The following is a 55,987-nucleotide window of genomic DNA, read 5'->3' on the forward strand; positions in this document are numbered from 1 at the left end:
GAAATCTGGGCACTCCTGCTCACCCACTACAGCATCCGGCACCTGATGACCCGCGCCGCCGACCAGGCTGACCTCGACCCCGATCAACTCTCCTTCACCCGCTCACTCCGCATCATCCGCCGCCAGGTCACCAACCAGGCGGATTTTTCCCCCTCAACGCCGCCGCGCCGCACTTCATGAAACCCTGACAGAAATACTCGAAAAGACCTACCCACCCACCCGGCGACAACGCAGCCACCCCCGCGTAGTCAAACGCGCCAGAGTACTCCACTACAAAACCAAAAAACCCCACCACCACACCACCACATACCCCCAGCCACCACGCATCCGACTCCTCACCCAAACCGCCTAACTTAGCGGTATTGGCCGGCGGGCAGGCTCCAGGATGATGGGGGCCCAAAGGGATCTCGCCTTCTCGAGGTGATCGAGTTGAGTGATCATCCCGTCGCCTGCGGTTTGTGCATATCACTTTGACCCAGAGCCGCAAGCCTGGCATGGCAAGCGCCGGTCTCGAAAAAGGTTGCGGCCCTGGCTCAAAGTGATCCACCGGTATCAGGCGACGGGATGATCACCCAACTCTAGGGTGCGAAAGCCCCGCCGCACCCTTCGGGCGCGACGGCCTTTCCCCTCTCAGCAATGCGGCGCCACAGGCTGATCCGACCCGGTGTACACATAGGCGTCCGAAACGTACTGACCCGGCCCGATACGGTCCCAGATCGCGCTCGTTCCGTAAGTCCCTGTCACCGCATCACCTTCGACGTAGCATTCTATGGTCACCTTGGCGTAGTTCGCGGCCAGGCCCTTGACGCTCGCCGTCGTGCTCGGGGCGGAACGGACGTTCATCGGGCCACCCGCGGTCTTCACCTTGCCGGTCGGGCCGGTGCCGGTCCACAGGTAGGTCACGTCGACCCAGCCGTTGTCCGGCATCTGCAGCCCGTCCCAGAAAGTGCCGTCTGCGAGGTCGATCCCGGCCGGGTTGGCCACCTTGCGACCGTACTGGTCCTTGCCCCCGTTGTACCCGTCCTGGTACGCGGCCTGCGCCTCCGGTTCACCCTGCGGCAGGTCCGTCCACATCTGACGGTCCGCGTTCCAGTAATCGTCCTGGGTGTTCCACGGGCCCTTGTCCCACACCGGCGCGTACTCGCAGCGGCTGTTGTCCGTCTTGCAGACCCGCACGGTGTAGTCGCCGGTGCCCTTCGGCGACAGGCTCCTCCCCGAAGGCAGCGCCACGAAGTGGTCCCGGCCGGTGATCACGTGCCCGTTCGCCGTCTGGTTGCCCGTCAGGCCCTCGCGGGTGGCGAAGACCCGGTACGTCAACGGCGTCGCCGCGGCGGTGACCAGGATCCGTGCGACTTCATCCGCCGTGAGCCGGACGCCGGTGACGGCCGAGCGCTGGTCGGCGACCTCGACCCGGACCTGCACGGTGGTCACCTCGGCGGGCAGCACGGCCGCTCCCCCGCTCGCCGGAATCCACTCGGTCCAGTCATGGCCGTCGAGCCGGCCGCGCACGTCCACCTCGAACCCGCCGCTGCCCCGGGCTTCGGCGACCACCCGGTTCACGCGGCGGTCCAGCTTCCTCGGCGGCAGCACGAGGTACCCCGCCTCGGCGCCGGTCGCGCGCAGCGCACCACCCGCGAAGGTCACCCTGGCGTCGTCACCGTCCACAGTCGACAGATCGGCCTGCCAGCTGACCCCGCCCGGCACGGCCTGCGCGGGCGCGGCGAACGCGAGCGGCACGGACAACGCGGCCGCGACGGCCAGCGCGATTCTCCGGTTCATCCCAGCCACGGTGTAGTGCTTACCCCGCGGAGTCTCGAAAACCCCTGTACACGATCCATACAATCGCAAGGGTGAACGAGCCGCTCACCCCGTTCCGCATCGACGTGCCGCAGGAGCAGCTGGACGACCTGCGAGAGCGCCTGCGCCGCACCCGCTGGCCCGACCCCGAACCCGTGGCCGACTGGTCGCAGGGCGTGCCGCTGTCCTACGTCCGGGACCTCTGCCGCTACTGGGCGGAGGAGTACGACTGGCGCGCGACCGAGGCGCGGCTGAACGCGCTTCCCCAGTACGTCACCGAGATCGACGGTGTCCGCGTCCACTTCGCACACGTGCGCTCGCCGCACCCGGACGCGCTGCCGCTCGTGCTCACCAACGGCTGGCCCGGCTCGCTCACCGAGTACCTGAAAGTGGTCGAACCGCTCACGAACCCACCGGACCCCGCCGACGCGTTCCACCTCGTCCTGCCGACCCTGCCGGGCTACGGGTTCAGCGGCAAGCCCACGACCACGGGCTGGGGTGTGCAGCGCATCGCCCGCGCCTGGGCGGAGCTGATGGCGCGCCTGGGCTACGCGCGTTACGGCGCCGCGGGCAGCGACTGGGGCACGAGCGTCACGACCAGCCTCGGCCAGCAGGACGCCGCGCGCCTCGCCGGCATCCACGTCATCCCGCCGATCGCCGCGCCGGACCCCGCGACGTTCGACGACCTCACCGACGACGAGCGCGCCACGCTGGAGGCGCTCGAGCACGCCGGGGAGCACGAGTCCGGCTACTCGGCGGAACAGTCGACGAAACCGCAGACCCTCGGCTACGGGCTGGTGGACTCACCGGCGGCGCTGTGCGCGTGGATCGTGGAGAAGTTCCGCTCCTGGACCGAACGGCCGGACCTGCTCACGCGCGACGAACTGCTGGACAACGTGATGCTGTACTGGCTGCCGGGCACGGGCGCGTCCTCCGCGCGGCTGTACTGGGAGAGCTTCCGGCAGGTCTCGGAGTGGTTCACGCGCACCAACGACGACACGATCGACGTGCCGACGGGCTGCTCGGTCTTCCCGCGCGAGGTGCCGCGCCCGTCCCGCCGGTGGGCGGCGCGCCGCTACACCGACATCCGCTGGTGGCACGAGCCGCCCCGCGGCGGGCACTTCGCCGCGCTGGAGGAGCCGGAGCTGTTCGCCGAGGAGCTGCGCTCGTTCTTCCGGCTGGTCCGCTGACGCGACCCAGCATCTGGACGTCGTTGCGCGCACGGGCCTGCGGCGGTGCACTCGGACAGCCAGCCGAACCGAGGAGCACCCATGTCAGTCACCGACGAACTGCTCGCGAACAACGCCCGCTACGCCGAAACCTTCACCGGACCGCTCCCCCTCCCGCCGGCGAAGCACGTCGCCGTGGTCGCGTGCATGGACGCCCGGATCAACGTCTACGGCGTGCTGGGCCTGGCCGAGGGTGAGGCGCACGTGATCCGCAACGCGGGCGGCGTCGTCACCGACGACGAGATCCGCTCGCTCGCCATCAGCCAGCGGCTGCTCGGCACCGAGGAGATCATCCTGATACACCACACCGACTGCGGCATGCTCACGTTCACCGACGACGGCTTCCGCAAGTCCATTCAGGACGAAACGGGGATCAAGCCCCCGTGGGCGGCCGAGGCGTTCGACGACCTGGAGGGCGACGTGCGGCAGTCGATCGCGCGCATCAAGGCCAGCCCGTTCGTGCCCAGGAAGGATTCCGTGCGGGGCTTCGTGTTCGACGTGGCCACCGGCAAGCTCGCCGAGGTGGTCTGACGCCTCACCAGTCCGACAGGACGGTTTCGAAGGCGAGCTCCGCGGCGCCGAGCAGCTTGGCGTCCGAGCCCAGTGACGACGTCACCACGTCGGTGCCGCCGAGGGCCCGGCTGACGAGGCTGCGGCCGCGCATGGTCTCCTGGATCCTCGCCACCAGCGGTGCGGGCAGGGCCGTGAACAGGTCCCCCAGCACGACGAGCTGCGGGCACAGCAGGTTCACGACGTTGCCGAGCCCCAGCGCGAGCCACTCGACGAACTCGTCGAGCCGCTCCAGTGCCTGGTCACCCTGCGCGGCCAGCGCCCGCAGCTCCGCGACGATCGCCCCCACTGGCGAATCCTCGTCGATGCCCAGCGCCCGGCACAGCGCCCGCTCGCCGACCTCGGTCTCCCAGCAGCCGCGCGAGCCGCAGTAGCAGGGCAGCCCGCCGGGCTTGACCACCATGTGGCCGACCTCGCCGATGTGGTGCCCGCCGACACCCCGCAGCGACCGGCCGTTGGAGATCACCCCGCCGCCGACGCCCACCTCCGCGCTGATGTACACGACGTCGTCGGCCCGCCGCGCCGCGCCCCGCAGGTGCTCGGCCAGCGCGCCCAGCTCGGCGTCGTTGCCCATGTGCACCGGCAGCTTCAGCGCGTGCGAAAGCCAGGCGCCCAGCGGCACGTCTTTCCAGTGCAGGTTCGGCGCCTCGTGCACGAACCCGTCGGCCCGCCGCACCACACCGGGCACGGACACGCCGACCGCGACCGGCCCGACCTCCTGCTCGGCGACCAATGGGCCGACGTAGTCCATGATCTTCGTGAAGACCTCGCGGGGCTCGTTGCTGCCGCGCACGCGCCAGCTGTCCCTGCCGAGGATCTGCCCGCCGATGCCCACGAGCGCCATCGCCGCGCGCTCCACGCGGATGTCGATCGCCAGCACCACCGCGGCCTGCGGCTGCGGCAGCACCAGCAGCGACGGGCGGCCCGCCCCGCTGCGCTGGGCGGGCACCCGTTCCTCGACCACCCCGTCCTCGGCGAGGCCGTCCACCAGCGCCTTGATGGTGCTGCGGTTGAGCCCGAGCGCCGTCGCGAGCGTGGCCCGGGTGGAAGGGCCGTCGACGTGGAGGCGGCGCAGCAGGGCCGCCCGGTTGTGGCGACGGACGTCGTCCGGGCGCGTCCCGGAGGTCGAAGTCGTCGTCACCTAAGGCTTCCCTGCTGCTGTCGTCTCCTCTTCGGACGCCACCGAGCTCAGCGTGCCGCCGCGGCACGCCTGCGGGACAGGGCGTCCACGGCCGCCGCCACCAGCAGCACCAGTCCGGTGATGATGTTAACCGTGTCCGCCTGGTAGCCGAGCAGGCCGAGTCCGTTCTGGACGGTCGCCAGCACCAGGCCACCGATCACGGCGTCCCGGATGCGGCCACGGCCACCGAACAGCGACGTGCCACCGATGACCGCGGCGCCGACGGCGAACAGCAGCGTGTTGCCGTTACCGGCATTGCCGTCCACCGAACCGACCTTGGAGCTGTAGACGATCGCGCCGATCGCCGCGACCGACGAGCAGATCACGAACACGCTCATCCGGATCTTGTCGACCTTCACACCGGCGCGGCGCGCGGCCTCCTTGTTGCCGCCGACCGCGTAGACGTGCCTGCCGTAGCGGGTCCGGTCGAGCACGAACGTGCCGACGACCAGCAGCACCAGGATGATCGGCACCACCCACGGCACACCCGAGATCGTGGTGAGGTCCGGGTTCGGCGAGCGGTTGATCGTCAGCAGGTAGGTCGCCACGGCGCCCAGCACCACCACGGCGCCGACCTTGATCGCGATCAGCGTGGTCGGCTGGGCCACGAGACCGTTCCGCAGCCGCGAGAAGTGGCGGAACAGCACCACGACCGCGTACCCGCCGCCGGCCACGATGAACAGCACCCAGCTGGCCACTGTCCCGAGGTTGCCGTTCGCGACGTCGAAGAGCACCTTGCTGTCGCGGATCGGGATCGTGCCGCCCTCGCCGACGAGCGCGAGCACGACGCCGTACCAGGCGATGAACAACGCCAGCGTCACGACGAACGACGGGATGCCGATCTTGGACACCAGCGCGCCGGTGATGGAACCGATCACGGCGCCGATCGTGATCGCGAGGACGATCTCGACCCACGGGTTGTTCGTGAACCCGACCAGCAGCACCAGCAGCGCGACGGCGGACAGCGCCGCGCCGATCCAGATCCGCATCCACGCGCACAGCGCGATCGCGACCACGGCACCGATGACGAAGCCGTAGAACATCGTCGGCCCCATGGCGCCGAGCAGGTTGCCGTGCTGCGTCCAGTGCAGCGCGAGGATGGAGGCGCACACTCCGGACGCGGTACCCGCCGACAGGTCGATCTCGCCGAGCAGCAGCACCGGCACGATGCCCATCGCGATGATCGTCTGGCCGCCGCCCTGCGCGAACAGGTTGGCGATGTTGTTGAGCGTCAGGAACGAGTCCGACAGCCCGGTGAACACCAGCACCAGCACCAGCAGGCCGAGCAGCGCGGGCACGGCGCCCAGCTCGCCGCCGCGCAGGCGGCGGAAGTAGTCGCCGATCGCCTCGCCGGTGGTGCGGGAGGTGGTGTCGATCCCGAAGTCGGCGATCGCCGAGTCGGGCTCGGAAGACTTGATGGGTGTCTCAGTCATTTCGGTTTCCTGCCCTTACACGGCCGCGACTTCGGGCCGGGCCAGCCCGAGGTCCCCGGACCGGCCGGCGGTGATCAGCTCGACCACCTGGTTGTTGGTGACGTCCTTGGTCGCCACGTCGGCGGCGAGCCTGCCGAGGTAGAGCACCGCGATGCGGTCGGCGACCTCGAAGACGTCGTTCATGTTGTGGCTGATCAGGACCACGCCGAGGCCCTGCTCCGCGAGCCGGCGCACGAGGTCGAGCACCTGGCGGGTCTGGGCGACGCCCAGCGCGGCGGTGGGCTCGTCGAGCAGCACCACCTTGCTGTTCCACAGCACGGCCTTGGCGATCGCGACGGTCTGCCGCTGCCCACCGGACAGCGCGGACACGGGCGTGCGCACCGACTTCACGGTGCGGACCGACAGCGAAGCCAGCGTCTTGCGCGCGGCGGTTTCCATCGAGGCCTCGTCGAGCAGGCCGCGGGCCGTGCGCTCGCGGCCGAGGAACATGTTCTGCACGATGTCCAGGTTGTCGGCCAGCGCGAGGTCCTGGTAGACGACCTCGATGCCCAGCGCGGCGGCGTCGCGCGGGTTGTGGATCTGCACGGGCTCGCCGTCGAAGAGCACCTCACCGCTGTCGATGCCGTGGATGCCCGCGATGCACTTGACGAGCGTCGACTTGCCGGCCCCGTTGTCACCGACGAGTGCGGTCACCTCCCCCGGGCGCACCGTGAGGTCCACGTCGTGCAGCACGTGGACCGGGCCGAAACTCTTGTTCACACCGCGCAGCGCGAGGATCGGCTCGTTCACCGCGGTACCTCCACATCATCGGGGGCAGCAGGCGCGGGGAAGCGCCGAGGGGCGGCGCTTCCCCGCTGGTCCCGCTGCGCAGGGATCAGGAAATGCCCAGCTGGGTGCACACGGCGGCGGCGCTGTCGGTGCAGATCTCGCTGGCCTTCACGTAACCCTGGTCGATCACGGTCTTGACGTTGTCCTTGGTGATCGACTGCGGGGTGAGCAGCACGGACTTCACGGTACGACCGTTCTTCGGGTCCTGCGAGGACGCGGTCGCGATCTTGTCGGCACCGGCGGTGTCGCCCTTGGCCAGCGCGGCGGCCAGCTGCGCGGCGGCGTCGGCCTCCTGCTGGATCGGCTTGAACACCGTCGAGTACTGCAGGCCCTGCAGGATGGCCTTCAGGCCGGCCGCGCTCGCGTCCTGCCCGGTCACCGGCACCTTGCCGGCCAGCCCGGCCCGCTGCAGCACGGTGATGATCGCGCCGGCGAGACCGTCGTTGGCGGCGAGCACGCCGTCCACCTTGCCGCCGTTGGCCGACAGCAGCTGCTCGAAGGTCGTGCCGCCCTTCTGGTTGTCCCAGCCGTCGATGGCCTGGCTGGCGACCTTCTTCAGCGCACCGGAGGTGTACAGCGGGCCGACGATGTTCTCCTGCCCGTTGTGGAACAGGGTCGCGTTGTTGTCGGTCGGCGAGCCTTCGATCTCGATGACCTGCGCGCCCGGCTTGTCCTTCAGCGAGTCCGCGAGCGCCTGGCCCTGCAGCTCACCGACGCGGGTGTTGTCGAAGCTGACGTAGTAGTTGGCGCTGCCGCCCAGGTTGAGCCGGTCGTAGTCGATGACCGGGACACCCTGCTGCGCGGCCTTCTGCTCGACGGTGGCGCCGACGTCACCGCTGGGCGCACCGATGATCAGCACCTTCACGCCCTGGCTGAGCATGCTGTCGGCGTACTGCGAGAACTTCTGGTTGTCGCCCTGGGCGTTCTCGATGATCGGGTTGAGCCCGGCCTTGGTGAGCGCCGCCTGCAGCATGGGCTGGTCGAACGCGGCCCATCGTGCGGAAGTCGCGGTCTCGGGGAGGATGACGCCCACCTTCGGGCCGCCGTTGTTGCTGCTCCCTTGGTCGCCGCTGCCCGAGCCGCCGCTGGAACTGTTCGCCCCGCAGGCCGTCAGCGCCAGGGCCACGCCCGTCCCGGCGGCCAGCAGGGCAAGGGTCTTTCTCCGCTTCATTGCGTCCCCTAGAGGAAATGTTGTGGTCGGCAACATTTGAATGTTGTGTGCGACAACATACGTCCGGAGACGGCGGAAGTGGAAGATCTCCGGATCGATTCAGTCACGAAGAGTTCTCACGTTCTGGTAACGGTCGCCCGATCGGCCCCCGGGAGCGCGATGTCGAGGAAGGCCCGGGTGGCCGGGGTGACCTTGCCCGCCCGGTGCACGAGCCACTGCGGCAGCCGCTCCGGCGGGTCGAAGCGGCAGACCTCCGCGCCCGCGCGCAGTGCCAGCTCGGCCCAGCCGTCGGGCATCAGACCGGCCCCGATGCCCCGCAGCACCATGGGCAGCACGACGCTGCGGTCCCCCACCTCCGCGGCCACGGCGAGACCGGGCACCGCCTCGGCGAGCCGGTCGAACAGCGCCCGCACGGCGGTCGCGGGTTTGGTCACGACGAACCGCATGCCCGTCAGATCGCGGAGAGTCACCACGCCGTCGCGGCCGGCGCCCGTCCCCGGTGGGGCCACGAGCAGGAACTCCTCGTCACGCAGGTGGTGCGCCACAAGCCCCTGCCCCGCCGGGCGTTCGGCGCTGCCGCACACCCCGACCTCGCACCGCCCCTGCGCGACCATCGCGACGACCTCAGCGGCCGACACCGCCGACGACGTGCTGACCAGGACACCCGGGTGCCGTTGGCGCAGCCGCGCCACGATGCTGATCACCGGCTCCAGCGCGGAGGACGACGTCGCGGCGACGTCCACCCGGCCCACCGGCCCGTCCCCCACGGCCCGCGCGGCGGCACGCAGGGCGTCGAAGTCCCGCAGCACCAGCCGCGCCCGGTCGGCCAGCAGCTCACCCGCGCTGGAAAGCACCGCGTGCCGCCCGACCCGGTGGAACAGGGCGACGCCCAGCTCGTGCTCCAGTTTCGCGATGGCCCGCGACAGCGAGGGCTGCGCCACCCGCAGCGCCTTGGCGGCGTGCGTGAACCCGCCGTGCTCGACGATCGCGACGAAGTACTCCAGCTGACGGCGTTCCATAGCCGGACGCTATCGAAGTGGTGCCACACATGTCTTGGACGACCGGTGCCCTGACGCGGGACACTGCGAGGATGTTCCAGACCCGCCCCACGCTGCAGGGCACCTTCGGCATGGTGTCGTCCACCCACTGGCTCGCCTCGGCCACCGCGATGGCGGTGCTGGAGGACGACGGCAACGCCTTCGACGCGGCCGTCGCCGCCGCGTTCGTGCTGCACGTGGCCGAACCGCACCTCAACGGCCCCGGCGGCGAGGTGCCGATCATCGCGGCGCCGGCGGGCGGGGCACCACGGGTGCTGTGCGGGCAGGGCCCTGCCCCGGCAGGCGCGACCATCGAGCACTACACCTCCCTCGGGCTGGACCTCGTGCCCGGCACCGGCCCGCTCGCGGCCGCCGTGCCCGGCGCGGTCGACGCGTGGCTGCTGCTCCTCCGCGACCACGGCACGAAGTCCCCGCGCGAGGTGCTGCGCTACGCCATCGGTTACGCCGAGCACGGCGTGCCCGCGGTCGAGCGCATCGGCGCGACCGTCGAGACCGTGCGTGAGCTGTTCGAGACCGAGTGGACCACCTCGGCGGAGGTCTACCTGCGCGGCGGGCGGGCGCCGAAGCCCGGTGAGCTGCTGAAGAACCCGGCGCTCGCGGAGACGTGGCGGCGGCTGCTCACCGAGGCGGAAGCCGCTGGGGGTGATCGTGAGAACCAGATCGAGGCCGCACGCCGGGTGTGGCGCGAGGGCTTCATCGCCGAGGCCATCGCCGAGTTCGCCGCCAAGTCCACAATGGACACTTCTGGGCAACGGCACGCCGGGACGCTCACCGGCGACGACCTCGCCGCGTTCTCCGCCACGTACGAGGACCCGGTGACCGCCGACTGGAACGGCTGGACGATCGCGAAACCGGGGCTGTGGAGCCAGGGTCCGGTGTTCCTCCAGCAGCTCACGCTCCTGCCCGGCGAACTCGACTACGGCACGCCGGACTACTACCACACGCTCATCGAGGGCACCAAGCTCGCGATGGCCGACCGCGAGGCTTGGTACGGGGACAGCACTGAAGTACCCGTCGAGGCGCTGCTTTCCCGTGAATACAACGATTCCCGGCGTGCGTTGATCGGCGAGAAGGCGTCGCACGAGCTGCGCCCCGGCCGCCCGGTAGGCCGTGAACCGCGGCTGAGCAAGCACGCCGAGTTCGTCGCGGCGGGCGGCACGATCCTGACCCCCGCCGGAGCGGGCGAACCGACCGTCGCGAAGGACGGCGCGACGCGCGGGGACACGTGCCACGTCGACGTCGCCGACCGCTGGGGCAACCTCGTCGCGGCCACCCCGAGCGGCGGCTGGCTGCAGTCCAACCCCGTCATCCCGAGCCTCGGCTTTCCGCTCGGCACCCGCCTGCAGATGGCGTGGCTCGACCCCGGTCTGCCCAACTCGCTCGCTCCCGGCAAGCGCCCGCGCACGACGCTCACGCCGTCGCTCGCCCTGCGTGACGGGGTGCCGGTCATGGCGTTCGGCACCCCCGGCGGCGACCAGCAGGACCAGTGGAACTTCCACTTCTTCCTCGCCGTGGCGCTGCGGGAGAACGTGCGTGGCGGACTCGACCTGCAGGGCGCCATCGACGCCCCGAACTGGCACACCGACAGTTTTCCGGGGTCGTTCTACCCGCGTGGCATGGTGCCCGGCGGCGTCACGGTCGAATCGCGCATCGGCGACGACGTGATCGGGGCGCTGCGGGAACGCGGGCACGTGGTGACCGTGGGCGGCCCCTGGTCGGAAGGGCGGTTGTGCGCCGTGGCGCGCGACCCCGAGACCGGCGTGCTTTCGGCCGCCGCGAACCCCCGGGGAATGCAGGGCTACGCCGCCGGGCGATGACGCCCGGTCCCTTGTACCCGGAACGTACAAAACCGCGATTCCGCTCACTCTGCGCGTTGTGCGAATTCGACGGTGGGTGAGCGTTACCCGCTGCCCGTACTGGAAAGCGCTTCCGTGACTTTTTCCCGGCAGCCGCAACCCCTTGAATGCAAATTGCGCGGCACCTACCCTTCTCCGCACCAGCTCACCGATTTTCCGAAGGGATGCAAGATCTCCGGTGGACACCGCTCGGCTGCGCAGCAGCTGGAACACCGTCGCGGGTTTCGGCGGCGGAGTCCCGTTGTTCTTCTATTCGACCTTGTTCCTGACCCGGCCGCACCTGCGTGAATTGTTTCCGGCGGGTATGTCCGCCCAGCGCGACAAACTGGTGCGCGCACTGGGCCGGGTCGTCGCCTCGGTCGACGAACTCGACGCCGCGGTCCCGTTCCTGCGGCAGCTCGGCCGCGACCACCGCAAGTTCGCGGTGACCGCGGACCACTACCCCGCGGTCGGCCAGGCACTGCTGACCACGCTCGAACACTTCCTCGGCGAGGAGTGGACACCCGAACTGGCCGCGGACTGGGCCGCGGCGTACAAGATCGTGGCCGACGTGATGACGGCCGCCGCCAAGGAAAGCGCGCACACCACACCGGCGTGGTGGAACGGGGAGGTCCTGCGGCACGAGCGCCGCGGCCTCGACGTCGCGGTGCTCACGATCCGGACCGACCGCCCGCTGGGTTACCGGGCCGGGCAGAGCGTTTCGGTGGAAACCGCGCTGCGGCCCCGGATCTGGCGGTACTACTCACCGGCGACGGCGCCGCGTGAGGACAACCTGGTGGAGCTGCACGTCCGCATGGTCGACGGCGGCACGGTCAGCTCGGCGCTCGTCCAGGCGGTCCGGCCCGGCGACGTGCTGCGGCTCGGCGCCCCGGTCGGCTCGCGGCTCACGATCGAGCACGAGCGGGACGTCGTGCTGATCGCGGGAGGCACCGGGCTCGCGCCGTTCAAAGCGCTGCTCGGCCAGATCGCGAACGAGTCGCTGCCCTCCCGGCGGGTGGAGCTGTACGTGGGTGCCCGCACGGCGCGGGAGCTGTACGACCTGCCCGCGTTGCGCGCGCTGGCCTCGGCGCTGCCGGAGCTGCGCGTGGTGCCGGTGGTGTCGGACGATCCGCGGTTCGGCGGACCCCGTGGCACGGTCGGCGAGGTGGCGGTGCGCCACGGGCCGTGGCCGGGACGGGAGGTCTACGTGTGCGGCTCGCCCCCCATGGTGTCGGCCACGCGGAACCTGCTGGCGGGCGCGGGGGTCGCGGCCGAGCACGTGCACTGGGAGGACTTCTCCGGTTACCAGGACCCGGCGGAGGCCGGGGTCGGCTTCTTGACGAGGGGATGAGGACTTCCCGCGATGACAGTGCAGGCCAACGAATCCCGGCAGCCCGCCGCCCGGCGGATCCTGACCCCCGAGCGGATCCGCAGCATCACGTTCAGCAAGTCGCCGCTGGGCAGGCGGGGGGTCGACCCGGACGAGGTGGAGTTGTTCCAGCGGCGGCTGGCGGAGGAGATCGCGGCCGGTGAGGCCGAGAACGCGCGGCTGCGCGCGGAGGTCGAGCGGTTGCGCGACTGGTACCGCAGCCACGGCGAGAACGTGGACCCGGTGCTGCTGCCCGCACAGGTGGACGTCGAGGCGGTGACCCTGCTGTCCGAGGCGCAGTTGCAGGCGGAGGCCTACATCGCGCAGGCGGAGGCGCACTGCCGTCGGCTCACCGGCGACGCGCGGCGGCAGGCGACCACGCTGCTGCGGGACGCGGAGCAGCGGGCCGAGGTGGCGGCGCGGGAGGCGGTGCGCGCGTACCGCGCCGACGCCGGGCCCGACCACACGGCGGAGCTCGAGGAGATGGAGCGGCGGATGGCGTGGCTGCGGGCGTTCTGCCACGCGGTGCAGGTCCAGCTGCACGCGGCCTCGGACGCGTTCGCGGAGGAGATCGACAAGCTCACCCAGTTCAGCCCACCGGAGCGGAGGCGGCCATGAGCAGCATCTACGAGCAGATCGGCGGCGAGGAGGCGTTGAGCGCGGTCGTGGAGGACTTCTACGACCGGGTGCTGGCGGATCCGGAGCTGCGGGTCTTCTTCGCCGGTGCCAACCTGAACCGGTTGAAGGGCAGGCAGGTCGAGTTCTTCTCCGGCGCGCTCGGTGGTCCGGACCACTACGAGGGGCTGAGCATGAAGGAGGCGCACCGCGGGCGCGGCATCGGCCAGGACCACTTCGACCGCGTGGCCACCCTGCTCGCCGCTTCCCTGCGCGACGCCGGGGTGCCGCCCGAACTGGTGGACCGGATCCTCGCGGCGGTCGCCCCGCTCGCGACGGACATCGTGTCCCCGGCGGCGGCCCCCACCCCGCGCGGCTGAAAGCCGGGGGACGCCCTACCCCGAAAAACCGCGCCGCCCGCTCCCCCACGGGCGGCGCGGTTTTTCGGGGGGTGGTGCGTGGGTGTTGCGGGGTGGCGGCGAGCGTCGTTCCCGGCCCCGCGTCGTTCCCGGCCCCGGGTGAGCCGCGTCGGTGGGCCCGGCGGCAGGGTCGTCGCAGCACGGCTCGGCAGCCGCGGGTGCCCCCTGTGGCCACCATCGTTGCCTCCCAGCGGCGACAGCGCGCCCGTCCACCCGGCCACGGCAACTCGCCCCGCCGGTACGAACGCGGCCACCCCGCCTCATGCGGCCACCATCACCGGTTCCCAGCGGCGCCCGTCCACGAAGCCACCACAACTCGCCGCCGGATGCGGCCAGCCCCCGGGCCGCCACCGTTCTCGCGCGCTGCCCCGGCGGTCGCCGTTCCGCCCCGGCCCCGTCAGCCGTGGATGGCGGAGAGCCCGGCCGCGGCGAGGAGCTCCCGCACCTCGGCCTGCTCGCGTTCGCCGAGCGGGTGCATGGGCAGGCTCGTGGTGCCGTGGGCCAGGATCCCGCGGGCGACGAGCGCGTGCTTGAACGCGCCGATCGCGGAGGCGTAGGGCCCGAGGTCCGCGCCGCCGACGGTGATCATCCGGAACAGGGCGCGCAGGCGGCGTTGTTCGGTCGCGGCCTCGGCCCAGTCGTCCCGTCTGGCGGCGTTCCAGAGCCGGAGGTAGCCGTGGGGGTCGACGTTGCCGAGGCCGGGGACGAGTCCGTGCGCACCGAGGAACACGGCGACGTCTGCCATGGTCTCGGAGCCGGTGAAGACCCGGAAACGCGTGGTGTCGACGAGTTCGAGCACGGCGCGGAGGCCGTCGAGGTCGCCGCTGGAGTCCTTGAGCCCGTCGAGGGTGCCGTCGGCGGCCAGTTCGGCAACGGTGTGTGCGGGCAGTTTGGCGTGCACCGAGCCGGGGATGTCGTAAGCGACGAGCGGCAGGTCGACGGCGGCGCGGATGGCGCGGAAATGCGTGCCGAACTCGACGGGCGCGGTGGGCGCGTAGAACGGCGCCGTCGCGACGACGGCGTCCGCCCCGTGCGCCTGGGCGGCGCGGGCCTGCGCGATGACGCGGGGCGTGGTGGTGTCCACGACGCCGGCCAGCACGGGCACCTGCCCGGCCGCGACGGAGGTGACGACGTCGAGCACCCGGTGGCGGACGTCGTCGGTCAGGTAGGCCACCTCGCCCGTCGAACCGGTGACGAAGAGCCCGTGCACGCCCGCGTCGAGCAAGAAGCCGGTGAGCCGCTCCAGCGAGGGAACGTCCAGTTCGCGCCCGGGCGTGAGCGGCGTGCACAGCGGCGGGATGACGCCGTGGTCGGGGACGGGGGCAGGCATGAAACTCCGATCAGGACATAGGACGTTGGACGTCCTATGTTGCCGCTGGAGCGGGCCGGGGTCAAGGGGCGAAGTGGCAGCGGAGGGGCTACGGCGAGACAAGGCAAGGAACAAGGGCAAGCCAGCCTGAGCGGCCGCGGCGAGGAGGGCTTCCACGCCATGCGGCGATGAGCGGCGGGAAGGCAGCGGAGCCGGTTTCCGCCTGGGAATTTCGTCCTGATCACGTCGAAATCCTCATTCCTTCTGGCGCGGAAGCTGGATTCCCATCCACTCCGAACCGTCGGACGTCCTGGCAATCGGGAGAGCGCCGCCTAGAAAATCGGGAAGGGCGCCAGCCTAATTCTGCGAAGGCGCCATTTGCCCGATTTCACGGCATGCCTCGACGGCTGGCGGAATTGACCTTTCCTTGCTTCCGGAACGGGAGCAAGGAACCGATCCTGAATTCACCCACACCAAGACCGCCTTGGCCAGACCGCGCCACCAGTGCCGGAGGCCGAACACCATCCAGGCCCAACCAGCTCGAGCCGTCAGCCCCAACCCCCACGCAGCAAACCGCAAGCCCAACCCCACCCCGCCTCAACCCACGCCGGAGCCCCAAACCCAGCAGCCCAACCCCACCCCGGCCTCACCCCGCCGCGATGCGCTGCCGGATCTCGTCGAAGTGGCGGCTCACGGCTTCGCCGATCGCGCGGGGGTCGGCGGCCGCTATGGCCTCCAGGATCTCCTGGTGCTTGGCCACCAGGCCCTCCGGCTGCGACGTCGGCGCGCCCACGTGCGACTCGGTCTGCCGGTAGACGTCCCAGAACAGGCGGATCAGCTCCAGCGCCAGCTCGTTGCCCGCGGCCTCGCCGATCAGCTCGTGGAAGCGGCGGTCGGCGGCGGGCGCGGTCGCCGGGTCGACCATCCGGTCGACGCACTCCCCCAGCGCGCTCAGCAGCTTCCCGTCCCCCACCACGCGCCGCGTCAGCTCCGTCTCCAGTATCTGCCGCACCTCCAGCAGATCGCTGAGCCCCCGCAGGTCGTCCCTCGACCGCGCCCTCGTGCGGAACAGCAGCGACGGGCTCAGCGCCGCCATGCTGGCCTCCCCCACGAACGTGCCGTACCCGTGCCGGATCTCCACGATCCCCAGCGCCTGCAACGTCCGCAGCGCCTCCCGCACCGAGTTCCGCGCCACCCCGAACTCCTCCATCAGCCGCGGCTCCGGCGGCAGCGGGTCACCCGGCCGCAGCTGCCGCCGGTCGATCAGCTCGACGATGGAATCGACCAGCTCCTGGCTGCGTGTGGTGCGCACTCTTGCCTCACTTCGACGTTCTGGGCTAGCGTACCGGCGCATCATATGACGTCCAACGTCCTACCACTCCTCGACGAAGAGGTGACCATGAGTTCCCCCCGCATCCCCTGGTACCGCCAGCTCGGACCAGGGCGGTGGAAGGCGTTCGGCGCCGCCTGGCTGGGCTACCTGCTCGACGGCTTCGACTTCGTGATCATCACGCTGGTCCTCACCGAGATCCGCACCGAGTTCCACCTGTCGCTGGCCGGCGCCGCGACGCTCGTGTCCGCCGCGTTCGTGTCGCGCTGGTTCGGCGGGCTCGCGCTCGGCGCCTTCGGCGACCGCTTCGGCCGCCGCCCCGCCATGATCCTCAGCATCGTCTGCTACGCCGTGGGCACCGCGCTCTGCGGCTTCGCCTGGAGCTACTGGTCCCTGTTCGTCTTCCGGGCGATCGTGGGCATCGGCATGGCGGGCGAGTACGGCTCCAGCAGCACCTACGTCCTGGAGAGCTGGCCGAAGCACCTGCGCAACCGCGCGAGCGGCTTCCTGCTGTCCGCCTACCCCGTCGGCACGATCCTCGCCGCCCGCGCGTACGACCTCGTCGTCCCGCACCTGGGCTGGCGGTGGCTGTTCTGGATCGGCATCGTGCCCGTGCTCGTCGCGCTGTGGCTGCGCCGCGCCCTGCCCGAGGCGCAGGACTGGACCGAGGAGGTCGCCGCACGCCGGGAAGGCAGCACGAGCGCCACGGCGCTGCTGAACCGCCGGTGGACCGCCGTCAACGTCGTCATCGGCGTGGTGATCGCCGTCTGCCTCGTGCTCATCTTCTCCGGGCACGCCGGCTCGCTCTACCCGCTGTACATCGCGCTCTGCGTCGCCGGGTTCGTCGCGTTCGCCGTGCAGGTCGCGGGCCGCTCGTGGGCGATGGCCGTCGGCCTCATGGCCACCGTGTTCTGCGCCTTCCTCTACTCCTGGCCGATCCAGTCGCTGCTGCCCACCTACCTCAAGACCGCGCTGCACTACGACGCCGGGCAGGTCGCCAACGCGCTGACCTGGGCCGGGCTCGGCTACGCGGCGGGCTCGTGCCTCGCGGGGATCGTCGGCGACCGGTTCGGCACGCGCACCACCTACGTCGGCGGGCTCGTGCTGTCGCTGGCGTTCGTGTTCCCCGCGTTCGCGCTCGGCGGGGGCAACGTCGTCGCTGTGTGGGTGCTGTTGTTCGCGCTGCAGGCCACCAGCTCCGGCATCTCCGGCCTGCTGCCGAAGTACATCGGCGACCACTTCCCGGTCCGGGTGCGCGCGGCGAGCCTCGGCTTCACCTACAACGTCGGCGCGCTCGGCGGCGCCGTGGCCCCGCTCGCCGGTGCCCAGGTTTCGGCGCACATCGGGCTCGGCCCGGCACTGGTGTGGCTCGCGGGCGGGCTGACGCTGGTCACGGCGCTGCTGGTCGGGTTCAACGTTCCGGCCAGGCTGGCCCGGGCGCGCCGCGAGGAGGCTTCCGCCGCCGCAGGGTGAACCCCAGCAGCGCGCCGACGAGGAACCCGGCGACGTGCGCGGCGTAGGCGACCGAGCCCGCCTGCGCCGTGCCGTAGCCGGTCGCGTAGAACGCCTGCAGGACGAACCACATGCCGAGCATCAGCCACGCCGGCACGCGCAGCGGCAGGAAGAACAGCACCGGGATCAGCCCCCAGACGCGGGCACGGGGGTAGATCACCAGGTACGCGCCGAGCACGCCCGCGATCGCTCCCGACGCCCCGACGAGCGGCTGCGTCGAAGACGGGTCGGTGAGCGCGAAGCCGTAGCCCGCGGCGTACCCGCACACGAGGTAGAACAGCAGGAACCGCACGCGGCCGAGCCGGTCCTCGATGTTGTTGCCGAAGATCGCGAGGAACAGCATGTTGCCGAGCAGGTGCGTCCAGCTGGAGTGCAGGAACATCGACGTCAGCACCGACAACACGGGCGACTTGCCGTAGCCGGGCGGGCCGAGCAGGCAGCCCGCGCCCTGCGGGGTGAGCACGGCGCGGCCGGTGGGCACGAGCGCGGGTCCCTGGTTGCGCAGCAGCTCGGCGGGGACGGCACCCCACCGTTCCACGAACGCCTGCAGGTCGCACAGCTGTGCCAGGCCGGGGTTGCCGACGAGCGTGTGCGCCGCGGCGGGCATCAGCAGGAACACCACCACGTTCGCCGCGACGAGGGCGTAGGTCAGCCAGGGCGTGCGGCGCAGCGGGTTGACGTCGTGGACGGGGATCACGCGTCAGGCATACCCCACGAAAGCCCGGGTAGCATTCCGGGCGTGCGCGAGATCGCCGTTTTCAGCGGTAGTGCCCATCCCGAGCTGGCCGAGGAGATCTGTGCCCACCTCGGCGTCGACCTGCACCCGGTGAGCGTGCGGCGGTTCGCCAACGACTGCCTCGAGGTGCAGCTGCAGGCCAACTGCCGCGAGCGGGACGTGTTCCTCATCCAGCCCATCGTCGCCCCGGTGCAGGAGCACCTCGTCGAGCTGCTGCTCATGCTCGACGCCGCGCGGGGCGCCTCGGCGGCCCGTACGACCGTGGTGATGCCGCACTACGCGTACGCGCGGTCGGACAAGAAGGACGCGCCGCGGATCTCGATCGGCGGGCGGCTGGTGGCGGACCTGCTGGTGACGGCCGGCGCCAACCGGGTGCTCGCGATGACGCTGCATTCGCCGCAGGTGCACGGGTTCTTCAGCGTGCCGGTCGACCACCTGCACGCGCTGCGGGAGCTGGCCCGGCACTTCCGCCGCCACGACCTGGGCAACACCACCGTCGTCTCCCCCGACCTCGGCAACGCCAAGCCCGCGTCGCACTTCGCGCGCCTGCTCGGCGTGCCCGTCGCGGCCGGGGCGAAGGAACGCTTCGCCGACGACCGGGTGAGCATCACGTCGATCATCGGCGAGGTCGCCGGGCGGGACGTGATCGTGCTCGACGACGAGATCGCCAAGGGCAGCACGGTACTGGAGCTGCTCGCGCGGCTGCGGGAGATGGGCGTGCGGTCGATCCGGGTGGCGTGCACGCACGGGCTGTTCGCGGGCGGGGCGCTCAAGCGCATCGCGGACCAGCCCGACGTGGTGGAGATCGTCTGCACGAACACCGTGCCGGTGCGTCCCGACGAGACCACGCCGAAGCTGACCGTGCTGTCCATCGCGCCCGCGCTGGCGGAGGCGATGCGCCGCATCCACAACGGCGAGTCGGTCAGCGCGCTGTTCGACGCGCAGTGATCACGCCAGGCGCTGCCTGCTGAGGAAGTCCCACATGACCGTCGCCGCCGCGGCCTGCTCGCTGACGGCCGTGGTGTAGGGCGCGGAGGTGTGGCCCGCGGTGGGCCAGTAGTGCGTCAGTCCATTGTAGACGGCCGACGCCAGCTGGGTGCCCGTCGCGCACCCGGTCCACGTCGACAGCGTCAGCGGGCCGGTGTGGCTCGTGCTCGGCACGCCCGGGCAGCTGTCGCGTCGCTGCCACTGCGAGACCGCCTGGGCGAGCGCCGCGGTGGCGCTGGGCGAACCGCGTTCGGTCCGCACGAACGGGTCGGCCGTGCCCGCGGCGAGCAGTGCCGAAACCGGTTCGCCACCGGGGCAGTCCGCGAGCGGAACGGCCCCGTAGGTCGCGATTCCGGCGAAAACCCCCGGATGTGTGCAAACCTCTTCGAACGACAGTTTCGCCCCATTGCTGTAGCCCACCAGGTAAACCCGGCGCGGATCGCTCGCGAAGTACTGGGAAGCATCGGAAACCACGGCGGTCACGAACGCGGTGTCGGGCACGCCTTCCCGGCCGGCCACCCCGCAGCAGCCGTGCCCCGCGTTCCACGACTGGGAGATCCCGGAGGGGTAGACGATGTCGGCCAGCCCGCGCTGGGCGTAGAGCAGGAACCCGGTCCGCGCCGACTCCTGCTGCGCGGTGATGCCGCGGCCGTGCAGCACGACGAGCAGGGGAAGTCCCTTGTGGTGCAAGGAGGAGCCGACTGCGAGGTACGTCCGCTTCGTCCCCGCCACGGTGAGGTGGCGCTGCACCGTCGTGGTGGCGCCGGTGACGGCCGGCTGCGCCGGCGCGGTGTGGGCGGCGGGCGTGGGCGGCGCGCTCGCGGCCGGGGCGGCGCAGGCGGCCAGTGTGACGAACGCGGCGAGGCACGCCACCAACAGTCCTTTTTGTCCAGTTGCACGCGGAAACCGCCGGTAGCGCCGCCTTTTCATGACTGCCAGTGTGCCGGAACGACCGCGAAAAAAGCGTGAGCCGCAGGCCGTTCTCAGCTCCCTCTCATCCGCCTGCCAGCGGGCTCCTAGGAACACGGACGAAACTCGCTCCGTGTCCGGCGGAATGCGCGAGGAGGTTTTCATGACGGTGTCCCGCTTGTTGTCCACGCGGGCGGGCGAGCGGCCGGAGGAGGCCGCGTTCCTGTCCGGCGAGGACGGACGGGCACTGACCTGGCGAGCGGTGGCCGGGCACGCCGCGCGGTGGCACGGCCTCGCCCCGCCCGGCAGCCGGGTCGGGCTCGTCGTCGCCGACCCGCTGGCCTTCACCGCCGCCTACCTCGGCTGCCTGTCCGCGGGCCTCACCGCGGCCCCCGTGGACCCGCGGCTCACCGCGGCCGAGCTGTCCGACGTGCTGACGCGGCTGCACGTGGACGTGCTCGCCACCGACGGCGCGGACCCCGTCATCCGGCCCGAGGTCGACACCGTGCTGGTGGACCTCGCCGGCCCGCGGCGGATCTGGTCCGCCACCACGGCGGCCCGGCCCAGCGACGACGCGGCGCTGCGGCCCGCCGTCCTGCTCACCAGCTCCGGGACCACGGGGCGCCCCAAGGGAATTCCGCTCACCGAGTGGCAGCTGCTGCACGCCGCCGCCCGCGTCGCGCGGCACCACGGCTTCGGTCCCGGCGAGCGCGGGTACACGCCGCTGCCGTTGTTCCACGTCAACGCGCAGGTGATGGGCCTGCTCGCGACCGTGGTCAGCGGGGCGTCGCTGGTGCTGGACCGGCGGTTCGACGCGGGCGAGTACTGGGCGCGCGTGGCACGCCACTCCCCCACGTGGCTCAACGCCGTTCCCGCCGTGCTGGCGTCGCTCGCGGCACGCCCGGCCCCGCCCGCGCACGTCGCCGACCGCATCCGGTTCGCGCGCTCGGCGTCCGCGCCGCTGCCGCCCGCGACCGCGACGGCCTTCGCCGAGCGGACCGGGATCGGCGTGCTGGAGACCTACGGCATGTCCGAGGCGGCCGGGCAGATCACGGCGAACCCGCTCGACCCGGCGCGGCGCCGGGCCGGGTCGGTGGGCCTGCCGGTCGAGCTGGACCTCGTCGTCGCCGGGCCGGACGGCCGCGAAGCCGGACCGGGCGAGGAAGGCGAGGTGCTGCTGCGCGGCCCGCAGATCGTGTCGCAATACCTGGAGCTGACCGAGCGGGGGCCGGAACGGACGCGCGCGGCTCGCGACGACAACGGCTGGCTGCACACCGGCGACGTCGGCATCCGTGACGAGGCCGGGTTCCTGCGGCTGGCGGGCCGCGCGGACGACGTGATCAACCGGGGCGGCGAGAAGATCTACCCGCAGGAAGTGGAAAACGTGCTGCTCGCGCATCCCGGGGTCGCCGCGGTGGCGGTGGTCGGCGCACCGCACGAGCGCCTCGGCCAGGTACCGGTCGCGTTCGTGACGACCCGCGAACCGGACGCCGAAGCCCTCAAACGGCAACTGGGCGCCTGGTGCGAGGAGCGGCTGGCGCGCTACAAGCGGCCCACCGTCGTCGAAGTCACCGACGCGCTGCCGCTCGGGCCCACGGGCAAGGTGCTGCGCCGGGCCCTGCGCGCGGAGCTGGCGGGCAAGGCGTGAGCGCCCGCGGCGAGCACCTGCACTACGTCGACCTGATCCGGGTGCTGACCGTCGGCCTGGTCATCGGCACGCACGTGCTGGCGCTCGCGCCCGTGCCGCCGACGGCGCTCGACGGCGCGCTTGGCATGGTCTTCCACGTCAGCCGCGAGGTGTTCTTCCTGCTCACCGCGTTCGTGCTGACCTACAGCACGGGCCGGAAGCGGGTGCGCTGGCCGCGGTTCTGGCGGCGGCGCTACCTGTTCGTCGTGGTGCCGTACGTGGTGTGGACGGTGCTGTACTTCCTCGCCGACGGCGGCCCGTTCCTCGGCGAGAACCTCGTGCACCAGCTGCTCACCGGCACCGCGCGGTACCACCTGTACTTCCTGCTCGTCTCGATGCAGATCTACCTGGTGTTCCCGCTGATCAGGGCGCTGCTACGGGCGACGGAGCGGTGGCACGGCGCGCTGCTCGCGGGCGCGGCGGTATTCCAGCTGACCTTCACCTACGCCGTGCAGCAGCAGTGGGACCTCGGACCGCTGACGGGCTGGGTCCGCACGCCCGACGCGCTGCTGCCCAGCTACCTCGGGTACGTCCTCGCGGGCTCGATCGCCGCGTGGCACCGGGACGCGCTCGTGGCCTGGACCCGGCGGCACACGCGGGCGGTGTTCGCCGGGTGCGCGGCCATGATCACGCTGAGCGTGGCCGTCTACCTCGTGCACGTGTACGCGCTGGGTCAGCCGCCGTTGCAGGCGAGCGTGGTGTTCCAGCCCGTCGTCGCGGCCGAGAGCGTGGCGATCGCGTGGGCGTTCCTCGCCGCCGGGCTGCGGTGGCAGGAAAGCGGCCGCTTCGGGGAAAAGCTCGTCACCGCGACGTCGGACGCCTCGTTCGGCATCTACCTGCTGCACCCGCTGGTCCTGCAGGGCGCGCTGCTCGGCGCAACCTCGATCGGGCTCGTCGGCTTCGCCCAGACGGTGCCGAACGCCGTCGTGCTCGGCGTGCTCGTGGTCGTCGCGCTGCCCCTGCTCTACCTCGTCTCCGGGGTCGTCACCGCCGCCGCCCGGCGCACCCCGGCGAGCCTCGCGCTCACCGGCCGCGCCCGCACGCGGGCGTCCCGGCCCGCCCCCGCCCCCGAACTCGCGCTCGTGAACTCAGGAGGAGCCCGATGAGCCGCACCACGATGATGATCGACACCGGCCTGCCGACGGGACTGTTCACCGACGTGATCGCCAGCCACGGCGAGCTCGTCGGGCTGGTCAAGTTCGGCTGGGGCACGGCGCTCGTCACCAGGGAGCTCCACCGCAAGATCGCCGTGCTGCGGGAGGCCGGGATCGGCTTCTACTTCGGCGGCACGCTGTTCGAGTGGTACCTCGTGCAGGGCCGGATCGACGACTACCTGGCACTCGTCGAGCGCACCGGCGCCACCCACGTCGAGGTGTCCAACGGGACGATTCCCCTTGACCAGCAAGGCAAAGCGGAGTGGGTGCGGCGGATGTCCCGGTACCGGCCGGTGCTGGCGGAGGTCGGCTACAAGGACGCCGAACGCTCCGCGCGGCTGTCCCCCGCCGACTGGGCGGGTGCGATCCGGGAGGACCTGGACGCCGGGGCCGAACTGGTGATCACCGAGACGCGCGAGAGCGGCCGCAGCGGGATGGCCAGGCCCGACGGGCACCTGCGTGACGACGTGCTGCGCGCCGTGCTGGCGCGGATCGACGCCGGGCGGCTGCTGTTCGAGGCCCCCACGAAGGACCTGCAGGTCGAGCTGATCCGCGCGCTCGGGCCCGACGTGAACCTCGGCAACATCGCGCCCACCGACCTGGTCGGCGTGGAGACCCTGCGGCGCGGGCTGCGCGGCGACACGCTGCTGCAGCTCACCCCCGTCGCCGTGCCCGCCTGAACCGTCCACAAAGGAGAGAGAATGCGCAACACCCACGACGCCTGCCACATCGCCGTCCCGGCGAAGGACCTCGACGAGGCGGTGGAGTTCTACGTCTTCGGCCTCGGCGCGAAGCTCGCCCGCCGCTACGACGACCGCGTCACCTTCGACTTCTTCGGTGACCAGCTCGTGTGCCACCTGTCCGACGACGTGCCCGAGGAGGCCGTGATGTACCCGCGGCACTTCGGCGTGAGCTTCGCCGCGGCCGAGGACTTCGACCGGCTGCTGCGGCTCGTCGAGCACCGCAAGCTGCGCGTGCTGGCCGGTCCCGCGCTCCGCTTCGAGGGCACGGCCGAGCAGCACCGCACGATCGCGCTCGCCGACCCGTCGAACAACGTGATCGAGTTCAAGAACTACGACGACCCGCGGCTGCAGTTCTGATGGCGGTGCTGCACCTGGTGCGCCACGGCGAAAGCGCATGGAACCTCGCCGGGCGCGTGCAGGGACAGTCCGCCGAGGCCGGGTCGCTCACCGCGCGCGGCCTGCGGCAGGCGGCGGAGACGGCGGAGTTGCTCGTGCGGCGGCCCGTGTCGGCGATCTTCAGCAGCGACCTGCCCCGCGCCAGGGCCACCGCCGACGTCATCGCCCGGGCACTCGGGCTGCCCGTCCGGGAAGACCCGGCGCTGCGGGAACAGCACCTGGGCCACCTGGAGGGACGCCGGTTCACCGACCGGCTCGGTGACGGCACCGTGCAGGACGAGATCGACCGCCTGTGGCGCGAACCGTGGCGGCGGCCCGAAGGCGGCGAGAGCATCGCGGACCTCTACGAACGCATCCACACGACACTGGACCGCTACGCCGCGCACGACGGCGAACTGGTCCTCGTCGCCCACGGCGGACCCGTCCGCGTGGCCACCACCAGCGCCGATCCCCGGCTGCGTGAACCCGTGCCGCGCGTCGCTGTCGGTAACGCCTCGGTGACCACTCTGGGCCGCTCGCGCTGTTGCTGAACAGACATCCGCGGGCCGCACCGGCTATGGGAAAGTTACCGCGATGTCGTTCGAGTCCGGAAGCAGAGCATGGCGCCTCCTCGGTGCGGGCGCCGCCGCCGCGGTGGCCGTCGCCGCGGGGCTGCTCACGAGCGGGGGCACGCTCCCCGGCACCGTCGGGTGGACGATCGAGGTGGTCGCCGCGGCGGTGACCGGCCTGCTGGTGCTGCTCGCGTTCCGGCCGCCCCGGCGCGCGCCGCGCCCCGCGCCGCCACCGCCGGTGCCGGCGCGGCCGGCGTCCGCCCCGGCGAGGGCGATCCGGACCCTGCGGATCGGCGAACTGGACCCGGTGGCGCTCGGCGTCCACCCCGCGTGGCTCCTGCCGGGCGGGGCGCCCCTTCCCCCGTACGTCCCGCGCACCGCCGACGCCGAACTCGACCGCGCCCTCGCGCGCGGCGGGCTGGTGCTCGTGCAGGGCGACGCGGCGACGGGCAAGACCCGCACCGCGTACGAGGCCGTGCTGCGCAACGCGGAGCGACTCGGCTGGGAGAACGTGCTCGTGCCCGCCGACGCGGGTGCGCTGCGGGAGCTGGCGCGCGCGCTGCCGCCGAAGACCGTGGTGTGGCTGGACGACCTCGAGCGCTACCTCGCGACCGACAGCCTCGACGACCGGGTCCTGACGACCCTGTGCACCCGCGGCCCGTCGGACACGGTGATCCTCGCGACGCTGCGGTCCCGTGCCAGGGAAGCGCTCGGCGTCGACACCGACGGTCCCGGCGGCCGGGCCCGCCGGGTGCTGACGCGGGTCACGCCGGTGGAACTGGAGCGAGCGCTGGACCGGACGGAAACCGCCGCGGCACACCGGTTCCAGTCGGATCCGCGGATCGCGGGCGCGTTGCTCGACGAGACGCGACCCGGGTTCGGCGCGCACATCGCCGCCGGCCCGGAGGCGGTGCGACGCTGGCGGGAGGCCGAGAACGAGCGGGGCGCCGCGCTGGTGAGCGCCGCGGTCGACCTGCGTCGTGCCGGGTACCTCGAGCCGGTGCCGCTGGACTGGCTGGTGGCGCTGCACCCGCACTACCTGTCGCCGCGGTTCCGCAACCGCCTCGGCGAGCCGGACCTGGCGGGGGCGCTGGAGTGGGCGACGCAGCCGGTGCGCGGCGCGAGCCCCTGCCTCAAGCCCGCGGGGCCGGACCGCTACGTCGCGTTCGACTACCTCGTGGACGCCGCCGAGACCGGCGGTGACGTGCCGGAGCCGGTGTGGCAGCGGCTGCTGGGCGCGCACGCGCTGACGCCGGACCAGACGTTCCGCATCGCCAGGGCGGCGGTTCGGTTCGGGCGGCTGGCCGAGGCGGCGAACCTGTGGCAGCGACTCGCGCAGCGGGGTGACCAGCACGCGTTGTTCGACCTCGGGTGGGCGGCGCAGGCGGCCGGGGACCAGGCGGCGGCGGAGCAGTGGTACGTCCGGGCCGCCGAGGCGGGCAACGGCTGGGCGATGTCCAACCTCGGCACGCTCGCCGAAAACCGGGGCGAGATGCAGGTCGCCGAGCAGTGGTACCAGCGGGCCGCCGACGCCGGGGACACCACGGGCATGACCAACCTCGGCGGGCTGCTGGCGCAGACGGGGCGGATCGACCAGGCGCGCGCGGCCTACCAGCGGGCCGCCGCGGCGGGTGATCCGAACGGGCTGCGCAAGGAGGCCGTGCTGGAGCTGCTGCACGGGGACCGCAAGCGCGGGGCGGCGTTGCTGCGCAAGGTCGCGCTGTCCGGGGACCCGGCCGCGGTGCGGTTGATGGGGCTGTTGTCGCAGACCGAGGAGAACGCGCCGCACCGCCCGGACGTGGAGGCGCTGCGCCGGCTGGCGGCCGAGATGGGTGACGGCCAGGCGGCGCTCGACCTCGCGCGGAACCTGTGGAACCAGGGCGATCTCGACGCGGCGGAGACGTGGTTCCGCCGGGCGGCGGAGACGGAGAACGGCCGGGTCGCGGAGTTCGGGCTGGCGGTGCTGCTGGAGCAGCGGGGGCGGCCCGGTGACGCCGAGGTGTGGTACCGCCGGTCCGCCGAGCACGGCCTGCCGGAGGCGATGCTGAACCTGGGCACGCTGCTGCAGGACCGCGGTGTGTTCGCGGAGGCCGAGCGCTGGTACCACCGGGCGCTGGAGGCCGGGCACCTGCCCGCGGAGGTGAACCTGGGGGCGCTGCACTGGCGGCGCGGGAACCTCGCGGAGGGCCGGGCGTGGTACCAGCGGGCCGCCGACCGCGGGGACGAGCTGGCGAAACAGGCGCTGGAGAACCTCGAACCACGCCGGTGAGCGGCGTTCCCGGGCCGGGAGCGCGCTTCCCGAACGACCACCGCCGCCCGACCAGCCGGGCAGGACGGGCGCGCCCGACCCCGAAATGCTTGTAGCATCCCCTTGATACAAGGAGGTGCCCGATGGCGCTCGACAACATCCTGGCCGTGGCGGTGCTGCTGGGCCTGTTCGGCCTGGTGCTCCTCGTCGTGCTGTGGCCGGGACCCAGGCAAGGCCGCCGCCTGCTCGTGCGCTGGGGCGTGCCCGAACCGTCCGAAGTGGACACCGCGGAAGCGGTCCGCTATCTCAAGCGCCGCAGGTTCTGGTACCCCTGGCTGTTCCTGGCGCTGCCCCTGCTCGGCGACGCCGCCGGCCTCGCGCGGGCGGACGACTGGACTCTCGTGTGGACGGTACTGGTGGGCGGCCTGCTCGGCGAGCTGCTCGGCTGGCGGCCTCCGGCCGGTCCCCGCCGCGAGGCGATGTTGCGGCACCGCGGCGTCAGCGACCTCGTGCCCGTCTGGGCGCTCGTCCTGCTCGCGCTGGCCGTCGCCGGGGGCGTGGTCCGCGCCGTGCTCGCGCGGGACTGGGCGTGGCTGGGCGTGGACGCCGGCTGCACGCTCATCGTGGCCGCGGTGGTGCTGCTCGCCCTGCGCCGGCCCGCCACCGGGGACGCCGCGGTCGACCTCGTGCTGCGGGCCCGCAGCGCACGCGTCGCCACCGGGCTCGCCATCCTCGTCCCGGCCGCGCTGCCCCAGGCCTCGCAGACGCTGAGCCTGGGGCCGGTGCTGGTGTTCGTCGTGAGCCTGGCCGCCACGATCGCCGTGCTGGGACCGGACCGGCACGTCGCGGCCGCCGCGGTGGCATGACGGCGCTCCGGGTCGTCGTCGACGTGGGCAGCGGGCTCGCGCCGTGGCGCCAGGTGCAGGACCAGATCGTCCGGCTCATTACGCGCGGGGCGCTCACGCCGGGCACCCGCCTGCCGCCGATCCGCCAGCTGGCGGGCGACCTCGGTCTCGCGTCGGGCACGATCGCCCGCGTCTACCGCGAGCTGGAGGCGGCGGGCTGGGTCCGCACGGCACGCGCGCGCGGCACGGTCGTCGCGGACACCGCACCCCGTGCGGACGCGGCGGCGTTGCTGAGGGCGGCGGCCGCGGAGTTCGCCACCGCCGCGAAGGACCTCGGCGTCGACGCGGAAACAGCCGTCGCGGCGGTACGCGAGGCCTACGGCCCGGGCTAGCCTGCCCGGCATGGTGCTGGAGTGGCTGCTCAATGCCGATCCCGGTCTGCGGTGGCAGGTGCTGCGTGACCTGACCGGCGCGCCACCCGAAAAGGTGGCCGCCGAGCGTTCCCGCGTCGCGCGCGAGGGCTGGGGTGCGCGCCTGCACGCACTGCGCGACGACGACGGGCAGTGGGCGGGCGGGGCGTGCTTCCCGGCGGGGTTCGGCCGCGACTTCTCCGCCGGGCAGCCGTGGACGTCGACCCTGCCGACCCTGACCCTGCTGCGGGAACTCCGCGTCGATCCCGCGGACGCCCGTGTGCGCGAGACCATCGCGCTGGTGCGGGAGAACTGCCGGTGGGAGCACGCCGGGCAGCCGTTCTTCGCCGGCGAGGTCGAACCCTGCATCAACGGGCGGACCGTCGCGATCGGCGCCTACTTCGGTGTCGATGTCGACGGGATCGTCGAGCGGCTGGTCGGCGAGCAGCTCCCCGACGGCGGCTGGAACTGCGAGGCCGAGAACGGATCGGTGCGCTCTTCCTTCCACTCGACGATCTGCGTGCTCGAAGGGCTGCTGGAGCACGAGCGGGCGACCGGCGGCTCGCCCGCCTCCCGCCAGGAGGAGGCGATCGCCGTCGTGACCACGGCGCGCACGACCGACGGACGGTGGCTGCTGGAGAACACGCACCCCGGCGCGGTCCACTTCCCACTGGAGGACGGCGACGGCGCGCCGAGCCGGTGGAACACGCTGCGTGCCCTGCGCGTCCTGAACTGGTACGACGGTGGCCGCCCGCCCGGCCCGGCCGGTCTCTAAGCTCACGGCATGGCGAAGTACTTCGACGTCCATCCCGAGAACCCGCAGCGCCGCGCGATCGACCAGGTCGTCGGGATCGTCCGGGACGGCGGGCTCATCGCGTACCCGACGGACTCGTGCTTCGCGCTGGGCTGCCGGCTCGACAACAAGGACGGGCTCGACCGCATCCGCGAGGTCCGGCACCTCGACGACCGGCACCACTTCACCCTGGTGTGCTCGGATTTCGCGCAGCTCGGCCAGTTCGTCCACCTCAGCAACACCGTGTTCCGCGCCCTCAAGGCCGCCACCCCGGGCAGCTACACCTTCATCCTCCCGGCCACCAAGGAGGTGCCGCGGCGGCTGCTGCACCCGAAGAAGAAGACCGTCGGCGTGCGCATCCCGGACCACGTCGTCGCGCAGGCGCTCGTCGCCGCGCTCGGGGAGCCACTGGTCTCGAGCACCCTCCTGCTGCCGGACCACGAGGAGCCGCTGACGCAGGGCTGGGAGATCAAGGACGAGCTGGACCACGCGCTCGACGCCGTGATCGACTCCGGGGACTGCGGCACCGAGCCGACGACCGTAGTCGACTTCTCCGAGGACGAGCCGGTGATCGTGCGCCGCGGCGCGGGTGACCCGGCGCGGTTCGAGTCCTGACGGGCGCGGGCGTGGACCCCGGCATCGTCCGCGGCACCCCGGCCTGGCGGTACTTCGGGGACTTCCGCGGCATCCTGCTCGCCGGTTCGACGCTCGTGCTGCAGACCGCGCACCCGGTGGTGGCCGCCGGGGTGCGCGACCACTCCGACTACACGCGCGACCCGTGGACCCGCCTGATGCGGACGGCCGCCTCGCTGTCGATCTACGTCTACGGCGGCCCCGAGGGCGCGGCGTTCGAGGCACGGCGCCTCCGCCGCCTGCACCGGGCGTTCACCGGGATCCGCGAGGACGGGAGGCGCTACTCGGCGCTGGACCCGCACGCCTACGCCTGGGTGCACGCGACCCTCGTCCAGCTGCCCGTGGACACGCAGGGTTTCTTCGGGCGCCCGCTCAGCGCCGCCGAGCTGGCGGAGTACTACGCGCAGATGCGCCGCGTCGGCCTGCTGCTCGGCGTCCGCGACCAGGACCTGCCACCGGACTGGCCCGCCTTCCGGGCCTACTACGACGACATGGTCGAGTCGTTGCGGCCGAACGACACCATCACGGCGCTGTTCGACACGATCCGCACCGTGCCCAAACCGGTCCGCCCGCTGCCGGACGCCGCGTGGCCCTGGCTGCGGGACCGGCAGGCCACGCTGCAGCTGTTCCTCATCGCCGCGACCCTGCCGCCCGTGTTCCGCGACCGGCTCGGCCTGGACTGGTCACCGGCACGCCGGCGGCGGTTCGACCGGTTCCGCCGCGCCGTGCGCCTCGTGGCCACCGCGGTGCCGCCGCCGCTGCGGGCCGCCCACATCCGGGCCGTGGCGCGGCTCAACGTCTGGTACCGGCAGCGGGCGTGAGGTTCAGTTCAGCGTGGGATTGGGCGGCAGGCACACGGCGAGCCGGGACCACGGCGGCGCCTGACGCGCGGCGGACGGCGAAGGCAGCGTCAGGTACGCCCAGACGCTCATGCCCTCCTCGCGGTACACCACGCCCCAGCCCGCCGAACCCTGCGGGCCGTGGCCGTCCATGAACCCGGGCCGGGTGGGCGGGACGAGCTGGGGCCCTTCCACGTCGATGCGCAGGTAGTGCGGGTCGGTGCCGCGGACGAGGCAGACCTCGATGGGGAACTTGTCGGCCTCCGGCGCGCCGCACAACTCGTCGACGAACGACAGGACGCTGACGACCGTCTGGGCCGCGCAGTCGAAGAGCAGCCCGCAGATGGCGTTGCGGAGCCGCCCGAGGTCGGCGAACCCTCGGACACGCCTCCACACGATCTGCTCTCCGCAGGGTCGTTCGAGCGACATGAGCGGTTCCTCCGCTGTCGGTCTCAACGGTCGGTCCCGGCGAGTACCCCGCGCGCCGCGGTTAAACCACACCTTCGGAGGTTGTGCTGGCGTCCCGTCCGCGCGTGGGCGAGACTGAGCCGATGACGGACCGGACAGCCCCGCCGAAGCAGCCGTCCGGCGACGATCTGACCCTCGCCGAACTCCTCGGTGACGTGGTGCGCACGCTCGAAGCCGAGCCCGATGTCGAAAGCACGGTCGAGCGCGTGGTGCACGCCGTCCTCGGTACCGTACCCGGCGTCGAGGAAGCCGGGGTGTCGCTACTGGAGCGGGACGACGTCAAATCGGTCGCGCCGAGCAGTTCCCTGGTGGCCCGGCTCGACCGACTGCAGCACGAGCTGCGGGAAGGGCCCTGCGTGGGCGCGGTGTTCGACGACCCGGTCTACCGCACCGACCAGATCGGCTCCGACACCCGCTGGCCCCGCTTCGGCGCCGCGGCCTTCGACCTGGGCATCCGCTCGATGCTCAGCGTCCGGCTGTTCACCACGTCGGCGAACCTGGGTGCGCTGAACCTCTACGCCACGCGCGAGAAGGCGTTCGACGCCGACGCCGCGCACCTGGCAGGGCTGTTCGCGGCACACGCGGCGGTGGCGCTGGCCGGGTCCCGGCGGCAGGAGCAGCTGCGGGAGGCGCTGCGCACCCGCGACGTGATCGCCACCGCGAAGGGCATCCTCATGCAACGCCACTCGATCGGGGAAGACGCGGCCTTCCACCTGCTGGTCCGCGTGTCGCAGCAGACGAACCGCAAGCTGCACGACGTGGCGGCGCTGCTGGTCCGCCAGGTTTCCGGCGGCGACGCCGGGGCCTGAGCGCGGTGCCCTCAGGCCGCCTCCTCCTCGGCGAGCCGGGCCAGCACCTGCTCCGAGATGGCCGCCAGCGCCTTGACCTGCTCCGGCGTGAGCGCGTCGAACACCAGGCGGCGCACGGTCTCCACGTGCCGGGGCGCGGCGTTCTCGATGGCCGCCCGGCCTTGCGGCGTGAGCACGATGAAGGCGCCCCTGGCGTCCGACGGGCACTCCTCGCGGGCGATGAGCCCCCGCTTCTGCATGCGCGCGAGGTGGTGCGACACCCGGCTCTTCTCCCACTCCAGCGCCCTGGCCAGCTCGAACACCCGCACCCGCTCCTCCGGCGTGTCGGTGAGCTGCACCAGCACGGCGAAGTCCGCGTGGGACAGCTCCGAGTCCGCCTGCAGCTGTTTGCTCAGCCGCGCGTTCAGCTGGGTCTGCATGGACACGTAGGAGCGCCAGGCGTGCTGCTCGGCGTCGGTCAGCCATCGGGTACCGGTCACGAGATCGAGTATAGCGGGAATAGTTGACGCGTCACCGAGGTTGGTCCACGCTGGATGACACATCATCAAACCGGAAGGAACGTCATGACCGCCCCGACGAACTACGCCCAGCTGACCGGCACCTACACCCTCGACCCCACGCACACCCGCATCGGGTTCGTCGCGCGGCACGCGATGGTGACGAAGGTCCGCGGCGCGTTCAACGAGTTCACCGGCACCGCCCGGATCGACGGGGAGAACCCGGAGAAGTCGAGCGCCACGGTGAGCATCAAGGCGAACAGCATCGACACCCGCAACGCCGACCGCGACGCCCACCTGCGCAGCAACGACTTCCTGCAGATGGACGAGCACCCGGAGATCACCTTCACCTCCACCGAGATCAAGCAGACCGGCGAGGACACCTTCGACGTCACCGGCGACCTGACGATCAAGGGCGTGACCAAGCAGGTGACCATCCCGTTCACCTACGAGGGCACCGCGCAGGACCCGTTCGGCAACACCCGCGTCGGCTTCGAGGGCTTGACGGTGATCAACCGCAAGGACTACGGCATCACCTGGAACGCCGCGCTCGAGACGGGCGGCGTGCTCGTGAGCGACAAGGTGACCCTGGAGTTCGAGGTCTCGGCCGTCAAGAACGCCTGACCTGCGGCCAGGACGGCGTGAAGAAGGCCCCCGCCGCGGCGGGGGCCTTCTCGCACGATGCGGGGACTACCCCGCGGCTGTGGTCAGCGCGCGCTTGGTGAGCACGCGCGCCAGGTGCTCGCGGAACTCCGCGCTCGCGTGCGGCTCCGACACCGGGCTGGTGCCCTCCGCCGCGACCGCGGCCGCGTCCTCGATCGACGCGCCCGAGGCCAGCGCCTGCTCCGTGGCACTCGCCCGCAGCGGCGTGCCGCCCATGTTGATCAGCCCGACCCTGCCGCCGACGACGGCGACGCCGACGATGGCCCAGTCGATGCTGCGGCGCGTGAACTTCTCGAAGCCCCAGCCCTGCCCGGTCTGCACCGGCACCCTGATCTCGGTGACCAGCTCGTCCGGCTCCAGCGGCGTGGTGAACGGGCCGAGGAAGAACTCCGCGGCCGGGATCTCCTTGCGCCCCTGCGGGCCCTGCACGACGAGCACGCCGTCGGACGCCAGCAGCGCCGCGGGCAGGTCGGCCGCCGCGTCGGCGTGCACCAGCGAGCCGCCGATGGTGCCGCGGTGGCGCACCTGCTGGTCGCCGATCGCGCCGGCCACGTGGGCCAGCAGCGGCGCGTGCTCACGCAGCACCGCGTCGGTGTGCAGGTCGTGGTAGCGCGACAGGGCACCGATCGCGACCGTGCCGTCCTCGACGCGCACGTACCGCAGCTCGTCGACCGGCGCGATGTCGACCAGCAGCTCCGGCGTGGCGAAGCGCAGTTTCATCAGCGGCAGCAGGGAATGCCCGCCCGCCAGGACCTTCGCGTCCTCGCCGTGCTCGCCGAGCACGCTCAGCGCTTCGTCCACAGTGGACACCCGGCGGTAGGTGAACGGGGCCGGGATCACCGGTCGACCTCCTGTCCGGACGCGTCGATCACCGCGTTGACGATGTTGTGGTAACCCGTGCAGCGGCACAGGTTGCCCTCCAGCCCCTCGCGCACCTCTTCACGCGTGGGCTTCGGGTTCTGCGCCAGCAGCGACACCGACGCCATGATCATGCCCGGCGTGCAGAAGCCGCACTGCAGCCCGTGCTGCTCGCGGAACGCCCGCTGCACGGGGTGCAGCTCGCCGTCACCGGAAGCCAGGCCTTCGACGGTGGTGACGCGGTGCCCGTCGGCCTGCGCCGCGAGCACCGTGCACGACTTCACCGCCTCGCCGTCGAGCAGCACCGTGCACGCCCCGCAGGACGTGGTGTCGCAGCCGATGTTCGTGCCCGTCAGCCCCGCCGTGTCGCGCAGGTAGTGCACGAGCAGCGTGCGGTCCTCGACCTCCTCGGCCACGGTGGAGCCGTTGACCTCGATGGAGACCTTCACTTCGCCTCACCCTTCACAGAAAGCGCTTCCCAGACCCGTTGCGGGGTCGTGGGCATGTCCAGGTGGCGCACGCCGAGGTGCGCCAGTGCGTCGACCACCGCGTTGTGCACCGCCGGGGTCGAGCCGATCGTCGCGGCCTCACCGATCCCCTTGACGCCCAAGGGGTTGCGGTCCGTCGGCGTGACCGAGTCGACCAGCTCGAAGTCCGGCAGCTCCGTCGCGGTGATGAACGAGTAGTCGGCCAGCGTGGCCGTGGTCGGGTTGCCGTCCTCGTCGTAGCTCATGACCTCCAGCAGCGCCTGCGCGATGCCCTGGCCGAGCCCGCCGTGCCGCTGCCCGCGGAACACCAGCGGGTTGACCACCGGGCCCGCGTCGTCCGCGGCGATGATCCGCTTCACCACGACCTTGCCGGTCTCGGTGTCCACCTCGACGACCGCGAGGTGCGCGCCGAACGGGAACGTCGGCGTGCCCTCGCCGAACCAGACGTCCGCCGACAGCGCGCCTTCCTCCGCGCGGGCCGCCAGCTGGACCCAGTCCACCGCACCGCTCGACGGCGCGCCCTTGACCCGCCACGCGCCCTCGTCCACGTCGAGCTCGAGGTCGTCCGGCGACGCTTCGAGCAGGTCCGCGGCGATCTCGCGCGCGTTGGCGATGACCTTGTCCGCGGCTTGGCGGATCGCCGAGCCGCCCAGCTGCAGCGAGCGCGAGCCGAACGTGCCGATGGCCCTGGGGATCTCGTCGGTGTCGCCGTGCTTGACGGTGATCCGGTCCATCGGGATGCCGAGCTGGTCGGACAGCAGCATCGCCAGCGACGTGTGCAGGCCCTGGCCGTGCGGGGAGCTGCCGGTGTACGCGGTCACCGTGCCGTCGGGGTTGATGTCGACGCGGCCACTTTCGCCACCGCCGTCGCCGCCGGTGATCTCGACGTAGCTCGCGATGCCCAGGCCCAGCGCGACCGGGTCACCGGCCTCGCGCCGCCGCCGCTGCTCGGCCCGCAGCTCCTCGTACCCGGCGGCCTCCAGCACCTTGTCCAGCGCCTTGGCGTACTCGCCGCTGTCGTAGTTCGCCCCGGACCTGGTGGTGAACGGGAACTCCTCCGGGCGGATGAAGTTGACCTTGCGCACCTGCGCGGGGTCCATCCCGATCTCGGCGGCGAACAGGTCCATCGCCCGCTCGACCGCGGCGGTCGCCTCGGGGCGGCCGGCCCCGCGGTAGGCGGCGACCGGGGTGGTGTTGGTGACGACGCCGCGGCTGCGCGTCTCCACCTTCGGGAAGTGGTAGACGCCCGAGGCCATCAGCTCCGTCAGCGTCGGCAGGAACAGCGTGCGCGGGTAGGCGCCCGCGTCCTGCACCACGTCGAGGCGGAACACCTCGACGGTGCCGTCGCGGCGGCCGCCGATGGTGACGGTGTTCTGCTGCGCGCGGCCGTGCGTCATCGAGGTGAAGTTCTCGCTGCGCGATTCCGTCCACCGCACCGGCCTGCCGCTGCGGCGCGCGGCCCAGCCCAGCACGATCGGCTCGGGGTCGGAGCCGATCTTGGCGCCGAAGCCGCCGCCCACGTCGGGCGCGATCACGCGCACCTGCTCCTCGGGCACGCCGAGACCGGCCGCGATGGCGCCGCGGCCCAGCTGCGCGTTCTGCGTCGACAGCCAGACCGTGAGCCTGCCGTCCTCGCCCCACACGCACGACGCGCCGCGCACCTCCAGCGGCGCGGGGGCGACGCGCTGGTTCACGATCGTCTGCGTCACCACGACTTCGCAGCCGGCGAAGCTGTCCTCCGGGAACTCCTCGATCCCGTGGACCTGCATGACGTTGCCGCCGGACTCGGGGAACAGCACGGTTTCGCCCGACAGCGCCGCGTCGATGCTCGCCACCGCGTCCAGCGGGTCGTAGTCCACGTCGACGAGCTCGGCCGCGTCGGCGAGCTGGTAGCGCTGCTCGGTGAGCACCAGCGCCACCGGTTCGCCGACGTAGCGCACGACGTCCGACGCGAGCCACGGCTCGGTGACCGGTCCCGCCTGCCGCGGCGCCAGGTCCAGGTCGGCCGCGGTGTAGACGGCGACCACGCCGGGCGCGGCGAGGGCGGCGGAGGTGTCGATCGACGTGATCCGCGCGTGGGCGATGGGGCTTCGTACGAACGTCGCGAACACGGCACCCGTGAGCGCCGGTTCACGCAGGTCGTCGACGTACGTGCCACCCGTGGTGATGAGCTTCTGGTCCTCGATCCGGACCACTCTGGTCCCGACAATGCTCAACTCTGGGCCTCCAACTGATGGGTACGTCCGAGATCATGCCTCACCGGTGGCCCAACTTCCCAGCACCCGCCCCGTGTTCCGCCTTGTCTTCCGCAGCGCGGAAACCGCCTTTACGCGGCGAAGGCCTGCCAGGCAAGGGTTCCGGCGAGGCCCAGGCCGGCCAGCCCGATCCCGATCCGCAGCGGGGTCGCGGGCAGCCGCCGCACGACCGCCGGGCCGACCCACGACCCGAGCACGGAGCCGAGGCACAGCGCGACGACGGAGGGCCAGTCCACTTCGCCGGTGAACGCGAAGACCACGGCGGCGATGAGGTTGGCCGCACCGGTGGCGATGTTCTTGGCGGCGTTGGAGCGGGCGAGCGACTGCGCCCACACCGTCGACAGCAGCGCGAGCATCAGAACTCCCGCCGCCGCACCGAAGTAACCGCCGTAGATGGCGACGGCGAACGCGGCGGCTCCCGTGACGGGGCCGAGGCCGGAGGAGTTCGCGCTCACCTTCCGCAGTTTGGGTGCGACGAACAGCAGGATCGACGCACCCGCGATGAGGAAGGGGACGATGAAGGTGAACGTGTCGGACGGGGTCCACAGCAGGAGGGCGGCGCCGAGCGCGCCCCCGGCGGCGGTGATGGAGCACAGCACCTTCAGCCGGCCGCGCTGCCCGGCGAGCTCCGGCCGCGAGCCCGCGGCGGCGCCGATGGTCGTGCCGAGCATCGCGACGGTGTTGGTGACGTTGGCCGAAACCGGCGACAACCCGACGGCGAGCAGTGCCGGGTAGGACACGAGGGACGCCAGCCCGGCGATGGACCCGGTGAGGCCGGCCCCCACGCCGGCGGCGAACAGGAACAGCAGTGCCAGGGGGTCGAAGCTCACGACGAGGCATTATCTCCGGCGCAGCGCCCGGGAGCGGCGGTGGGAGGCGGAGGGGAGACGGGGCTCACGGGAGGTGGGGGGCGGTGGTGGGTGGGGCGGTTGGGCGGCGGCTGCGGTGGGGGCGGCGGCTGGGGTGGGGGCGGCGGCTGGGGTTGGCGGGGGTTTGGGGTGGCTGGGCCGGAGGGTGGGGGCGGCTGGCGTTTGGGCGGGGACCGGGCGGGTTCGACGGCGGGGCGGCTGGGCCTGGGGTGCGGGGGCGGCGGCTTCGGCCGGTGGCAGGGCGGTTGGGGCGGAGAGTGCGGAAACGGCTGGGGTTTGGGCGGGGAGCCAGGCGGGCTCGGCGGTAGGGCGGCTGGGTCTGGGGTGCGGGGGCGGCTGAGGTTGGGGGCGCGGGGTGCCGGGTGGATTCAGGGGCTGGTGGGTTCGATGGTGGCGGATTCGGCCGGTGGCGGGGCCTGCCGGGGGTCGGGGGCGCCAGGCGGCTCCCCTCAAAACTGGCCCCCCGGATTCGGCACGGCCTCCGCGCCGAATCCGGTTCGCCGCGTCCGGCCCGCCATCCTTGCCGGAATCGAGCCGCCACGCCCGACTCGACGGCGGCGGCCGAACCCAGTTCTGCGCACCGGCCGAACCCAGTTCTACCGAGCCCCACGGCTTTCCCCTCCCCGCGCAGGGCGCTGCGCCGTTCGGGGCACGGACGTCCGATGTCGGAAAATACCTACCCAAGTCTCTTGAAGGTCTGGACCACTGCGCCCATACTTTGTTCCCGCTCACAACAAACGAGCCGACCGAGAGGCAGTGATGTCGATGAAGACTCGCACCCGCCTGTCCCGCCTCCTGCGGCTGAGCGTGCCCGCGCTCGCCGTCGCCGCCGTACTGGTGGCACCGGGGAACGCCAGCGCAGCCACGGTGTTCAACGACGACTTCGACGGCCCCGCCGGAGCCGCCGCCGACGCCTCGAAGTGGACCAACGAGACCGGCGACAACGTCAACAACCACGAGCTGCAGTGGTACACCCCGGGCGCGCAGAACGCCGCGCTCGACGGGCAGGGCCACCTCGTGATCACCGCGCGCCAGGAGGGCGGCCACAACTGCTGGTACGGCTCGTGCACCTACACCTCCGCGCGGCTGAACACCGCGGGCAAGTTCACCCAGACCTACGGCCACTTCGAGGCCCGCATGAAACTGCCGCGCGGGCAGGGCATGTGGCCCGCGTTCTGGGCGCTGGGCAACGACATCGGCAGCAACGGCTGGCCCAACTGCGGCGAGATCGACTTCATGGAGAACGTCGGGTTCGAGCCCAACACCGTGCACGGCACCATCCACGGCCCCGGCTACTCGGGCTCCGGCGGCATCGGCGCGGCCTACAGCGGGCCGAACTTCTCCGACGGTTTCCACACCTTCGCCGTGGACTGGGCGCCGAACAGCATCAAGTGGTACGTCGACGGGAACCTGTACCAGACCCGCACGCCCGCCGACCTCGGCGGCAACCGGTGGGTCTTCGACCACCCGTTCTTCATCATCCTCAACCTCGCCGTCGGCGGCTACTGGCCCGGCAACCCCGATGGCAGCACACAGTTCCCGCAGCAACTGGTCGTCGACTACGTGCGCGTGACGGCCTGACCCACCAGATCCCCGGGCGCCACCCGGCGCCCGGGGACTGGCCTCCAGCAGTAGAACGTGTTCTAATTCCAGGCATGCGCCACGGCATCGTGCTGTTCACCAGCGACCGCGGGATCTCCCCCGCCGACGCGGCGCGAGCCGCCGAGCGGGCCGGGTTCTCCTCCTTCGCCGTCCCCGAGCACACCCACATCCCCGTGCGGCGCCAGGCCGCCCACCCCCGTACCGGCGACGCCTCCCTGCCCGACGACCGCTACCTGCGCACGCTCGACCCGTGGGTGGCGCTCGCGACCGCCGCCTCGGTCACCGAGCGGATCCGGCTGTCCACCGCCGTCGCGCTACCCGTCGAGCACGACCCGATCACCCTCGCGAAGACGATCGCCTCACTCGACCACCTCTCCGGCGGCCGCGTCACGCTCGGCGTCGGCTTCGGCTGGAACACCGACGAACTGGCCGACCACGGCGTGCCCGCGAACCGGCGCCGCACCGCGCTGCGCGAGTACCTCGAGGCGATGCGTGCACTGTGGACGGACGAAGAGGCTTCCTACGCCGGGGAATTCGTCGAGTTCGGGCCCAGCTGGGCGTACCCGAAACCGGCCGGGGCGGTACCGGTCGTCGTCGGCGCGGCGGGTACCGAGAAGACGTTCCGCTGGCTCGCCCGGTCCGCCGACGGCTGGCTCACCACGCCCATGGAAGCCGGCCTGGACGACAAAATCGCGTTGCTGCACCGGATCTGGCAGGAGGCGGGACGCGCGGGCTCACCGGAAATCGTGGTGCTGGCCGGAAAACCGGAGCCGGGACTACTGGAGCGGTACGAGGAACTGGGCGTGACGGAAGTCCTCTTCGGACTTCCCGACCGGTCCGCCGAGGAGGTCACCGCCTACCTCGGCAGACTGGCCGGGAAGCTCGGCATTCACTCCGAAGCCTGCTCCGTGACCGGCAGCAGCGTCTGAAACCGCGTGTCCCCCGGCACCGACTTCACGCGCAGGTCCCCGTGGTGACGCTCCACCACGATGCGCCACGAGATGTCCAGCCCCAGCCCGGTGCCCTCGCCGACCGCCTTCGTCGTGAAGAACGGCTCGAAGATCCGCTGCCGGTTCTCCTCGGGCACGCCGGGGCCGGTGTCGCCGATCTCGACGCACACCTGGTCCTCGACCAGCGCCGTGTGGACGGTCAGCGTGCCGCTGCCGCCCATCGCGCCGAGCGCGTTGTCGATCAGGTTGGTCCACACCTGGTTCAGCTCGCCGGGGTAGGCGGGGATCCGCGGCAGGGTGCGGTCGTAGTCCTTGACGACCTTCACCCCCGGCCCGATCTTGCTGCCCAGCATGACGAGGGTCGAGTCGAGCCCGTCGTGCACGTCGATCCACTGGTGCGGCGCGCGGTCCATCTGCGAGTACTGCTTCGCCGCGCCGACGAGCGCCGAGATGCGGGTGGTCGAGTCCTCGATCTCGCCCATCAGCATCTCGGTCTCCAGCGCGTACGCCAGCCAGCGCACGGCGCTGTCGATCAGCTCGTCACCGACCGAGTCCAGCACGTCGTCGAGGCTCGCGGCGCTCAGCCCGGCGCTGACGAAGATCGGCGCGAGGTCCCAGCCCTGCTCCAGCCCGTGGTCCTCCAGCCAGTCACCGATCTCGTCCTCGCGGTCGGCCTGCTGCATCGCGGTGAGCGGCGGCGCCGACGCGACCTGCTTGACCAGCTGCTCCTGCACGTCGATCAGCTGCTCGAGCAGGTTGGGGTCGATGTCCTTCTTCGCCAGGATCGCCAGCTTGTGCCGCATGCCGGCGACGCGTTCCCGCAGGGAGGCGGTCGCCCGCACCGCCGCGGCGGCCGGGTTGTTCAGCTCGTGCATGAGCCCAGCGGACACCTGCCCCAGCGCCAGCAGGCGCCGCCGCCTGCCGATCAGCGCGTCGGCGTTGCGCCAGCCGAGGTAGGAACCCTCCAGCAGGTGCGTGGCCATCGGGAACCAGCGGCGGAACTGCTCGGCGAACTCCCGCGCGGGCAGGGTCAGGAACGTCAGGTCGCTCAACGCGTACACCGAGGCGCCGTAGTTCTGCTGGTCCTGCCCGTAGAAGAACATCGTGGCCCCGCAGTAGGCGCCACGCTGGTCGGACCGGGTGGTCTCGACCTCGCCGCCGGAGTCCTGCTTGGTCATCCGCAGCGCACCCGAGAGCAGCACGTAGAAGCACGTCGCCGGGTCGCCCTCGCTGATCACCTTGACGCCGCCCTCGTAGTGCTCCACGGAGGCGTGCTCCAGGATCCAGTCCAGCTGGGCGTCGGACAGGCTGGTGAACAGGAACAGCTCCCGCAGGAACTCACGGGTCAGTTCGGGTTCGGGCGCGGGTTCGATCATCGGCTCGCTCACTGCTGCTCCAGGTACCGGTGCACGAGGGTGACCGCCATGGCGCCCTCACCGACGGCGGAGGCGACGCGCTTCACCGACTGCGAGCGTACGTCGCCCGCGACGAACACCCCCGGGATCGACGACTCCAGGTGGTGCGGATCGCGGTCGAGCGGCCAGCCCGGCGGCCGCTGCCCGTCCACGAGCAGGTCGGGCCCCGTGCACACGAACCCGTGCGCGTCCCGCACCACGTCGTCGCCGAGCCACTCGGTGCGCGGCGCCGCGCCGATGAACACGAACAGGTGCCCCGCCTCGACGGTCTCCTGCACGCCGTGCCGGTCGCACAGCGTCAGCTTCTCCAGGTGCTCGTCCCCGTGCGCGCGCACGACCGTGGTGTGGGTGCGCACGTGGATGTTGTCGATCTGCTCGATCTGCTCGATGAGGTAGTGCGACATCGACGCCTGCAGCGACTCGCCGCGCACCAGGATCGTGACGTCCTTGGCGTAGCGGGAGAAGAACACCGCCGCCTGCCCCGCGGAGTTCGCGCCGCCCACGATGTAGACGTGCTGGTCGGTGCACTCCCCCGCCTCGGTGGCGGCGGAACCGTAGTACACGCCGCGCCCGGTCAGGTCCGCGCAGCCCTCGGCCTCCAGCTCGCGGTACGACACGCCCGTCGCGAGCACCACCGAGTGCGCGGCCAGCTCCGTGCCGTCACCGAACTTGATCACGCGCGCGGAGCCGCGGGCCTCCAGCCCGACGACGTCGCGGGCCGTGAGCACCTCGGCGCCGAACTTCTGGGCCTGGCGGCGGGCGCGGTCGGTCAGCTGCGCGCCGGACACGCCGTCCGGGAAGCCGAGGTAGTTCTCGATGCGGGAACTCTGCCCGGCCTGGCCACCGGTCGCCTTGCGCTCGACCAGCACCGTGCGCAGGCCTTCCGACGCCCCGTACACCGCCGCGCCGAGGCCCGCGGGACCGCCGCCGACGACGATGAGGTCGTAGAACTCCTCCGCCGGACGGGTGGACAGGCCGACGGCGTTGGCGATCTCCTCGCCGGCCGGCTTGCGCAGCACCTCCCCCTCAGGGGTGACCAGCACCGGGATGTCGTCGGCGGTCGCGCCCGCCGCCTCCAGCAGGCGGGCACCCTCCGGCTCGTCGACGGAGTACCAGCGGTAGGGCACGGAGTTGCGGGCGAGGAAGTCGCGGACCCGGTACGAGGGCGCTGACCAGCGGTGACCGATCACCTTGGTCTCCTCGACCGGCCGGTCCCCGGCCGCCCGCCACGCCTCCACGAGCGCGTCGACCACCGGGTAGAGCTTCTCCTCCGGCGGGTCCCACGGCTTGAGCAGGTAGTGGTCGACGTCCACGACGTTGATCGCCTGGATCGCGGCGTCGGTGTCGGCGTAGGCGGTCAGCAGCGCGCGGCGCGCGTGCGGGAACAGGTCCATGGCCTGTTCCAGGAAGGAGATGCCGTCCATGTTCGGCATCCGGTAGTCGGCGAGGATCGCGGCGACCGCGTCCCCCCGCAGCTTGATCTCACGCAGGGCGTCGAGCGCGTCGGCACCGGAGCCGGCGCGGACCACGCGGTAGTCCTGGCCGTAGCGACGGCGGAGGTCACGCGCGACCGAGCGGGACACGGCGGGGTCGTCGTCGACCGTCATCAGGATGGGCTGGCTCACGGGAAAACCCTACGGGGCGCGGGCCACCTCAGTCGATGGTGTGGCCCCCATTGACCGTCACACGTTCGCCGTTGACGAACGACGCCGCGTCGGAAGCCAGGAACGACACGACCGCCGCGATCTCCTCGGGGCGGCCGAACCGGCCCAGCGGCACGTCGCCGGTGTACGCACGCCGTTCGTCCTCGCTGGTGCCGGCGTGCCGTTCGACCGGGATCCAGCCGGGTGCCACGAGGTTCACGGTGATGCCGTGCGGGCCCAGCTCACGCGCCCAGCTGCGGGTGAGGCCGTCCTGCGCGGCCTTCGCGGCGAGGTAGGCCGACATCCGCGGCAGCCCGCGCGCGACGATGTCCGAGCCGACCTGGACGATCCGGCCCCGGCCCGCGGCCTTCATCCCGGGCAGCACGGCCTGCAGCAACAGGGTCGGGCTCTTGACGAAGAACTCCAGCTGCGCCAGGTGCGCCTCCCACGTGAGGTCCTCGACGGGGATCTCCGGCTGCGGCCCGGTGGCGTTGGGCACGAGCACCGCGACGGGCCCCAGCACCGACTCCACGTCGGCGACGAGCCGCCGCACGCCGTCCTCGTCGGTCACGTCGGCGGCGAAGGCCTCCGCGGTGCCCCCGTCCGCGCGGATGCCGTCGACCACGCCCTTCGCGCCGTCGGCGTCGGAGCGGTAGTTGACCGCCACCGCCCAGCCGTCACCGGCCAGCTGCCGGGCGATCGCCGCCCCCAGCCCGCGTGAAGCCCCCGTCACGAGAGCCACGCCGCGTGATGCGCTCACCGAGCCTCCTGTGCCTGTTGGTCCGCGCCAGGAGCGACTCTACTGTTCACCGCCTCCAGCACCCGGCCCGTGGTGCGGGGACCGAACAACGCGACGTCGACCACCACCAGCACCATCGCGAGCGCGACGACCGTGAACAGCACCCCGGCGCCGGCGGAGTGCAGCAGGGGCAGCAGCACGAACGGCATGACCCCGCTGGCGAGCCTCGACAGCGCGTACGTGCCGCTCGTCGCCGTGCCGCGCAGGGCCGTCGGGAAGATCTCGGCCTGGTAGATGTGGAACGCGTTGGAGAAGAGGTTGCTCGCGGTGGTGTAGAGGAACCCGCAGACCACGATCAGCCACGCCGCCGTCGCGAGTCCGAACGCGACGCCGAACACCGCCATCAGCACCGCGGAGCCCAGCACGAGGAACTTGCGCTCGACCCGTTCGACGACCGGCAGCGAGAGCGCGGAGCCCACGGGGTAGCCGAGGTAGGTCAGCGCCGTGAACAGCAGCGACTGCACGACGGGGAAACCCTTGGCCACCAGCACGATCGGTGCCAGCGTGCCGAAGCCGTAGTAGCCGATCGTCTGCAGGACGTGGAAGACGGCCATCATCCCCGTGCGGCGGCGGTAGGGCGGCACGAACAGCTCCCGCAGCCGCCCGCTTTCCGTTGGTGCTACGGGGTTTTCGGTGGGTTCCGGCAGCTCGCCCGCGTCGCGCTCGAACCGCGCCACCACCTCCTCGGCCTCGCGTTTGCGGCCGACGGCTTCCAGCCAGCGCGGCGACTCCGGCAGTCCCGTGCGCAAGGCGAACACGATGACCGAGCCCAGCGCGCCGAGCACCAGCAGCCAGCGCCAGCCCTCGAACCCGAGCGGCGCGGCGGGTGTCAGCCAGCGGCCGAGGAAACCGGCGGCGGGCACCCCGAGGAACGCGATGGTGTAGGCCCAGGCGGTGTACCGGCCGCGGTGTTTCGGCGGCAGGAGGTCGCCGAGGTAGGTGTCCGACACCGGCGGCTCGGCGCCGATCCCCAGCCCGGCGAGGAACCGCGTCACGACGAGCATGGCCGGGCCCGTGCTGAACGCGCCGAGCAGCGAGAACAGGGAGTACGTGCCGAGGCTGAGCAGGAACGCGCGGCGGCGGCCCAGCCGGTCGGCGATCCGTCCGAAAAGGACGGCGCCGGCGAACATGCCGAGGAACGCCGAAGCCAGCAGCAGCGCGAGCGCCGATTTGGACAGGTGGAAGTGCTTTTCCAGCACGCTGCCCAGGACACCGGCGAGGAAGATCTCGTACAGGTCGAAGAACAACCCGAGCCCGATCGCGACGGTGGCGAGGCGGTGCCGTCGCGTGATCGGCAACCGGTCCATCCGCGCGGCGATCGTGCCTGCCATCGGCTGCCTCCCGTTCCGCTCCCACACCTCGGCGAGGGGAGCCTAACGGGACACGCGTGCGGACAGCAATTGCCTCACTGCGGGTGGGATTCGGGAGTGGCTTCCCGGCACGGAGGCGAGGGGGTTTGTGGCGGAGTGCGTGGCTGGCTCCCCGGCGCGGGGGCCCGCGGGCCGGAGCTCGCGAGTGGCTCGCGGCGCCGGGCAAGGGGCTTGTGGAGGGATGCGCGAGTGGCTCCCCGGCGCGGGGGCCAGTGAGTTCGTGCGCTGGGTTCGCCAATGGCTCCCCGGCGCGGAAGGCCAGGGAGCCCGCGCGGGCGGGACGCGCAAGTGGCTCCCGGCGCGGGGGGACAAGGGAGCCCGCGGCCGGGAGCCACCCGCCCGCCACGGCACCCCGAGGGGGAGTCCGAGCGCCGGGCGAGACCGGGGGTGCCGCATTTACCGGCACCGTCCCGTTGTGCCCCGTAGTCGCGGCCTCCGCGCCCGCCGTTACACCCACCTCTTTGTCCTGTTTGTCTGTTCTTTACTGTTCTGTGTGTAGCACTGCGCCCGGACTTCGCGACTACGAAGAGATGGCTTGTGACTGGAGGAGCGGTGGGGGCGGAACGAGACCCGGTGGCCGTGGTGGTGGGCGCGACCGGCGGGATCGGCAGCGCGGTCGCCACCGACCTGGCCGCACGCGGCTTCCGCGTGTGGCTCGCGAGCCGCGACGAGCACGCGCTCGTGGAACTGACCGGCAAGCTGCCGGGCGCCGCGGCGTGGCCGCTCGACCTGGCCGCCGGACCGCTGGTGCCGCCGTCCGGGCTGGTGGGCGTCGACGTGCTCGTGCACTGCGCGGGGGTGTTCGACGCGGGGCCGGTGGCCGAGACGTCCGCCGACCGGTGGCGGCACGTGTTCGCGGTGAACCTGTTCGGCGTGGTCGAAGTGACGCGGGCACTCCTGCCCGCGCTGCGGCGGGCGCGGGGCAGGGCGATCCTGGTGAACTCGACGGTCGTGCGCGGGGCCGCGGCGGGGCGTTCGGCGTACGCGGCGAGCAAGGAGGCGCTGCGGGTGTTCGCCGAAGCCCTGCACCAGGAGGAACTCGAAAACGGTGTCCGCGTGACGACGGTGTACCCCGGCCGCGTGGCGACCGGGATGCAGCGTGAGGTGCGTCAGCGCGAGGGCGGGCCGTATGAGCCCGAGCAGTACCTGGCCCCCGAGGCGGTCGCCGCCGCCGTGGCGTCGGTGGTGTCGTCTCCGGACGAAGCGCACGTCACGGAGCTGACGGTGCAGCCCGCTCGGGGGCGGTTCCCGCGCTGAGGCGGGCTGCTGGTCGGGGCGAGAAAGCGCTTTCCCGCTCACGCGCCCAGCAACCGCCGCACCCAGGAAAGCGCTTCCCGCACGTTCGCCTCCCCCGTGGCTTCGAGCGCCTCGTCGACCGGTAGCCAGCGCAGCGGCGCCTCCGGCTTTTCCGGGCGGATCGCCTCGGGCTGGGTTGTCGCCAGGACGAACCGGAGGTCTGCGTGCTCGTGCGCGGGTTCGGCGCCTTTCGCGGGCACCGGCACCACGGCCACCTGGAGCAGCGAGTCGTCCGGCCAGGGCGTCAAGTCGGGCAGGCCCGTCTCCTCGCGGCCCTCGCGCAGCGCGACGGCGAGCGGGTCCCGCTCCCCCGGGTCGCCGTGCCCGCCCACCTGCAGCCAAGCCTGCTGACGCTCGTGCCACCGCAGCAGCACCCGGCGGGTCGCGGGGTGCACGACGAACGCGGAGGCCGTGAGGTGCAGGGGGAGGTCCCGCCGCCACGGGTCGGGCTCGGCCGCCAGCAGCCGCCGGACTCGCGCCACGTCGTGGTCCTCGGCGCCGTACTGCGCCAACATCGCGGTGACCGTCATGGGCGCAGCCTAGGAGAAGGCCTAGCCCGGGAAGTCGAAGCGGTAGCCCTGCGCCGTGAACCACGGCAGCAGCTGGTTGAGCGCCTCGACGGTCTGCGCCCGCTTGCCCCCGCCGTCGTGCAGGAGGACGACCGTGCCCGGCTGCACCGCCCGCTGCACGGTCGCCACGATCTGCGCCGTCCCGGGCAACGTCCAGTCGCGGGAGTCGACGCTCCAGGAAAGCGGTTTCATGCCCTGCCGTGCCGCGACGGTGGTCAGCAGCTCCGACCAGTTCCCGCCCGGCGCGCGGAAGTACGGCACGGGCACGTCGCGGTCGGCGGCGACCTGGAGGTCCGACCAGCACCCCGCGATCTCGGCGGTGATCCGCTGCTCACTGCGCCGCGGCAGCTGCTCGTCGTGGCTGATCGTGTGGTCGCACAGGCGCATCCCCCGGTCGACCACGGCGCGCACCAGCTCGGGGTGGCGCGCGGCGTTCGTGCCGATCATGCAGAACGTCGCCACCGCACCCGCGCGGGTCAGGGCGTCGAGGATCTGCGGCGTGTAGACCGGGTCGGGACCGTCGTCGAACGTGAGGGCGACCGTGCGGCCCTGGCCGGCGGCGCTGCGCACGAGGCCCGCGGCGGGAGGCGGAGGCAGCTCCGTGGCAGGGGCGGGCGTGACCTGCGCGGCAGCGGCGGCGACGGGGGCAGGGGCGGCGGGTGCGCCCTCCGCGGAGGAGAACAGCGCCACGGCCGCCGTCGTGGCCAGGACGAGCGCGCTGAGCAGCACCGCCCACCGGTAGCAGTACGGCGGGCGCAGCACCCGGTAACGCAAGCCGCCACCTCCAGCCGGTCACGGAACGCAAGACGTCTTGTCGACTCGGGCTGCACGATAGGGTGACGTGGGCGAAAACCGGCGGAACCGCGCCGGTCTTTCGTAGCGTCGTGTCGCGGTTGCTCCGGATGGCCCACACGGTTCAGTGAGCAGCCAAGGCCCGTCCGATGTAGATCGCGCTCAGCGCGGCGAAGATGTAGGCCTGCACCACCTGGACCAGCGCCTCCAGGAACGTCGTGAGCACCGCGAAGGCGAACGCGACCACGGACACGGCCTTGCCGAGCCCGTTGCCGTGCAGCAGCAGGAACTCCCCGCCGAGGGTGAACGCGAGCAGCAGCAGGTGCCCGGCGAACATCGCGGCGAACACCCGGATGGCGAGCGTCAGCGGGTCCATGAAGAACCGCAGGAACGCCTCGATCGGCGTCAGCAGCGGGTACACGGCCTTCGGCACCCCAGCGGGGAACAGCTGGTTCTTCAGGTAGCCGCGCAGGCCGTGCCGCCGGATGCCGACGACCTGGCACAGCGGGAACACCACGAAGACCGCGAGCGCGACCGGAAAACCGATCCGCCCCATGGTCGGGAACTGCACGAGCGGGATCAGCCCGAAGATGTCGTTCACGAGCACGAAGGTGAACAACGCCAGGATCAGCGGCACGAACGGCCGGAAGTCGGCGCTGCCGATCTGGTCGCGCGCGATGCGCTCGCGGGCCAGGTCGTACACCCATTCGGCGGCGAACTGCAGCCGCCCGGGCACGAGCCGGGGCCTGCGGGTCGCCAGCAGGAAGAAACCGGCGATGATCACGACCGACAGCACCACCAGCACCATGGGCTTGGTGACGGGGCCGAAGAACGGTGGCAGGGCGAAGTCACCCGCGCCGGGTGCCTCGAAGGTCCCGGCCCGGAGCGAAATCCTCATCGATCTCCCCAGTTCTCCCGCCGCCACCGATCCTACTGGCCGCCGGGAGCCCGGAGGAACCTCATTTCCGGGCGAGGCCCACCCAGTGCAGCTTCTCCCGTTCCCGCTTCGGCAGGCCGGCCACGACGAGGTCGTAGGAGTCCTCGACGAGCTGGTGCACCAGCGGATCGGGCACCGAGCCGTCGAGTACGACGGTGTTCCAGTGCCGCTTGTTGAGGTGGTACCCGCCGGTGATCGCCGGGTACTGCAGGCGCAGCTGAACCGCGAAATCCGGGTCGCACTTCAGGCTCACCCGCAGGGGTTTCGCGCGCAACGGGCTCAGCGCGAACATCTTCCCCGCCACCTTGAACACGCTGTTGCGCTCGTCGAAGGGAAACTCCTCGCGCGCGCCGGGCAGGTCCAGGCACAGGCGCTTCAGCTCCGCAGGCTTCACCGCCCCACCCTAACCCGGTTTGCGCACCAGCCCGGTGAACCCGGCGACGAACAACGTGACGAAAGCCCACGCCAGCGCCTGCAGCACCCACGACGCGGCGACGAGGACCCCGCCCGCGCCCGCCGCGTCGAGCTGACAGCGCTGCTGCATGTCGGTCTTGACCAGCGGGGTGGCGGTGTTCAGCGCGAGCCCGACCTGCTCGACGAGCGTGCACCGCCCTGACTGTCCGATGTGGACAGCCAAACCCGCTGGTCCCGCGATTCCGGCGACGAGCAGCACCGACAACGCCACCACCCCGGCCCACCACACCAGCGCGACCGCGGGCCGGTAGCCGTAACCGACGGTGAGCCCGGCGACGCGGTGCCACAGCCTGCCGCCGGGCGGGAGGTGGCCGCGGCGCAGCAGGTCCCGTTGCCGCGCAAGGTGGATCCGGCGCACGTCCCGCTCGTTGCCCGCCGCGCGGTGCGCCTCGGCCAGCTGCAGGTACGGCTGGCTGGCGTAGTGCGAAGTCCGGTGCGCCAGCAGGTCCAGCCACTCCGCCAGCTCGGTCCGCCGCGGGACGCCGGTGTAGGTGAGGCCGTCGAGCTGCACGAGACCCGGGGTGAACGACGCGGGCAGCTGCACCGTGCCCGCGACGCGCACCTGCCCGAGGTTGAGCACCAGGTCACGCGGTTCCGCGGCGAACGCGTGCCCGTCCTCCCCCGCGAAGCGCCCGCCGATCTCGGCGCCCACCAGGCGCAGCGTGCCGTTCTCGTGCCTGCCTTCGGCGTGGAAACCCTGGTTGAGCATGAGGTTGCTGCGGGTGCACAGGTAGTCGCCGACGAGCGTCGGGCCGTCGGCGTTCACCAGCCACGCGCCGCCGAGGTTCAGCTGACCGCCGATGCGGGCGCCGGAGAGCCGGATGGTGCCGAGCGGGCCGCCGCCCTCGGCGCGGAACCCGCGGTTGAGGAACACGCCCGCACCCGTGACGAGGTTGTTGCCGTGGAAGGCCGGGGCCTCCGGGTGGGTGCTGATCAGGTGGGCGCCGGACACGTCGACCACCGACCCGACGCTCGCCCCGGCCAGGTTCAGCACGCCGTCGGCGGTTCCGGCGCGCAGCCGGGCACCCATGAGCAGCAGCGCCCGGTCGAAGCGGGCCTCCACCGCGACGACGTTGTTCCCCACCAGACCTGACAGGTCCACTGTGGACAGATGTGCGCCGGTGAGCAGGACCGGTTCACTCGTCCGGCAGTCGACCAGGTGCAGTGGCAGCCGGGTCTCGACCTCGCTGAGGTCCAGGCCGCCCCGCAGCTCCGCGTTGCGGAGCCGGATGCCCCGCGGATCGGGCTCGCCGCCGGGCCACGCGAACCCGCCGAGCAGCATCCGGCGGAGCAGCCCACCGCGGACGGGCTCGCCTCCGGCGTCGTACCACTCCCCCTTCACGACCGCTTCGGCGAGCGCGGTTTCGGCGGCGGTGAGCGTGTCTTCCACGGCGGGCACAGTAGCGGGAGGTCCCCCGGGGCCGCTCCGGGAGTCGGTCGGAGTGGCCCCGGAGGCTTCCCTCAGTGGAACGGGGCGAGTTCCACGGTGAAGGAAGTCGGTGCGGTGTCCTGGATGTAGGAGGCGAACCCGGCGACGTCGTCGAAGGCGAAGCCGTACGCCTTCCCGTCCGCGCTGTTCTCGTGCAGCAGGCGGGCGTAGTGGTTCGTCACGGACTCGCGGTAGAACGCCGCCGGGTCCGTGCCGGGCTGCGACGCGCTGCTCAGCAGGGTCGACCGGTTGAACCCGGCCGCCAGCACCGCCGCCACGGGCCCGGTGACGCCGTCGTTCGGCGCCGCGAGCGCCCCGTCGCAGAACAGCACGTCACGCGTGCTGGGCCTGGAGAAGGGCGCCACGCCCCCGTCGAACCGGAACAGGCCGTCGGACACCCGGCCGGTGCGGGTCCCGCCGTTCACCGACACCGTCAACGGGGTCGAGGCGTACTTCTGCCACACCGCGTCGATGTAGGGGTCGAAGTAGTTCGCCGGGAACAACCCGGCCTCGATCCCGTGCCCCGGCGCGATCACGCGCAGGTCGTCCACGACGAGCGACGCGAACTCGGGCACCTGGGCCAGGCCGCGGAAGATCGCGTCCCGCCCGCCCGGCACGAGGTGACCGGTGGTCTGCGTGCTCGCGCCGGTCAGCGTGATCGCCAGCGGGACGGCGAACATGTCGACCATCGTGGTGTTGCAGAACATCCCCGCGCTGTTGTGGGTGAACTCGACGAAGTCGTGCAGCACGCGGTAGCTCGGGTCGCTCGCGACCCAGCCCGCCGGGTACTGCAGCGCCGCGTTCCCCGCGCCGTCGGTGACGACCTTGAACCTCAGCTTGTCGCCGAGGGAGAAGTACACGCGGCCGGACATGTCCGCGGGGATGCTCAGCCGGGTGTCGCCGTCTGCCGCGAGCGGGATCGACAGGTCCGCGAACCCGTCGGAACCGTTGTCGGACAACGAAACCTGCTTCACGCTGCCGTCGGGCCGGACGAACACCTGCTTGCCGCTGGTGAGGTCCGTGCCGACGATGTAGCAGAAGATCTGGCTGTTGGCGAACCGGTAGGTGTGGTTGACGACGGTCATCGGCAGGGTCGCGCCGGCGGCCTGCGCGCCCCGGCCGGAGGTCTGCGCCGCGACCACGGCGGCACCGATCGGGGCGCCGACAAGTGCGACCGCCATGCCCTGGAGGAACGAACGTCGGGTGGGCATTTTTCCGCTCCACTCGCTCAGAAGGCCGCGAAGGCCCTGGTGAAGTCCAGCGGCTGCTGGGCGATGCTGCTGCAGGTGGCCTGCGCGAACCCGGCGGGGCCGCCGGGGCAGGGCTGGTCGCGGGTGGCCGACCACATGGCGAGCCACGCCAGCCCCTTGCCGCTCGCGAACTCCGCGAGCTGCTTCGCGTCGGCGACGGTGAACACCTCGGTCGCGACGTCGTTCACGCCGATCATCGGGGTGACGGCGACGTGGTGCCACGCGTCGGCGTCCGGCAGCCCGAGCACGGACTTGACCTGCGCCTGGGTGGCGGTGGCGGCGTCGATCGCGAACTGGCCCATGCGACCAGAGGGGTTCGGGGCGGCGCCGTCGCCGTAGTCCATGGCCATCACGTTGACCGCGTGCACGGTGACGCCGTTGGCCTTGGCGTTCTGCAGCAGGTTCACGCCATCCTGGGTGAGACCGCTGGGCAGCACGGGCAGGGTGAAGGACACGTCGAGCGTGCGGCCCGCGGCCGCGGCCTGCTGCTGCAGCTGGGCGATCGCCTGTGCGCGGCGGGTGTTGGCCGCGACGTCACCGAGCGCACCGCCCTCGATGTCGAAGTCCACCTTGGACAGTCCGTAGGTGCTGATCACCTTGCCGTAGGCGGAAGCCAGGGACGAGGCGTCGGTGCAGGCCTGCGCGAGCTCGATACCCGCGGCGCCACCGAAGGAGACGCGCACGTCACCGCCGAGCTCCCGCAGCCGCCCGATCTGCCCCGGCACGCCTTCGGTGTTCAGCTCGCTCACGCCGCCCCACTTCGGGGTGCAGCCGCCGCCGGAGAGCACGAACGCGAGCGTGAAGTCCTTGACGCCCGTGGCGTTCGCGGTCGAGATGAGGTCGTAGGGCGGGTACAGCGAGGTGTCGACGTAGGGCGCGAAGCGGCCGGACGCGTCGGTGGCCGGCTTGCTCGTGGTCGTGCTGGGCGTGGACCGCGTGGTGGTCGTCTTCGAGGTGGACGGTGCGGTCGTCGGCGCGCTGGAGGGGGCCGAGGTGGTCACAGGCGGCGAACTCGTCGTGGGGGTGCTGCCGGGGGTGGTGCAGTCGGCTCCGTTGATGCGGCACTCGGTGGGGTCGGCGCCCCCGCTCACGACGAAACCGACGTCGACGGAGCCGTCGGCGGGCAGCGTCGGCTGCCAGGCGGGCGGGGTGACCGTGACCTGCTGCCCGGACACCGTGTAGGACGCGTTCCACAGCGACGTGATCTTCGCGCCGGCGGGGAGGGTGAAGGTGAGCTTCCAGGCGCTGGGCCCGCCGCTGGGGTTGCTCACCTGGTACTGCGCCGAATAGCCGGTGCTCCAGTCGCCGGTCTTGACGTAGACCGCGCTCGGGCCCGCGGCGCTGGCCGTGCCGGGGATCGCGGCGAACGCGACTCCGCCCCCGATCGCGAGGGCCGCCGCGGCGCCGGAGAACAGCTGGCGCCGGCGGCGGTGCCGGCCTGGGTGGGACGACATCAGGGTGTTACCTCCTTGGGACGGGAACTGACGGCGGGGACGCTAATGCGGGCACGCGCTGTCAGAGCCGTTCCTCAGGGAGGGCGAAAGGTCTTTTAAGGCGGGGTTAAGGCAGGGGTCTGGGTCGCCCGCCGCCGGGGAGCCACGTGCGTGCACCCAGGGAACGGTGCCGGACCCCGGTCCGTCACCACGACAACCGTGGGATTCCCCGGGCACCGCATGTGCCCGCGAGGAGCGTTGTTCAGCGCGTCGACGAGATTCGGCGGTTCCGTGCCAGCACGCAAGCACCCCAACGCCTTACGAAACCCCCACCGCCGCGGGCGCCGTGCGCAACCTCAACCGGATGTCCGCTCCGCCGCGGGCCGTGCGGCCGATCGTCAGCTCGCCGCCGGTCGATTCGGCCACACGGCGGGCGATGTCCAGGCCCAGGCCCGTCGAACCGGCGCCGCCCGCGCCCTCGCCCCTGCGCAGCGCCGCCTCCGGGTCCGCGATGCCGGGACCCGAGTCGTAGACCCTGACCGTCACCGCGTAGTCCGTCCGGCGCACCTCCACCCCGAACGACACACCCTCGTCGGTGTGCCGGAAAACGTTGCCCAGCACGGCATCCAGCGCGGCGGCTAGGTCCGCCCTCGACACCGGCACCAGCGCGGGACGCCCCGTGCCGTCGACCCGCCAGCGGCGGCCCTGGTCCTCCGCGAGCGCCGACCAGAAGTCCGTCCGGTCGCGCACCACGTCGGCGGCGTCGCAGCCCAGGATCACCGTCTCGTCCTCGCCCCGGCCGCGGGCCGCGCGGATGAGGTGGTCCACCTCGTGCTCCAGCCGCGCCACCGCCTGCCGCGTCTGTTCCGCGGTTTCCGAATCGTCCAGCGCGGCGGTGTTGAGCCGCAACACGGTCAGGGGCGTGCGCAGCCGGTGGGACAGGTCCGCGGCCATTTCCCGTTCCGTCGCCAGCAACTGCCGCACGCGCTCGGCCATCGCGTTGAACGCCGCGGCCGCCTCCCGCAGCTCCGGCGGCGCGTCACGGTCCTCGTCGGGGGCTCGCGCCTGGAGGTTCCCCGCCCCGAGATCCCGCGCCGCCGCCGCGAGCCTGCGTGCCGCGCCGACGATCCGGGTGCCCAGCCGGTCCGCGACGAGCACCGAGATCACCACCAGCGCGGCCGCGACCCCGCTGAGCACGAGCCACGCCGTCGGCACCCCCGCCGACAACGCCGCCTCCGGGACGAACACCTCCACCAGCGCGATCCTGGCGTTGTCCACGGCGACCGGTTGCAGCAGCGCATACCCACCGGGCACCGGCACGGTGGCCGACCGCCCACCCGCCGCCGTCGCCGCGAGCTGCCCCGCGTCCGCGCGCGCCGTGCCGAGCGTGTCGAACACGCCCTCGGCGGTCGGCACGTGCACCGCGACCAGCCCCGCCGTGCCCGCCTTCGTGCTCGCCAAGGCCCGTTGCAGCGCACCGTGATCCGTGGTGATCGCCAGCGCCGGGCCGAGTTCCGCCGCCTGCCGCTCGGCCGAGCTGAACGCGCGGTCGTGCGCCGTCTCCTGCACCATCAGGCCCAGCGGCACCAGGAACGCCAGCGCCACCATCGTGGTCACGGCGACCGCCACCTTGGCCAGCGCCCACCTCACGGCGCCTCGATCTTCACGCCGACCCCCCGCACGGTGTGCAGGTAGCGGGGTTTCGCCGCCGTCTCCCCCAGTTTCCGGCGCAGCCACGACAGGTGCACGTCGATGGTCTGGTCCCCGCCGTAGGCCTGCTGCCACACCGCGGCGAGCAGTTCCCGGCGCGGCACCACGACCCCGGGCCGCGCCGCCAGGAACGCCAGCAGGTCGAACTCACGCCGCGTCAGCTCCAGCGGCCTGCCGTCGAGCGTGGCCTCGCGGCGGTGCGGGTCGACGACGAGCCCGCCGACGCGCAGCAGTGCCGGAGCCGCGCCCGCCGCCCCGGACCGCCGCAGCACGGCCGCGATCCGCGCGGTGAGGTGCTCGGGAGAAAACGGTTTCACGAGGTAGTCGTCGGCGCCGCTGTTGAGCAGCCGCACGATCCCGCTCTCGTCGTCGCGTGCCGTCGCGACGACCACCGGGACGTCCGTGACGGCCCGCAGCATCCGCAGCGCCTCCGCGCCGTCGAGGTCGGGCAGCCCCAGGTCGAGCACCACGAGATCGCAGCCGACCCGCGTCACCTCCTGCAGCGCGGGCAGCGCGGCACCGACGCTGCGCACCGCGTGCCCGGCGGCCGACAGGTGCCGGACGAGCGCGGCCCGCACCGAGGCATCGTCTTCCACCACGAGAACTGTCGCCATAGCGCGCTACCGTACGCAACGTGAGAGGTCGTACGCTGCTCCGCGTCGCCGCCTGGGCGGCGGCCACCGCACTGGGCATGGCGCTGTCGTGGTTCGGGGTGCACAGCGTGCTTTCCGCCGACGCCTCCGGTGACGCACCACAGGCGATCCCGGTCACCGCGCCCACGCCGTCGCCGACGCTCGCGCCGCCCACGAGCACCACTACCCGCTC

At 72.1% G+C, this 55,987-nt stretch carries 54 protein-coding genes and 1 pseudogene (1 of these 55 cut by a window edge); 26 read left to right on the plus strand and 29 right to left on the minus strand.

All coding sequences use genetic code 11. The features are described 5' to 3' along the window. A pseudogene (locus BMZ92_RS08570) lies at positions 1-180 on the plus strand (hypothetical protein); the annotation flags it as partial. Positions 181-630: 450 nt separating this feature from the next. On the opposite strand, the gene BMZ92_RS08575 reads toward BMZ92_RS08570, so the two are convergent. After that, positions 631-1,779, minus strand: a complete 1,149-nt coding sequence (locus tag BMZ92_RS08575) for a hypothetical protein (protein ID WP_091505227.1) — start codon at positions 1,777-1,779, stop codon at positions 631-633. Between the two features lie 71 nt (positions 1,780-1,850). Here BMZ92_RS08575 and BMZ92_RS08580 point away from each other — a divergent pair, with 71 nt between their 5' ends. Next, positions 1,851-2,987 carry an epoxide hydrolase family protein gene (locus BMZ92_RS08580; RefSeq protein WP_091505228.1) on the plus strand — a complete coding sequence of 379 codons (1,137 nt, stop codon included), beginning with the start codon at positions 1,851-1,853 and terminating at the stop codon, positions 2,985-2,987. Positions 2,988-3,068: 81 nt separating this feature from the next. Next, positions 3,069-3,557 (plus strand): beta-class carbonic anhydrase, encoded by a 489-nt coding sequence (locus tag BMZ92_RS08585; RefSeq protein ID WP_091505229.1) that lies wholly within the window; start codon positions 3,069-3,071, stop codon positions 3,555-3,557. 4 nt (positions 3,558-3,561) lie between these two features. Here the strand turns inward: BMZ92_RS08585 and BMZ92_RS08590 are convergent, their stop codons facing one another. From BMZ92_RS08590 to BMZ92_RS08610, 5 genes are all read right to left on the minus strand, one after another. Further along, complete coding sequence (locus BMZ92_RS08590; protein WP_091505230.1) at positions 3,562-4,737, minus strand: ROK family transcriptional regulator; 1,176 nt, start codon at positions 4,735-4,737, stop codon at positions 3,562-3,564. A 47-nt stretch (positions 4,738-4,784) separates the two neighbouring features. Next, positions 4,785-6,209 (minus strand): sugar ABC transporter permease, encoded by a 1,425-nt coding sequence (locus tag BMZ92_RS08595; protein WP_091505231.1) that lies wholly within the window; start codon positions 6,207-6,209, stop codon positions 4,785-4,787. Positions 6,210-6,224: 15 nt separating this feature from the next. Next, positions 6,225-6,998, minus strand: a complete 774-nt coding sequence (locus tag BMZ92_RS08600; RefSeq protein ID WP_091505232.1) for an ATP-binding cassette domain-containing protein — start codon at positions 6,996-6,998, stop codon at positions 6,225-6,227. Positions 6,999-7,083: 85 nt separating this feature from the next. Next, a complete protein-coding gene (locus tag BMZ92_RS08605) occupies positions 7,084-8,208 on the minus strand; it encodes a sugar ABC transporter substrate-binding protein (protein ID WP_091505233.1) in 1,125 nt (374 codons plus the stop codon). Positions 8,209-8,324: 116 nt separating this feature from the next. After that, positions 8,325-9,227, minus strand: coding sequence for a LysR family transcriptional regulator (locus tag BMZ92_RS08610; protein WP_091505234.1), 903 nt, complete (start codon positions 9,225-9,227; stop codon positions 8,325-8,327). Positions 9,228-9,298: 71 nt separating this feature from the next. Between BMZ92_RS08610 and BMZ92_RS08615 the strand changes: the two genes are divergently transcribed. From BMZ92_RS08615 to BMZ92_RS08630, 4 genes are all read left to right on the plus strand, one after another. Next, on the plus strand, positions 9,299-11,083 hold the full coding sequence (locus BMZ92_RS08615; RefSeq protein ID WP_091505235.1) for a gamma-glutamyltransferase family protein: 1,785 nt from the start codon (positions 9,299-9,301) through the stop codon (positions 11,081-11,083). 217 nt (positions 11,084-11,300) lie between these two features. Continuing rightward, complete coding sequence (locus tag BMZ92_RS08620; protein ID WP_091505236.1) at positions 11,301-12,452, plus strand: globin domain-containing protein; 1,152 nt, start codon at positions 11,301-11,303, stop codon at positions 12,450-12,452. 12 nt (positions 12,453-12,464) lie between these two features. Then, a complete protein-coding gene (locus BMZ92_RS08625; protein WP_091505237.1) occupies positions 12,465-13,088 on the plus strand; it encodes a DivIVA domain-containing protein in 624 nt (207 codons plus the stop codon). Beyond that, positions 13,085-13,465, plus strand: a complete 381-nt coding sequence (locus tag BMZ92_RS08630; protein ID WP_091505238.1) for a group I truncated hemoglobin — start codon at positions 13,085-13,087, stop codon at positions 13,463-13,465. The genes BMZ92_RS08625 and BMZ92_RS08630 overlap by 4 nt, the downstream gene beginning before the upstream one ends. A 436-nt stretch (positions 13,466-13,901) precedes the next feature. Here BMZ92_RS08630 and BMZ92_RS08635 read toward each other — a convergent pair whose 3' ends face one another. Both BMZ92_RS08635 and BMZ92_RS08640 read right to left on the minus strand, forming a co-directional pair. Beyond that, positions 13,902-14,834 (minus strand): dihydrodipicolinate synthase family protein, encoded by a 933-nt coding sequence (locus BMZ92_RS08635; RefSeq protein WP_091505239.1) that lies wholly within the window; start codon positions 14,832-14,834, stop codon positions 13,902-13,904. A 625-nt stretch (positions 14,835-15,459) separates the two neighbouring features. After that, positions 15,460-16,125 (minus strand): FadR/GntR family transcriptional regulator, encoded by a 666-nt coding sequence (locus BMZ92_RS08640; protein ID WP_091505240.1) that lies wholly within the window; start codon positions 16,123-16,125, stop codon positions 15,460-15,462. An 87-nt stretch (positions 16,126-16,212) separates the two neighbouring features. Between BMZ92_RS08640 and BMZ92_RS08645 the strand changes: the two genes are divergently transcribed. Further along, complete coding sequence (locus tag BMZ92_RS08645; RefSeq protein ID WP_091505241.1) at positions 16,213-17,616, plus strand: sialate:H+ symport family MFS transporter; 1,404 nt, start codon at positions 16,213-16,215, stop codon at positions 17,614-17,616. Here the strand turns inward: BMZ92_RS08645 and BMZ92_RS08650 are convergent. Next, on the minus strand, positions 17,555-18,352 hold the full coding sequence (locus BMZ92_RS08650; protein WP_218153420.1) for a rhomboid family intramembrane serine protease: 798 nt from the start codon (positions 18,350-18,352) through the stop codon (positions 17,555-17,557). The two genes, BMZ92_RS08645 and BMZ92_RS08650, sit on opposite strands and share 62 nt — an antisense overlap. A 42-nt stretch (positions 18,353-18,394) precedes the next feature. On the opposite strand from BMZ92_RS08650, the gene BMZ92_RS08655 reads away from it, so the two are divergent. After that, positions 18,395-19,339, plus strand: a complete 945-nt coding sequence (locus BMZ92_RS08655) for a ribose-phosphate diphosphokinase (protein WP_091505242.1) — start codon at positions 18,395-18,397, stop codon at positions 19,337-19,339. On the opposite strand, the gene BMZ92_RS08660 is transcribed toward BMZ92_RS08655, so the two are convergent. Then, entirely contained in the window at positions 19,340-20,251 is a 912-nt protein-coding gene (locus tag BMZ92_RS08660; protein ID WP_143249822.1) for a CE1 family esterase, read from the minus strand. A 199-nt stretch (positions 20,252-20,450) separates the two neighbouring features. Here BMZ92_RS08660 and BMZ92_RS08665 point away from each other — a divergent pair, with 199 nt between their 5' ends. The 11 genes from BMZ92_RS08665 (at position 20,451) to BMZ92_RS08715 (ending at position 30,568) form a co-directional block, all read left to right on the plus strand. Then, the gene (locus tag BMZ92_RS08665) at positions 20,451-21,935 is read left to right on the plus strand and encodes a class I adenylate-forming enzyme family protein (RefSeq protein WP_177228602.1); all 1,485 of its coding nucleotides are present in this window, start codon (positions 20,451-20,453) and stop codon (positions 21,933-21,935) included. Next, on the plus strand, positions 21,932-23,080 hold the full coding sequence (locus tag BMZ92_RS08670) for an acyltransferase (RefSeq protein ID WP_177228603.1): 1,149 nt from the start codon (positions 21,932-21,934) through the stop codon (positions 23,078-23,080). Before BMZ92_RS08665 ends, BMZ92_RS08670 begins: the two co-directional genes overlap by 4 nt. Next, positions 23,077-23,808: a phosphosulfolactate synthase gene (locus BMZ92_RS08675; RefSeq protein ID WP_091505245.1), complete on the plus strand. Its 732-nt coding sequence runs from the start codon at positions 23,077-23,079 to the stop codon at positions 23,806-23,808. Before BMZ92_RS08670 ends, BMZ92_RS08675 begins: the two co-directional genes overlap by 4 nt. A 21-nt stretch (positions 23,809-23,829) precedes the next feature. After that, positions 23,830-24,228 (plus strand): VOC family protein, encoded by a 399-nt coding sequence (locus BMZ92_RS08680; protein WP_091505246.1) that lies wholly within the window; start codon positions 23,830-23,832, stop codon positions 24,226-24,228. Then, positions 24,228-24,797, plus strand: a complete 570-nt coding sequence (locus BMZ92_RS08685; protein WP_091505247.1) for a histidine phosphatase family protein — start codon at positions 24,228-24,230, stop codon at positions 24,795-24,797. Before BMZ92_RS08680 ends, BMZ92_RS08685 begins: the two co-directional genes overlap by 1 nt. A gap of 43 nt (positions 24,798-24,840) precedes the next feature. Next, positions 24,841-27,087, plus strand: a complete 2,247-nt coding sequence (locus tag BMZ92_RS08690; RefSeq protein ID WP_091505248.1) for a tetratricopeptide repeat protein — start codon at positions 24,841-24,843, stop codon at positions 27,085-27,087. 122 nt (positions 27,088-27,209) lie between these two features. Continuing rightward, a complete protein-coding gene (locus BMZ92_RS08695; RefSeq protein ID WP_091505249.1) occupies positions 27,210-27,932 on the plus strand; it encodes a hypothetical protein in 723 nt (240 codons plus the stop codon). Further along, positions 27,929-28,303 (plus strand): GntR family transcriptional regulator, encoded by a 375-nt coding sequence (locus BMZ92_RS08700; protein WP_091505250.1) that lies wholly within the window; start codon positions 27,929-27,931, stop codon positions 28,301-28,303. Before BMZ92_RS08695 ends, BMZ92_RS08700 begins: the two co-directional genes overlap by 4 nt. Before the next feature lie 10 nt (positions 28,304-28,313). Next, entirely contained in the window at positions 28,314-29,096 is a 783-nt protein-coding gene (locus tag BMZ92_RS08705; protein WP_091505251.1) for a hypothetical protein, read from the plus strand. 9 nt (positions 29,097-29,105) lie between these two features. Further along, on the plus strand, positions 29,106-29,729 hold the full coding sequence (locus tag BMZ92_RS08710; RefSeq protein WP_091505252.1) for an L-threonylcarbamoyladenylate synthase: 624 nt from the start codon (positions 29,106-29,108) through the stop codon (positions 29,727-29,729). A gap of 11 nt (positions 29,730-29,740) precedes the next feature. Next, positions 29,741-30,568: an oxygenase MpaB family protein gene (locus BMZ92_RS08715; protein ID WP_091505253.1), complete on the plus strand. Its 828-nt coding sequence runs from the start codon at positions 29,741-29,743 to the stop codon at positions 30,566-30,568. A 3-nt stretch (positions 30,569-30,571) separates the two neighbouring features. On the opposite strand, the gene BMZ92_RS08720 is transcribed toward BMZ92_RS08715, so the two are convergent. After that, positions 30,572-31,015 (minus strand): hypothetical protein, encoded by a 444-nt coding sequence (locus tag BMZ92_RS08720; RefSeq protein ID WP_091505254.1) that lies wholly within the window; start codon positions 31,013-31,015, stop codon positions 30,572-30,574. Positions 31,016-31,137: 122 nt separating this feature from the next. Here BMZ92_RS08720 and BMZ92_RS08725 point away from each other — a divergent pair, with 122 nt between their 5' ends. Next, on the plus strand, positions 31,138-31,863 hold the full coding sequence (locus BMZ92_RS08725) for a GAF and ANTAR domain-containing protein (RefSeq protein ID WP_091505607.1): 726 nt from the start codon (positions 31,138-31,140) through the stop codon (positions 31,861-31,863). An 11-nt stretch (positions 31,864-31,874) separates the two neighbouring features. On the opposite strand, the gene BMZ92_RS08730 is transcribed toward BMZ92_RS08725, so the two are convergent. Continuing rightward, a complete protein-coding gene (locus BMZ92_RS08730) occupies positions 31,875-32,282 on the minus strand; it encodes a MarR family winged helix-turn-helix transcriptional regulator (protein WP_245782985.1) in 408 nt (135 codons plus the stop codon). 144 nt (positions 32,283-32,426) lie between these two features. On the opposite strand from BMZ92_RS08730, the gene BMZ92_RS08735 reads away from it, so the two are divergent. Continuing rightward, on the plus strand, positions 32,427-32,984 hold the full coding sequence (locus tag BMZ92_RS08735; RefSeq protein ID WP_091505256.1) for a YceI family protein: 558 nt from the start codon (positions 32,427-32,429) through the stop codon (positions 32,982-32,984). A 66-nt stretch (positions 32,985-33,050) separates the two neighbouring features. Here BMZ92_RS08735 and BMZ92_RS08740 read toward each other — a convergent pair whose 3' ends face one another. From BMZ92_RS08740 to BMZ92_RS08755, 4 genes are all read right to left on the minus strand, one after another. Next, positions 33,051-33,863: an FAD binding domain-containing protein gene (locus tag BMZ92_RS08740; protein ID WP_091505257.1), complete on the minus strand. Its 813-nt coding sequence runs from the start codon at positions 33,861-33,863 to the stop codon at positions 33,051-33,053. Further along, a complete protein-coding gene (locus BMZ92_RS08745; RefSeq protein ID WP_091505258.1) occupies positions 33,860-34,330 on the minus strand; it encodes a (2Fe-2S)-binding protein in 471 nt (156 codons plus the stop codon). The genes BMZ92_RS08740 and BMZ92_RS08745 overlap by 4 nt, the downstream gene beginning before the upstream one ends. Next, positions 34,327-36,585 (minus strand): xanthine dehydrogenase family protein molybdopterin-binding subunit, encoded by a 2,259-nt coding sequence (locus tag BMZ92_RS08750; RefSeq protein WP_091505259.1) that lies wholly within the window; start codon positions 36,583-36,585, stop codon positions 34,327-34,329. Before BMZ92_RS08750 ends, BMZ92_RS08745 begins: the two co-directional genes overlap by 4 nt. Positions 36,586-36,695: 110 nt before the next feature. Continuing rightward, positions 36,696-37,454 (minus strand): sulfite exporter TauE/SafE family protein, encoded by a 759-nt coding sequence (locus tag BMZ92_RS08755; RefSeq protein ID WP_091505260.1) that lies wholly within the window; start codon positions 37,452-37,454, stop codon positions 36,696-36,698. Between the two features lie 804 nt (positions 37,455-38,258). On the opposite strand from BMZ92_RS08755, the gene BMZ92_RS08760 reads away from it, so the two are divergent. Both BMZ92_RS08760 and BMZ92_RS08765 read left to right on the plus strand, forming a co-directional pair. Further along, positions 38,259-39,074, plus strand: coding sequence for a glycoside hydrolase family 16 protein (locus BMZ92_RS08760; protein ID WP_245782964.1), 816 nt, complete (start codon positions 38,259-38,261; stop codon positions 39,072-39,074). A gap of 74 nt (positions 39,075-39,148) precedes the next feature. Beyond that, positions 39,149-40,024 (plus strand): LLM class F420-dependent oxidoreductase, encoded by an 876-nt coding sequence (locus BMZ92_RS08765; RefSeq protein ID WP_091505262.1) that lies wholly within the window; start codon positions 39,149-39,151, stop codon positions 40,022-40,024. Here the strand turns inward: BMZ92_RS08765 and BMZ92_RS08770 are convergent. The 4 genes from BMZ92_RS08770 to BMZ92_RS08785 are packed head-to-tail and all read right to left on the minus strand — an operon-like array spanning position 39,985 to position 45,233. Next, positions 39,985-41,421 carry an ATP-binding protein gene (locus BMZ92_RS08770; protein ID WP_091505609.1) on the minus strand — a complete coding sequence of 479 codons (1,437 nt, stop codon included), beginning with the start codon at positions 41,419-41,421 and terminating at the stop codon, positions 39,985-39,987. The genes BMZ92_RS08765 and BMZ92_RS08770 overlap by 40 nt on opposite strands. Positions 41,422-41,429: 8 nt before the next feature. After that, positions 41,430-43,085, minus strand: a complete 1,656-nt coding sequence (locus BMZ92_RS08775; protein WP_091505263.1) for an NAD(P)/FAD-dependent oxidoreductase — start codon at positions 43,083-43,085, stop codon at positions 41,430-41,432. Between the two features lie 28 nt (positions 43,086-43,113). Further along, positions 43,114-43,863, minus strand: a complete 750-nt coding sequence (locus BMZ92_RS08780; protein WP_218153421.1) for an SDR family NAD(P)-dependent oxidoreductase — start codon at positions 43,861-43,863, stop codon at positions 43,114-43,116. After that, positions 43,860-45,233 (minus strand): MFS transporter, encoded by a 1,374-nt coding sequence (locus BMZ92_RS08785; RefSeq protein WP_091505265.1) that lies wholly within the window; start codon positions 45,231-45,233, stop codon positions 43,860-43,862. The genes BMZ92_RS08780 and BMZ92_RS08785 overlap by 4 nt, the downstream gene beginning before the upstream one ends. Before the next feature lie 612 nt (positions 45,234-45,845). Between BMZ92_RS08785 and BMZ92_RS08790 the strand changes: the two genes are divergently transcribed. Continuing rightward, entirely contained in the window at positions 45,846-46,529 is a 684-nt protein-coding gene (locus BMZ92_RS08790; protein ID WP_245782965.1) for an SDR family oxidoreductase, read from the plus strand. 38 nt (positions 46,530-46,567) lie between these two features. On the opposite strand, the gene BMZ92_RS08795 is transcribed toward BMZ92_RS08790, so the two are convergent. The 9 genes from BMZ92_RS08795 to BMZ92_RS08835 all read right to left on the minus strand — a co-directional run bounded on the left by BMZ92_RS08795 (position 46,568) and on the right by BMZ92_RS08835 (position 55,776). Next, entirely contained in the window at positions 46,568-47,098 is a 531-nt protein-coding gene (locus tag BMZ92_RS08795) for an NUDIX hydrolase (RefSeq protein ID WP_177228604.1), read from the minus strand. 21 nt (positions 47,099-47,119) lie between these two features. Next, entirely contained in the window at positions 47,120-47,911 is a 792-nt protein-coding gene (locus tag BMZ92_RS08800; RefSeq protein WP_091505267.1) for a polysaccharide deacetylase family protein, read from the minus strand. A gap of 142 nt (positions 47,912-48,053) precedes the next feature. Further along, on the minus strand, positions 48,054-48,827 hold the full coding sequence (gene atpB, locus BMZ92_RS08805) for a F0F1 ATP synthase subunit A (RefSeq protein ID WP_091505268.1): 774 nt from the start codon (positions 48,825-48,827) through the stop codon (positions 48,054-48,056). Between the two features lie 61 nt (positions 48,828-48,888). After that, positions 48,889-49,260, minus strand: coding sequence for an MmcQ/YjbR family DNA-binding protein (locus BMZ92_RS08810; protein WP_091505269.1), 372 nt, complete (start codon positions 49,258-49,260; stop codon positions 48,889-48,891). 9 nt (positions 49,261-49,269) lie between these two features. Next, positions 49,270-50,730, minus strand: coding sequence for a hypothetical protein (locus BMZ92_RS08815; protein ID WP_143249823.1), 1,461 nt, complete (start codon positions 50,728-50,730; stop codon positions 49,270-49,272). Positions 50,731-50,801: 71 nt separating this feature from the next. Continuing rightward, positions 50,802-51,980 carry a glycoside hydrolase family 64 protein gene (locus tag BMZ92_RS08820; protein WP_091505271.1) on the minus strand — a complete coding sequence of 393 codons (1,179 nt, stop codon included), beginning with the start codon at positions 51,978-51,980 and terminating at the stop codon, positions 50,802-50,804. A 17-nt stretch (positions 51,981-51,997) separates the two neighbouring features. Continuing rightward, positions 51,998-53,473, minus strand: a complete 1,476-nt coding sequence (locus BMZ92_RS08825; protein ID WP_091505272.1) for a glycoside hydrolase family 18 protein — start codon at positions 53,471-53,473, stop codon at positions 51,998-52,000. A 297-nt stretch (positions 53,474-53,770) separates the two neighbouring features. Continuing rightward, a complete protein-coding gene (locus BMZ92_RS08830) occupies positions 53,771-55,102 on the minus strand; it encodes a sensor histidine kinase (RefSeq protein ID WP_091505273.1) in 1,332 nt (443 codons plus the stop codon). Beyond that, complete coding sequence (locus BMZ92_RS08835) at positions 55,099-55,776, minus strand: response regulator transcription factor (protein WP_091505274.1); 678 nt, start codon at positions 55,774-55,776, stop codon at positions 55,099-55,101. The genes BMZ92_RS08830 and BMZ92_RS08835 overlap by 4 nt, the downstream gene beginning before the upstream one ends. A 20-nt stretch (positions 55,777-55,796) precedes the next feature. Between BMZ92_RS08835 and BMZ92_RS08840 the strand changes: the two genes are divergently transcribed. Next, positions 55,797-55,987: the start of a hypothetical protein gene (locus BMZ92_RS08840; protein ID WP_218153422.1), read on the plus strand. Its footprint extends 298 nt past the window's final position; 191 of the gene's 489 nt are visible here — the first part of the coding sequence; it begins with the start codon at positions 55,797-55,799; its stop codon lies beyond the right edge, outside the window.

It is taken from the genome of Amycolatopsis sacchari (genome assembly GCF_900114035.1).
Lineage (GTDB): Bacteria > Actinomycetota > Actinomycetes > Mycobacteriales > Pseudonocardiaceae > Amycolatopsis_E > Amycolatopsis_E sacchari.

Coding starts and splice junctions, on each gene's coding strand:
- BMZ92_RS08575 (WP_091505227.1), bottom strand. CDS start 1,779: ATGAACCGGAGAATCGCGCTGGCCGTCGCGGCCGCGTTGTCCGTGCCG.
- BMZ92_RS08585 (WP_091505229.1), top strand. CDS start 3,069: ATGTCAGTCACCGACGAACTGCTCGCGAACAACGCCCGCTACGCCGAA.
- BMZ92_RS08595 (WP_091505231.1), bottom strand. CDS start 6,209: ATGACTGAGACACCCATCAAGTCTTCCGAGCCCGACTCGGCGATCGCC.
- BMZ92_RS08605 (WP_091505233.1), bottom strand. CDS start 8,208: ATGAAGCGGAGAAAGACCCTTGCCCTGCTGGCCGCCGGGACGGGCGTG.
- BMZ92_RS08610 (WP_091505234.1), bottom strand. CDS start 9,227: ATGGAACGCCGTCAGCTGGAGTACTTCGTCGCGATCGTCGAGCACGGC.
- BMZ92_RS08615 (WP_091505235.1), top strand. CDS start 9,299: ATGTTCCAGACCCGCCCCACGCTGCAGGGCACCTTCGGCATGGTGTCG.
- BMZ92_RS08625 (WP_091505237.1), top strand. CDS start 12,465: ATGACAGTGCAGGCCAACGAATCCCGGCAGCCCGCCGCCCGGCGGATC.
- BMZ92_RS08630 (WP_091505238.1), top strand. CDS start 13,085: ATGAGCAGCATCTACGAGCAGATCGGCGGCGAGGAGGCGTTGAGCGCG.
- BMZ92_RS08635 (WP_091505239.1), bottom strand. CDS start 14,834: ATGCCTGCCCCCGTCCCCGACCACGGCGTCATCCCGCCGCTGTGCACG.
- BMZ92_RS08645 (WP_091505241.1), top strand. CDS start 16,213: ATGAGTTCCCCCCGCATCCCCTGGTACCGCCAGCTCGGACCAGGGCGG.
- BMZ92_RS08665 (WP_177228602.1), top strand. CDS start 20,451: ATGACGGTGTCCCGCTTGTTGTCCACGCGGGCGGGCGAGCGGCCGGAG.
- BMZ92_RS08675 (WP_091505245.1), top strand. CDS start 23,077: ATGAGCCGCACCACGATGATGATCGACACCGGCCTGCCGACGGGACTG.
- BMZ92_RS08680 (WP_091505246.1), top strand. CDS start 23,830: ATGCGCAACACCCACGACGCCTGCCACATCGCCGTCCCGGCGAAGGAC.
- BMZ92_RS08685 (WP_091505247.1), top strand. CDS start 24,228: ATGGCGGTGCTGCACCTGGTGCGCCACGGCGAAAGCGCATGGAACCTC.
- BMZ92_RS08690 (WP_091505248.1), top strand. CDS start 24,841: ATGTCGTTCGAGTCCGGAAGCAGAGCATGGCGCCTCCTCGGTGCGGGC.
- BMZ92_RS08695 (WP_091505249.1), top strand. CDS start 27,210: ATGGCGCTCGACAACATCCTGGCCGTGGCGGTGCTGCTGGGCCTGTTC.
- BMZ92_RS08700 (WP_091505250.1), top strand. CDS start 27,929: ATGACGGCGCTCCGGGTCGTCGTCGACGTGGGCAGCGGGCTCGCGCCG.
- BMZ92_RS08705 (WP_091505251.1), top strand. CDS start 28,314: ATGGTGCTGGAGTGGCTGCTCAATGCCGATCCCGGTCTGCGGTGGCAG.
- BMZ92_RS08710 (WP_091505252.1), top strand. CDS start 29,106: ATGGCGAAGTACTTCGACGTCCATCCCGAGAACCCGCAGCGCCGCGCG.
- BMZ92_RS08720 (WP_091505254.1), bottom strand. CDS start 31,015: ATGTCGCTCGAACGACCCTGCGGAGAGCAGATCGTGTGGAGGCGTGTC.
- BMZ92_RS08725 (WP_091505607.1), top strand. CDS start 31,138: ATGACGGACCGGACAGCCCCGCCGAAGCAGCCGTCCGGCGACGATCTG.
- BMZ92_RS08730 (WP_245782985.1), bottom strand. CDS start 32,282: ATGCAGACCCAGCTGAACGCGCGGCTGAGCAAACAGCTGCAGGCGGAC.
- BMZ92_RS08735 (WP_091505256.1), top strand. CDS start 32,427: ATGACCGCCCCGACGAACTACGCCCAGCTGACCGGCACCTACACCCTC.
- BMZ92_RS08760 (WP_245782964.1), top strand. CDS start 38,259: ATGAAGACTCGCACCCGCCTGTCCCGCCTCCTGCGGCTGAGCGTGCCC.
- BMZ92_RS08765 (WP_091505262.1), top strand. CDS start 39,149: ATGCGCCACGGCATCGTGCTGTTCACCAGCGACCGCGGGATCTCCCCC.
- BMZ92_RS08770 (WP_091505609.1), bottom strand. CDS start 41,421: ATGATCGAACCCGCGCCCGAACCCGAACTGACCCGTGAGTTCCTGCGG.
- BMZ92_RS08785 (WP_091505265.1), bottom strand. CDS start 45,233: ATGGCAGGCACGATCGCCGCGCGGATGGACCGGTTGCCGATCACGCGA.
- BMZ92_RS08795 (WP_177228604.1), bottom strand. CDS start 47,098: ATGACGGTCACCGCGATGTTGGCGCAGTACGGCGCCGAGGACCACGAC.
- atpB (WP_091505268.1), bottom strand. CDS start 48,827: ATGAGGATTTCGCTCCGGGCCGGGACCTTCGAGGCACCCGGCGCGGGT.
- BMZ92_RS08820 (WP_091505271.1), bottom strand. CDS start 51,980: ATGCCCACCCGACGTTCGTTCCTCCAGGGCATGGCGGTCGCACTTGTC.
- BMZ92_RS08825 (WP_091505272.1), bottom strand. CDS start 53,473: ATGTCGTCCCACCCAGGCCGGCACCGCCGCCGGCGCCAGCTGTTCTCC.
- BMZ92_RS08835 (WP_091505274.1), bottom strand. CDS start 55,776: ATGGCGACAGTTCTCGTGGTGGAAGACGATGCCTCGGTGCGGGCCGCG.